Below are 57319 nucleotides of genomic sequence, written 5' to 3'. Positions count from 1 at the left end.
GCCTCAAGAGCCTGGGCCATCAGCGCATCCTTGTACACCCCGCGGGCGAACAGGCAGCCCACCATGCAGTTGAGCACGATGCGCTCCCGGGCGTCGCTGACCAGGAAGTCCAGGGCCTGGGTCACGTTTTTGTCTTCGTACTTCTGGTCGTAGGAGTAGCCGCCGGAATCCAGGTGCGCGTGGCGGAAGCCCAGCGCCTCGGAGATGAAGAAGACCTCGCCCGTGGCGTAGCCCGCCATCTCCTGGCCGAGGACGCAGGCAAAGTCCTCGCCGCCATAAACCCTGGCGCATTTCAGGGTGCCCTGGGCCAGCAGCCGGTAGAAGTCGTTGGGCGGGCGGCTGATCATCTCCACGCCGCGCATGTAGTTTTCGGCGTCTCCCCAGGCCAGGGGAACCACGGTCTGCTCAAGGGTGATGACCCCTTTTTCCAGAGCCTCGGTAGCCCAGGCCAGGGCCACCCCTGCGGACATGTTGTCCAGCCCTTCTTTCTCGATGACATCAAGGATGCGCAGCACCTGGGGGGCGTCCGTGACCTCCAGCATGCCGCCGCAGGAGAAGATGGGCTCGTAGTCGTAGCCCACCTGACGGTAGAGATACTGGTTGTTGGCCTGGAACTGTTCGCGAACAAAGCCCACATGAATGCAGCCCACAGGGCAGCCCGCGCAGGCCGCGTTGCGCAGCAGGGTGTCCTGGGCGAAGCGCTCGCCGGAGATGTTGTCCGCCTCCGGGCTGCTGGTCTGCTGGAGGTTTTTCCAGGGCAGGCTTTTCAGCTCGTTGAGGGGGTTGATGTTCACCGCCGTTCCCAGGCCGTGGTACTTGGCCATCATTTCCGTGGTGGTCAGTTGCTTGTGGATGTCCTTGTACAGGGCGGAATACTCTTTGCCGCCCGGCAGGTCGAAGCCCCGGTCGCCCAGGATGCAGATGGCCTTGAGGTTTTTGGCCCCCATGACCGTGCCGCCGCCCAGCCGGCCGAAATGGCGGAAGGTATCCACATTGATGCAGGCATAGGCAGAGAGATTCTCGCCTGCCGGGCCGATGCGCAGGATGGAGCGGCGGCCCGAGCCCGGGAATATCTTGCGCACGATGCGGCCGGTGCGCAGGGCGTCGAAGCCGCGCATGTATTCCACATCGCGGGTCTCGACCCTGCGCGAGCCCACGCACAGGGCGGACAGCCTCTCGGCCCTGCCCACCACCACCAGGGCGTCCAGATCCGCAAAACGCAGCGAAAGGGCGGATTTTCCCCCGGCGTAGCTCTCGGCATACTGGTTGTGATAGGGCGAGCGGAAGGCGCAGCAGGTCTTGCTCATGAGCGGGTAGTAGCCGGTCAGGGGGCCGATGGCGAAGATCAAGGGCTGCTCGGGGTCGTCCCAGTCCCGGTCCAGGTGGCCGAATTCCTCGAAAAGCATGGCCGCCAGGCCGGTGCCGCCCAGGTACTGGTTGCGGCCGGGCCGTTCCAGCAGAGTGGCCTTGCCTGTGGTCAGGTCCATCTTCAAGATGCGGAAGAAGTCTCTAATCATCAGAGCCCCCCTTGTCCTTGGGCGTTCTGGGCAGTTCCTCCATTTCAAGGCAGTCGTGGGGACAGAATTCCACGCACCGTCCGCAGTGGATGCAGACATAGGGATTGACCTGATGGTCAAGAAAGATGGCGTCCACAGGGCAGGCCCTGGCACACTCGCCACAGCGGATGCAGAGGTTTTTCTTTTGGATGACCCCGCCGTCTCGCCGTTGGGCCAGGGAGCCTGTGGGACACGCCTGGGCGCAGGGGGCGGGCTTGCAGGCCAGACACAGTCTGGCCTCGAAACCCGTGGAAAGCCCGCCCGCCGAGGAGATGCGGATGCCCGACTTGTTCCACGAGAGGACCGAATGGACCTGTCGTGCGCAGGCCAGCGAGCACGAATGGCAGCCTATGCAGCGTTCCATGCGTACAGCCCTCAATGCTTTCATTCCTTCTGCCTCCAAGATGTTTTGGGAACCGGATCGTGCGGTTCGTGTGCGTCGCGTTCGTGATTGGAGCCTGGCGTCCCGCGGGCCTGGCCGCTTTAGACCCTTTCGAGCAGGTCGTGCTTGAGGGACCAGAGCACATGGGCAGAGGCCGTGGCAACGTCCATGCCGGGTTCCGTGTCCACAAGGTTGCGTATCAGGCTGGCGGTGTCAACGGAATTGCGGGCCAGAAACACGAGTTTGCGGGCAAGGCCGGGGTCGATGGCGCCGGTCAGGCCGGAGTAGAGGGGAGGGAAGTCGCGGCCGCGATAGAAGGCCTCGCCCGTGGCTCCGGGGCGTACCATGAAGGCAGGCTCAAGGGTGCGGCTGGTGTAATGGCCGAAGAGCGCGGCGTAGGGCATGGCCTGGGGGTGGGGCGCATCGCGCAGGGGCGCGGGGTCCACAGGCTCGGCCCACAGGCCGTCCCAGAGGCGGACATGGCGCCTGACCGTTTCGGGCCAGGAGTATTCCGCCTCCACGCGCTGACGGGCGGCCACCCCCATGGACCGGCGCATGTCCGGCGAGAGGATGAGGGTCTTCAGCGCGTCGGCCAGGGCCGGAATCTCCACGGCCGTGCGCTGGGCCAGGAGCAGATGGTACTGGTTGTCGAAAGTGATCGGGGCCAGCAGATCGGCGTCGTCGGTGCGGTTCGGGCCGATGGTCGGCACCAGCAGGCCGGTGACGCCGGGAACGACGATGTCGCGGTAGCCGTCGTAGTCCGAGGCGACAACGGGAAGGCCAAAGGCCCCGGCCTCCACCAGGGTGATGCCGAAGGTCTCCTGGGGATTGTCCGCAATGGAGACGAAGATGTCCGCGTCGTGAAACAGGGCGGTCTTTTCCGTCTCGCTCGGCCTGAGTGCCACGGTCATGCGGATGCCCGCGTTGGCGGCCAGGTCCTTGAGGGTGGGCAGAAAGTCGTCGTTGTCGTCGGCCCATCCGGCCAGGGTCAGGGACACAGAGGCCGGGTCCATGCCCTGGCGCACCAGCCGGTGCAGGGCGCGCAGCAGGGGGAGCAGATCCATCTTGGAATGGTGGGAGATGCGGCCGAACACGAGCAGACGCACCGGGTCGGCCCCTGTCCCGCCCTTGGCCCCCGGGGGGCCTGGACGCAGCTCGTCCGTGTCCACGGCCAGGGGAATATGCGTCAGTGTCGGCGCGGGAAAACGGTCCGGGTCCAGACCGTAGCCGTGGCGCAGCCAGTCGAAGAACCGGGCCACGGCCTCGCGCCCCGGCGTGGAGGTGCAGACAATGGCATCGCGCCGGGTGGTGCCGGGCCACAGGTGACGCAGGAATTGCCCGCCGAAGGTGGAACAGCTCAAGGAATGGATGGTGCCGGTGACGGGGAAAATGTTGCGGCTGTATCTGTTGCGCAGGGCGGCCACCTGGGGCTGGCTGGTGATGCAGTCCGACAGGTGCATGCAGTGGACCGGCTCCTCGGCCAGACGGCGGGGCAGCTCGCGCCGGTCAAGGATGTGCACCCGGCCCTTCCCGATCATGCCGGGCGCCACCTTTTTCAGGTGGGCGGCAAGCCGATCGGACTGGCCCGCGTCGCCGAGAAAGAAGCGGTATTCGTCGTAGGGGTCGGCGGCCAGCAGGGCCCGGAGAAACTTGGTGTTGGCCACCTTGCGGCCCAGCACCGGGCCAGGTTCGAAAAACGGGTCCAGCGTGGCCCATATGCGCTTGGATTCGGACATAGGTAGGTCAAAACCGTATTGCCAGGATTTGTCAATGGCTTTCAGGGAAGCCGGGTTCCGGGGAAGCGGCATTTTCTGCCGGAGAGTGCCGCCAAGAGGCTTTGGGCTAGCGCAAAAAGTTCGTAAAAATAGCCGGATGGACAGCCTCATTGCGGCCAGGATCACTGTTGGCCCCGTTTTTGCTCATCCTCCTGTGCGGACGTGGCGAGCGTCGGTATTTTGACTGCAAGGAGAGTATGGAGACATGCGCAAGCAGACGATAAAGCGGGGCAAGCGGCCAGAACTCATGTGGGGGCTGGGCCTGGACCAGGAAATGGCGGAGCGCATTGCCGAGGGCGTGGGGCCGGGGTTCCACCTGCGCAACTTTGCCCAGGACGCCCTGCCGCAGGCTCGAGATCTGGACCAGGAGGAGAAGCCCTGCGCCGTCTGGGTGCCGTGGTCCGTATGGTCGAACCTGGCCGAGGGCCGCAGGCAGGAGCTTCGCGCCCAGGAACCCACCCAGCGCATCCTCATCCAGGAGGGGGACGAAGCGCCCCTGGAGATGGAGACCGTGTTGGCCGAGGGCTTTCTGACCGTGATCCGTACGCCGCTTGTCCGGCCCAAGGTGCAGGACGCCGTGTTCCGCGCCAGGGAGGTGACGAGCATGTACTCGGACATCTACCGCATGACCGAGGAGATTCTCCTTGAGCGGGAGCTTCTGGCGCGCAAGACCGACCAACTGATGTTTCTCAACAGGATTCTGGCATCGGCCACAGAGAGCCTGGACCCGGCCACCATCCTGCTCAACGCCAAGGACACCCTTGGCCTTGTCCTGCCGGTTCGGCTGCTGCACGCCGTGTTCTGGACCCGGCAGAGGGATTCCGAGGTGGCCGACGTGGAGATGTTCCTCAACGGCAAGACCACACCGGAGACCGAGAGCCAGTGGGTGGAATTTCTCATGGCCGCTGCCGTGGAGAAGGGCGGCGGACCGATCAACGGGTTCACCGTCATGCACACTGATCCGGCCCGGCGGCCCGAGTTCTCCCTGTCTCCCGGCGACGGCAAGGTGGTGACCATGCCCCTGGTGGCGGCCCATGAGACCTTTGGCGCCCTGGTGCTGCTGTGCGAGCCGGACTACCGGCTGGGGCGTGATCAGGTGGAGACCTTCCGCTCTGCCGTGAACCATCTGGGACTGGCCCTGCGCAACGCCCTGACCTTCAAGGAGGTCAAGATGCGGGCTGACCGCGACGGCCTGACCCGCATCTATAACCGCCATACCTTTGAGGAGCGTCTGGTCTATGAGATCAAGCGCCGCCGCCGCTACAATCACGATCTTTCGCTGCTGATGGTCGATCTCGATCATTTCAAGCAGGTCAACGACACCTACGGCCACAAGGCCGGAGACATGGTCCTGCGCCGGGTGGGCGAGATTCTCTCCGAAACCTTCCGCACCACCGACCTCGCGGCCCGCTACGGGGGCGAGGAGTTCGTGGTCCTCCTGCCCCATACCAGCGAGGAGGCTGCCTGGAAGCTGGCCGAGCGCATCCGCGAGGCCATCCAGGCCAGCGTGTTCCGTTTCGACGGGCACGAGTTCGCGGTCACGGCGTCCATCGGCGTGGCCTCGGTGGAGGCCGGTGCCTTGACCCGCGACGACGACCTGCTGGTCAAGGCCGACAAGGCGCTCTACAAGGCCAAGCACAACGGCCGCAACATGGTAGTCGTCTCCAGCCCGGAAACGCCCCTGGCAGCCACCCGGTAGCCGGGCCTTTCGGTCAGGGCGTTGCCGCTCAGGGAGCGGAGCGGTCCAGCACGCGGAAAGTCACTGTGCTTGTTCTGCCCTGTCCGTCCGTGACCGAGGCCCGATGCTCGCCCGGCGTCATGGGCCAGAGCAGGTTGCGCGGCTCGTGGGCGGGAACGTCAGTGGTTTCAGCCGCCAATCCGTATCCTTTTCCGTACTCTTTCCTGTCTGACGATTGGTGTACGACACCAACGAAACGACCATCCACATACCACCACAGGGAGTCGCCTGGATCTGCGGGAGCGGCGCGGAGAGCCACCTGTTGGTGGTGGGCCGGGGCGTCGTGGCGCATGACATACGGGGTGGCGGAGGAAGGGGAGAGGATGGTCGGCCCCAGGCCGCCGGGCACGTCCGGGCACAGGGGCGAGAGGGGCGGCAGGCCGGGCGCAGGCTTGCCTTGGGCAGCCATCCAGGCGGCCAGTTCGGGTGGCACGGTCTGCGCGGTCCCGGCTTCGGCGCGGCCGCCGGGAACGGGCGCGGCCAGACAGCTCCCTTCCAGGCGCAGGCCGGTTTCCCTGTCCACCAGTATCCGGCGGTGCTCGGCGCAACGGGGCAGGGCCAGGGTTGGTCCGGCCGGGCTTTGGATGGTGGCCGGGCAGTCCGGCCCGGCGGGCAGGCCGCTGGCGGAGCAGAGGGTCACCGAGCGCAAGGCCGGGGCCTCGGGCAGCCGCAGATCGCGTCCCGGTTCGTCCAGGGCCCTCAGCAGATCGAAGAAGAGCGGTCCGGCGTGGACCGCGCCCGAGATGCCCTTGACCGGCGTGCCGTCCGGGTTGCCCACCCAGACCCCCACGGCCAGAGTCGGGCCGAATCCGACGGCCCAGGCGTCGCGATGGCCAAAGGAGGTGCCGGTCTTCCAGGCTGCGGCCGGTCGGTCGCGGGTCAACCGCCAGGAGTCGGGCATGTCGGGTCGGGCTACCTCGGTGAGCATGTCGGCCACCACACGGGCCGCTTCGGGCGAGAACAGCCCGGCCTTTCCGGGTGGCCCGGCCGGGGCGGGGTCTGCCTGCGTGGGGAGTGTGACCCGCCAGGGGCGGTGGACTCCGCCCTGGCCCAGCGTGGCATAGAGGTTGGTCAGGTCCACGAGCCGCACCTCGCAGGCACCGAGGACCAGAGGCAGTCCGTAGCTTGTGGCCGGACGGTCGATGGTCTCAAGGCCCCCCTGGCGCAGCAGGGAATGGAAGTCGCGCAGCCCGGTGGTGGCGAGCAGACGCACGGCCGGGACATTGAGGGACCGGGTCAGGGCCTCGGCCACGCTCACCCTGCCCGAGAAAGTGCCCGAGTAGTTTTCGGGCGCGTACCCGGCATAGTCCACTGGCACGTCCAGCAGACGCGAACCGGGGACGGCCAGCCCCCGGTCAAAGGCCAGGGCGTAGAGAAAGGGCTTGAGGGTCGAGCCGGGCGAACGCGGGGCCAGGGCGTTGTTCACCTGTCCCTGACGCCGGTCATCGGCGAAATCCGCCGACCCGGCCAGGGCCAGCACCTCGCGGCTGGTCCGATCAAGGACGACTGCTGCGCCGTTGCCGATGCCAAGGTCGCGCAGCCGCTCCACATGCCGGGCCAGCAGCCGTTCCACCGTTCGCTGCCGGGCGAGATCCAGGGAAGTGGCGATGACGGGTTCGGACCCGAGCCGGGCGCGGGCCAGCAGGCAGAAATGGGGGGCAGACATGGGCGATGGCCTGCGCTGGGCCACCATGGGCTGGCGCATGGCCCGTCTGGCCTCGTCCGGGTCTGCTACGCCCCTGGTCGTCAGGAGAGCCAGCACCCGGTCGCGCACGGCCATGGCCGCTTCGGGATGGCGCGAGGGGTCGTAGCGGTTGGGCGAACGGGGCAGCACGGCCAGCAGGGCGCATTCGCCCAGAGAAAGCCGGTCCGGCGGCTTGCCGAAATAGATGCGGGCCGCAGCGCCCACCCCCACGATATTGCCGCCAAAGGGCGCGGTGTTGAGGTAGGCTTCGAGCAGCTCGGCCTTGGAGCGGGTCAGGCCCAGTTGCAGGGCGCGGAAGGACTCGGCCAGCTTCCGCCGCAGGGTGCGCGGGCCGGGATCGGCCATGCGCGCCAGCTGCATGGGAATGGTCGAGGCCCCGGACACCACCCGGCCCGAGACCGCGTTGGTCCAGGCAGCGCGGAGCGCAGCCAGCGGGTTGACGCCAGGATGGACGAAGAACCAGCGGTCCTCGGACTCCACCAGTGCCGTGACCAGGGCGGGCGAGACCTCGTCCAGGGTCACAGGGAACCGCCACTGGCCGTCCCTGGCCGGGAAGCGGCGCAGCTCGGTGCCGGAGCGGTCCAGCAGCCGGGTTCCCGAGGGTGCGTCGAGCCATCCGGCCGGGAGCGGAAAGAGCGCGTCCAGCACCAGGAAAGCAAGGGGCACGGCCAGCAGCAGCCCGGCCGAAACCAGGGCCAGCCGCACCCATGCCCTTTTCGGCCAGAGGGGCCGAATCCTCCGGGCGGCTTCCCGGAGCCGCTGAACCAGTCCGGTCATGCCGGGCTAGGGGCGGCGGGTCACGGCCATGTCTGCGGGCGCGTCCGAGGCCGCGATGTCCGGGTCGTACATGGCCTCGGCCTGGACCGGAGGCAGGGCGAAACGGCCAGGGGTCACGGCCCTGAGCTGCGTGTAGCCCGCATGCCAGCCCGGCCGGCGCAGATCGGTGAAGAAGAGCACCCTGTCGTCGCGCAGATCCTGGTGGCCGGAGAGGGGCAGCTCGTCGTCACGGGCCAGCAGCGCGGTTTCCGAGGTCTCCAGGCGCGGGTTTTCCACTTCCAGCCCGGCGGGGAGCAGGCACTGGACGGCCACGTTTTCCACGGCCGCGCCCGTGGTCCGCAGCTCGGTCTTCATGATAACCAGCGCCCCCTGGGGCAGTCCGCTCATGTCCACGACCGCGCCTGACCTGTCAAGGAAAGTGCGCCGGATCTCCAGACCCTGGCTCCGGGCAGCAAGGCTTTCCGGCGCAGGCACTCCGCGGGTGATCACCGACCAGTAGACCGTGGCGTTGTGTGCGCCAAGATCCGCAACAAGGGGGGCGTCCGTTACGTCCGTGTCCAGGGTGACGCTGGCTGCGTCGGTAAATTCCCCTGCCCAGTCTCCGGCCTCAAGGCGGCCGGTCAGGGGCGCGGGATCGATCCCGGCCAGGGTTCGACCCAGCGCGGCGAAGGCCAGACCGTTCTCCTGGGTGGTGCCCCAGTCCGGGGTGGTCATGCGCCGGGCCACATCCGCCGCCAGCCTGGGAACCAGCGCATCGCCGGGCGCTGCCTCGACCAGGGCCAGAAGCATGAGGGCCGCATCGCGAAGGCCCGAGCCCATGCCTCCCCCTGGCTGGCGCCCCTCGCCCGCCCGCGGCGCGTCGGCCAGCAACCCGTTGAAGGAGTCCGTGTCTCCGGCCAGGGCGTAGGCGCTGGCAAGCAGCGTGCGGGCCAGGTCCGGCAGGGGGCCGGGCTTTCTGTCGCGCATTTCGTCCATGGCCCCCCGTTCCGGGCGCCCCGCCAGGGCGAGGTTGAAGAGGGCCAGGGCGGCCGCATCGGGGTCGGCCGGACGCGAGACGGCTGTTTCGGCCATGCGCGTCAGGGCGCGGCCGGTCATGCCCGGCGAACCATAGCCCGCCCTGCCCGCTTCCACCAGGAACAGCGTGACGTATGCGCTCACCCAGGCGGAGTCCTCGTCCCCCCCCGGCCACAGGGCAAAGCCGCCGTTGTCGGTTTGCAGGGATTGCAGGCGCATGAGGGCGGACTGGACCATGAAGGCCGGGCCGCGCTCGCCCGCCAGGGAGGGAGCGAATTGGCGGGCCAGATCGCCGAAGCGGATCAGGGGCAGGGCCTGGGAGGCCACCTGCTCGGCGCAGCCGTAGGGATAGTTCAGGAGGTTTTCGAGCCTGCCCGCGAACCGGGCCAGGGGCAGGCTTCCCAGGGCCACGGAGCGGGTGGCGGTGCCGGGCACAAAGCCCTGGGCCGCCGGGACCAGCTCGCCGGATGGTCCGTCCAGCGCCCCGAAGGCCAGCTGGCGGCGCAGGGGCGCGGCCGGGCGGACGGGCAGGCGGGTAATCACCCGGCGCGTCTCGGTGACGCCCGAAGCCGTGCCCGAAGCCGTGACCACGACCGTGCCTTGCGCACCCGGTCCGGGCAGGGCCGAGACCGGCACATACACGGTCTGCTCCCCGCCGCGCTCAAGGTCGAGGGTCAGGGGTTCGGCCGGGGAGGTCAGCCCACCCGAGGCCGATACGGTCAGAGTGACGGCGGCGCGTTCTCCTTCAAGATCATTGCGCACGGTCACGGGCATCTCAATGTCGTCGCCCGGAGCCATGAAGCGCGGCAGGGTCGGGGTGACGGCCAGGGGCGAGCGCACCCGGACCATGGCGCGGCCCGTGCCGAACCGTTTGCCGTCCAGGCCCACGGCCACCACGCGCAGCGCCCCCTGGAAATCGGGCAGGTCCACGCGCCAGCGCACGGTGCTGTCCTCGCCCACGGCCAGGGGGCCGGACCAGAAGGCCACGGGTTCAACCCGGCGGATGGACTCGGTGCGGATGAACTGGCTCTCGGCCGACAGGTCCATGCCGCCGCCTGCCGCGGCCGCGCCCAGAATCCGGGCCAGATCGGGATAGAGCATGGCAAAGGTGTCATAACTGGTCACGCCCAGGGCGCGGCGGGCGTGGAAAAAGCCGAAGGGGTCCGGGTCGCCAGTGCCCGAGAGCTGAAGGATGCCCTCGTCCACCGCCGCGAGAGTCACCAGCGCATCGGAGCGCATGCCGTCCGGCAGGCGGACTGCCAGTTCAAGCTCCCCTTCTGGTCGGACTTCGGCCGGGGCGTCCACCTGCAGATCCAGCCGGTTGAGGCCGGTGTCCACCAGGAGGGGGATGGCCCCGAAGGCGCGTCCCACGGACCCTTCGGCCACGTCCGACGCCTTGCGTACCAGCAGGGCCGTGACATGGACGTTGGGTCCGTATGTCTGCCGAACAGGGATGACGACCTCTCCCGTGTTGCCCGCAAGCTCCACCACGCGCACGTCGTTGACAAAGCGGCCTTCCACGGCAACCAGGAGTCGGCCCGGAAAGGGAGCGCGGATCTGGATGCGGGCGTTTTCCCCGGTCAGGTAGTGGTCCTTGTCCGCCACCAGCTCAACGCGGGCCGGGTTTTCCAGCGCCCAGGGCGAGTCGCCCCAGCCGCCGCAGAAAAAGGCGGCCACGGCGGACGCTCCGGTACCGTCGGTTCCGGCCGGGGCGATGTGCACCCGGTAGCTGCCGTGGTCGGGCGGGGTGAAGGTCACGGAGCCCGCGCCGGTCCCGGCCGGGATGGGTCGCTCGGCCAGCAGTTCGGGGTCGTTGACCGATTCGTAGCGATAGCCGCCCGAGGGGGTCAGGCGTACGGCGGTGCTCCAGCGGTCGCGGTAGAGTCGGGCCGAGAGGGGGCCGTGGTCCGCGGGCTGGCCGTCGGGCGTTACGGCCACGAAGTCGAAGGCCGCGGGTTTGCCCGGGTCCAACCCCTTGCGCTCCATCTGGCGCATGCCGAGGTAGTAGGGGTGGGGATGGATCGCCACCCGTTTGCGGGCCGTGACCCCGCGCCCGCCCGCCTCGCTGACGCGGGCGAGAAGGATCGCCTCAAGGGCGGCCGGGGGCAGCAGGCCAGAGGGGATGGCGAAGGAGAACTCGGTGCGTCCCTCGGCGTCGAGGGCCGCATCCTCGGAAAAGACCTCCTGGGGAGCGAAGGGTGCGTCCGGGTCGCCAAAGAGGTAGCCCTCATACCCCTGGGCCGCGAAGGGGGCCGGACGGAGCTGGACGCGCAGGGTCACGGGCAGGGCCGAGGCTGGCGGACCAAAGAGATATTCGGCGCTGACCCCGGCCCTGATCTCGCGGCCCGGGGCAAAGGCGTCCGCCGGGGTGTCCACAGCCACCTTGATCCGGTCCGGGACGAACTCCTCCACCTTGAGGGGGCGGGAGCCGATGACCGTGTCGCCTGCCAGCAGTTCCAGGGCGTGGGTGCCGGTCAAGGCGTAGTCGGGAAGGTCCAGGGAAAAGGGGGCGGCTCCTGCCTGACCGCTGTCCAGGCGCAGCTTGCGTACCTCGCGGCCACGCGGATCGCGCTGCACAAGGGTCAGGGGCATGGACCCCGGTGCGCTCAGGTCGTCGCGCCGGACCACGGCCATGCCCTGGACGGTTTCGCCCGGGCGGTACAGGTCGCGCTCTCCGTAGAGGTAGGCCCGCAGGCCCGAGGCTGTCGTCTCGGTCCCGGCCACGTCGAGGCCCGTGGTATCCACTGCAGCGCGGGAGAGGAGGAGAAAGGCGAAGTCGTCGTCACGCTCGGCCAGGAGCATGAAGGGAGCGCCCGGCCCGCGGTCGGTCGTTTCAGGGGCGCCGGGACTGCTGCCGTCCGGGGCGGGCAGGGCGATCCGGGCTGCGCCGCCGGCATCGGCCACGGCCGAGCCGAGGCGCTGATTCCTGTCGCTGATCAGGGTCAGGCGGGTGCCGGGCAGGGGTGCCAGGGTCGTGTTGGACACTGTCCAGACCAGGAAGCCCTCGGCCCCGCGCTTGGCGGTCAGGCCGATGTCGGTCAGGGTCAGCCATCGCTTGACCCCTGGCTGGCCTGGAATGGACGCGCTGACGCGGAACAGGCCGCGCTCGCCGGAGCGGATGGCGTCGAGGCGAACAGGCTGGCGCACCGGGACGTTGGGCTCGCCCCCGGTCCGCAGGGTGGCCTCGAATATCCTGCCGCCCAGGGAGTCGGGCACCCCGCCATAGTCCCAGGTGTCCTCGAAAAGGCGGCTGCCGTAATCGCCAAGCATGGTGAAGAGGTTGTTGGGGTAGACCCGGTCCACGCGCAGCTCCACCCGGTTTGCATTGATGGCGGTCAGGGCCAGCCCGGCCTTGCGGCCCGGGGGCAGGAACAGGCCGGTGCCCACGAAATCCACGGACGGGGGAATGTCCGGTACGGTCAGGGTGGTGGTTTCATCGCTGTTCAGGGTTGCGCCGTCGGCGGCTGTCAGCCCCTGGCGCAGGGTGACGGTGTAGCGCATGCCGGGCGCGAGGCCGCCGGTCAGGAGCAGGGCGGTGCCGTCAGCGGTCAGGGAGTGGTCGGCATCGGGTTTGAGGGAGATGAAGGGGGCCGCGGAGCGGGCGTCCATTGGCGTGGAAAAGGTCAGCCGGATGCCCGAGCCTGTGGCCGAGGCCCAGGCATCGGCCCCGCGATAGGCCAGGACCGGGTCCAGCCGCACCGGGATGGAGGCCGTGGCGTCGCGTCCCAGGGACAGGGCCGAGCCCGCCTTTTTCAGGGTCCGCGACACGGTCAGGACATAGGTATCCCCTTCCGGGGTCTTGGGTACCGGGTCCGAACGCAATTCCATGTAACGGGAACTCCACGAGGTCATGGCCCGAAGGGGGATATCGCGGCCGTCCGCCTCGTTGACGAGCCGGGCATGGGCCAGGATGTCTTCGGGCGACACCGGCCCGGTGAACTCCAGGGTTGCCGCGATCACCGCGCTGGCCGGGGCGTCGCCTGCCCGTTCGGCCAGGGAGAGGGAGGCAAGGGCAAAGGAGCCGGTGCCCACGGTGAAGGACCGCCCGCCCTCAAGGGGCAGGGCTGGCTGCATCTCCACGGTGTATTCCGCGTCCTCGGCCAGGCGCGTCCTGGTCTCGAAGCGGAGCAGGTAGGGATTGGCCCATCTCCACCGTCCATCCAGGGCCGGGAGGATGGCGGCAGCGTCCTCGGCCGGGATGGACGCCGTGTCTGCCGGGCCGGACAAGGCCACTTCGATGGCGGTGCGGTCCGGGCTGACCCGCACCTCGTCAACCGCAAGGCCGCCGGAAGGGGAAGGGGACCGGGCGAGCATGACGGCCTGAACGGCCACCACCAGGGCGAGGACGATGATGACGAGGGTTTTCAGCTTGGCGGCGTTCATGGGGCGACCTCCGGCTCGGCGTTGCGGCGGGCGCATCCCGCCTTGTCCCCTTGGGCTAGCACAACCGGGCGTCGTGCGCCAGCGGCGCGGGGCAAGAGCGTCGGTATGCCGGAACAGCAAAGGGAACCGGGGCCGTCCGGCCCGGTTCCCTTTGGATTGTCTTTGGGGCGAGGGTCAGTGCCGCTCGGGCATGCGCTCCCATTCCTCGATCTTTTCGTCCGCGGGCACCTCCTCCCAGCCCGAGAACATGGCCGCGATGTGGGCGGTCACGGTGTGGCCGGTGGTGGTCATGTACACATGGACAATGAGGAAGATGAGGATGGCGAACCCGCCCACGAGGTGGACCAGGGCCAGCACCTTGAGGCTGAGGAATCCGTCCAGCCCCCAGGCGGGCCAGTCGTTGTAGCTCCAGTAGAGCAGGCCCGTGACCATCTGGACCGGCAGCAGCACGGCGGTCAGGCCCAGGTAGGTCAGCCGCTGCATGGGGTTGTGCTTGGCGATGCGGCTCTTGCGTACCGGGTGCGGCTCGCCCCGGAAGATGCCAGAGGAGTAGTAGCGGACTACTTCCAGAAGCTTCCTGGTGGTGGGGATGTACTGTTTGTACTCGCCGGTAACGAAGAGCCAGAAGACGATGAACACGAACAGGATCAGCCAGGTCAGGCCGATGGTGTTGTGCAGGTCCACTGCGGCCATGAAGCCCAGCCAGGAGAAGCTGCCGTGGACCTCGAAGCCCGTGAGCAGCAGCAGGATGATCAGCACTGACTGTACCCAGTGCCAGAAACGCTCGAACTTGGAATACAGGTATATCTTGACCATGGGTTGATGCGACATGGCTATTCCTCCTTCCTTCTCAGGCCGGAGACAAAGCGCATCAGGCCGTGGATGATGACGGCCACGATGGCCCCGGCCACGCCGACCCAGCCCGCAGCGTCCACCAGGGCGAAAGTGTCGCGGCCTGGCAGGTAGAGTTCGGTAATGGACGCCAGCCGACTCTGGCGCGAGTGGCACGCCTCGCAGGGCAGGGCCTCGTTCTTGGGCGCCACCATGTGGGTGGTGGGGAAGACGTAGGCCGTCTCCACAAAGCCGAACTCACCGCTATAGGGCTGACCGGCCTTTTCCATGCCCACCTCTATGGCCCGGTTCCAGTCGAACCCCTTCCAATAGGCGGTGCCGTCGTTTTTGTCATAGGGGAACAGGTGCGGGATGGTCATGACCTTGTTGACCTTGTCGTAGGGCGCCATGGCCCGGTGGACCTTGAAGGGCATGATGCGCGAGTTGGGATCGTCCGCCGAACCCTTTGGCCTGTTCAGCCAGACCTCGGCCGTGGGGTCGATGGGGTCCTGCACGGTGACGTGGTCCAGGGTGCCGTCGAACCAGTAGTATTCGGGCACCACGTTCTTTTCCCAGCGGAACTCGCCCTTTTTCTTGTCAAAGACGGATTTGCCGTCCGGGCCCATGACCACTTCCTTGCCGTCCATGAGCTGTCCGGCCTTGGACCAGTCCCACCACATCTTGGTGGACTGGGCGCGGGCGTACTCGGGAATGTGGCAGGCCTGGCAGGAGACCTTGTCCGTGTGGTCGTTGATCTTTGCGGACATGCCGCCGCTCTGGTGCGGCTCGGTGCCGTGGCAGGATTCGCAGAGGATCTTGTCGCCCAGGTCGTCCTGGAGCAGACTCTTGCGCTCGGCCGCCGCAGGGGTCTCGTAGATGCGCCCGGCGATGTGATGGCTGTGTGTGGTGTGGCAGCGAACGCAGGAGAAGTCCTGGCCGCCGGATTCGCGTGTGCCCATGTGCACGTCCAGGGTCTTGGGCGGACGGGCCATGGTGGAGTCCAGATCGCCGTGCTTCACTGCGTCGCCTCCGCCGCCGTAGAAATGGCAGGAGCCGCAGTTCGTGCGCGAGGGGCGGGCCACGGACTGGGCCACCCTGGACCAGTCCGGGGCGAAGTAGGGCTTGCTTTCCCCGGGAAAGGGCACACCCTTTTGGGTTCCCGGATTGTCCGGGTCTTCCACGTAGGGGGCGGGATAGCCCGCGCCCGAGGGGTATTTGCGGTAGGAGCCTGTCTGCTCGTGACAGACCAGACAGTCAACCTTTTCCTGGGCCGTGAAGTCGAAGGTGTCATCCTTCCAGCCGTAGCCGGCGTGGCATGAGGTGCAACGAGCCTCGTTGCTGATGATGTTTATTCAGAAGTTGTTGACCGAGAGAGCCCCCTTGCCGAAGTTCTCGGGCTGGCCCTCGGTGTCGCGCCAGGTCCAGTGGATGGTTTGGTGAAACTGGAGGGCTGCAAGGTTGTGGCAGCCAAGACAGGTTTGGGTCACCTCCTCGGGTTGCATGGTCTTCTGTTTCTCAGCGTCGAAATGCAATTCCTTGAATCTGCTGTGGTCGGCAGTGGTGCTGCGCACCTCGGGCTTGGCCCTGGTGGCCTGGATGGCCAGGGCGCGACCCGGCGCCGTGTCCTCGGCAGCGAGGGCGGCCTGCCCGCACAGCATTGTGCAGGCAAGGGCCAGGAGCAACAGTCCCCAGACAGGTCTACGCATGAAGTCCTCCTTGTGAATGCCTCTCCCCCCATCCCAAGGGGGGTATGGGTATGTCTCCATTCTTACCCACATCTTCGGCAAAGCGCAACGCCCTTTGGCTTATTATCACATCCGACCGGCAGGCCCGCGTCTGCACGCGACGTTCTGCTTGACATTTCAGGTGGATCGCTGGAATTGAGAAAAGAGGCACATAGTTTTGACAATCAGGTTACGCCCGGCCGCCGACCGTGGCGTGAGAGGTTTTGATCATGCTGCCCCGCATTCCCCGCATTTTTTTCGACCCCTCGGACCATCAATTGCTGGCCGTGGTCAACGACGTGCTCGACCCCGCCCGGCGGCAGGGGCGCGATGTCAAGACGCTGCTTGAGCCCTTCCTGCATCCCAACGGCATCAAGGCGCTGGCCTCCTCGGCCAATCTGCGCATCGCCTACGCCGTGGTCAGCCTGCTCGGCTCCCTGGAGACCGGGTTGGCCAGCGAACGGCTCCAGGCCCTGCGCTCCCTGCGCGACGAGGTGCTGACCGCGCCCACCGGATTCATGCGGTGCAACACGGCCAGGGTGCTCTTGCAGATCATGAAGGAGCTGGTGCGAGCCCCCCGCGGCAGCCTGGAGCAGCTCAAGCTGGCCCATGAGTTTCGCGTGGCGGCCACCGGCAGACCGCGCATGATCCGGGCGCAGCTGGCCAAGTACCATCTCATGGAAATGCCCGAGGCGTGGAACCAGCTCACCTTTGACGATCGGGTCCACGACGCCAACACCAAGGGCCGCAAGTCGCCCACCCACCTGATCATGGACGCCTGGATCAAGGGCATCCGGCGGCTGACCGTGGTGTACTACAATTTCGTGCGGCCTGATGTGGCCCGGGAGCTATTGGAGGCGGCCCGGATCATGGAGGTGGAGGTCCATATCGGCGTGGAGCTGGCCGCCCGGCATCGCGAGCGGTTCGTGAACATCATCTGGGAGCCCAAGGGATTCACCGAGCAGGGCGATTATCTGCGCTTTCTGGAGTCCGGCCCCATGCGCGACTTCATGGCGCAGGGGCGGGAGGCTTCCGGCTTCCGTCGCAAATACGTGTTCGCCGCGCTTGAGGCGTTCAACAATCAGCACCGGGCCTCGATCCTGCGCGAGTTCGGCCTGGACCTGCCCCGTCTTGTGCGCGAGGAGTTCGAGGGGTTCGTGGGTTCGGGCCAACCCTCGCTGCTGCATCTGGGCGGCTTCATCCACAGGACCGCCCTGCCCCTGATGCGCGAGCGCGCCGACGCGCTGCGTCGCGAGTTCGCCGCCACGGATGATCCCGATGCCCGCCGCGACATAGAGATGCAGATGGACACGCTGGACGCCCTGGACGCCGACACCTTTGTGCAGCGCTATCTCCTGCCCGGAGACAACCCCGGCCTGCCCAATCCCATGGCCCCTTCGGCGGATGATCCCGAGCTGCTGACCCTTTCGCCCCCGGACCTGATGCACCGGCTTCGCGGGCTGCACTCGGTGAACCGATTTGTGCTCAACACCGTGGACCTGACCCAGGCCGATGTCATCGAACTGCTCTACGACGCCAGGGGCATGATCAATCATCTTGAGCTGTTCAGCCTGCGCGACGTGGCCGACAACCGCTTCCGCGACGGCGAGGACCTGGGTGCCCTGCGCGAGGCTCTCAACCAGGGCGACGTGGTGGCGCTCAAGCGCATTCTCCTCGAGAACATCGACCAGCTCTGCCTTGGCGACATGGACTGCGCCGAGAGCGACGAGGCGGTCAAGCTGCGCGAGATCCTGGCGGACATCAACACCCTGGCCGGGCTCTACCGCCACAACTCCCTGCATACCTGCATCGGAAGCGGGTCCACCGGGCACAGTTCGCGCAGCTTCGGCATGGGGTTCGCCGTGCTCGAGACCCTGCCAGCCCGCGCCGCCCATCTGGCCCGCGAGGGGTCGAGACGGGGACTGGGCCGCGGTGTGTGCCTGCCCATCGCCACCACGGTGCGCGAGCGCCACACCTATTGGCCGGTGGAGGCCGTGACGCCGCTTGGCCGCAGGGTCCGGGCGGCATTGGAGCGCGTACCCGTGCTGCGCCGACTGGGTCAGGCCCGCGAGGTGGACTATATTTCCGAGCGTACGCGCATCACTCCGGGCCGCTGCGGCAACATCGCCATGCTCGGCGGGCTGACCGAGACCAGCAACGGCCTGTCGCTTGCCGAACCCGGTCCCCGCCACCGCGCCGATCGTCTCTCGCCCTTTTATCTCAACACCACCCTGCGCAACTGGCTCAAGGTTCTGCTCGGGTTCATTCCCGCCTTCCTGACCTTTTCCTTGAGCAAGGATTGGTGGCTGCTGGCCTATTTGGGAGCCTTCATCTGGCTGGGGATCACGGCCGGGCGCAACGTGGTCCAGTCCGTGCTGGGCGGGGGCGGGGTGGGCAGCCTCTCGCTGCTGCGCTGGCACCAGTACGTCAACTGGAGCCGCATCGCGGATTCCCTGATGTTCACCGGGTTTTCAGTGCCCCTGCTCGACTGGCTGTGCAAGGGGGTGCTCCTCGACGCGGGCCTGGGCATCAACACCGCAACCAGCCCGGTACTGCTCTATGCGGTCATGGGGCTGACCAACGGCCTGTATATCTTCAGCCACAACATGTTCCGGGGTCTGCCCAGGGAGGCGGCCTTCTGGAATCTCTTCCGCAGCGCACTCTCCATCCCCCTGGCCGTGGCCTTCAACTGGGCGGCCGGGCTGGCCCTGGCGGCAGGGGGCGTGGCCCAGGTCGATCCGGTGCTCCAGCAGTGGGCGGCCGTCATCTCCAAGCTCGCTTCGGATTGCGTGGCGGGCGCCATTGAGGGGCTGGCCGACCGGGGGGCCAACGTGCGTCTGCGCCTGTGGGACTACCGGGGCAAGATCGCCCAGGTGTTGTCCGTGTATGCCCGGCTGGACAGCCTTTTCCCGGAGCGCGACACCCTGCGCATGATGGCCGACCCGGAAACCATGGTCAGCGAGGTGCGCAAGTTGCGGGAGCGGGGCGAGGTCGTGGACGAGCTGGACAAGGCGGTGATGCTCAACGCCTTGGACCTGCTGACGTTCTGGATGTATCAGCCTCGGGCGGCCACAGCCCTTGCCGCCCTGCTGCGGGAGATGAAGCCCGAGGAACGGCGCATCTTCTTCACGTCCCAGCTGGTGCTCCTGCGCGAGCGCGACGTGTCGCAGCTCTTCGTGGATGGCGTTGTGGGCCGGAACTTCTCCAGGGCTCTGTCCTTCTATCTCGTGCGCTACCCCGGCTACCTCAAGGCGCTGGACCGCATGCTCCTGCGCCTCGGCACCCCAGGCCATGTGGGGAGCGGCGACGCAGGGCGCGGGGAAATTGTGTAATCGGGGAGCATATGATAAAGGCGATAGCGATTCCTCTTTCCCAGAATCACGAACCCGGAGAATTGAATGGCAATTCCTGATTTCCAAACCCTCATTCTGCCTGTTCTCGAGTTTCTTCAAGATGGCAACAGCCGTTCAAATCAGGAAATATTCGAGGCCATTTCCAAGGTGTTCGTGCTGACCGACGAGGAGAGGAGGAGATTGCTGCCAAGCGGAAAGCAAAGGGTTTTCAACAATCGTGTCGCTTGGGGGAAATCGTACCTGAAGCAGGCAGGCCTCATTGAATCAAAACAACGAGGTTGGTACGGGATTACCCAGCGGGGGATCGACGTACTCAGCCGGAAGCCCGACAAGCTCACTATCAAGGACCTGATGGCGTTTCCCGAGTTCAGGAAATTCAGGGAGGGCAGTGGCAACTCCGATGGCGGCGAGGCCTCTTCAGGCATGAGCTGTGACGCGAAAACACCACAGGATCACATGGAGTACGGCCTTCATCTGGCGTCGAAGGATTTGACTTCCGAATTGATTGCGCGGATCAGGGAGTGCCCCCCGCGTTTTTTTGAACGCCTGGTCGTGGATTTGCTCTTGGCCATGGGTTATGGCGAGTCGCTCCATGAGGCAGCCACGCTGACCGGAAACGGGGCTGACGAGGGCATAGACGGCATTATCAATGAAGACAAGCTTGGCCTTGATGTCGTCTATGTTCAGGCGAAGCGGTGGGCAAAAACGGTTGGGCGGCCAGAAATACAACAATTCGCCGGGGCACTGCATGGCAAAAAGGCCCGAAAAGGTGTTTTCATAACGCTGTCAGATTTCAGCCGCGAGGCGCTGGAGTATGTCGGGAACATCGACACAAGAATCGTTCTGATCTCCGGTTCCCGACTGGCCGAGCTTATGGTCAAGTATAACGTCGGCGTCGAGATTGCTCAGGTCTACGAATTGAAGAAAATCAATCTTGACTATTTCATTGAAGAATAATCGCGTCCCTCGCGGGATGTAAAAGCCATTTCGCAATCAAACAACATGTCCGCGGGTTCGAGCGTGTCCCAATGCGGTCACGGCTCCCTGCTCGTCCAGGAAGCCTCCGACAACTGACCGTTTCCCAAAAAACCCTTTTGTTCTAGGTTGTTGACATCATCCCAATTGATGGCGCTTGCGGAGTCTTCTGCGGCCGGGCGACCCTGGCTGACCGGCTGCGGCTAACGCCGCCACTCCTTGAGGGCGCGGCAGATGCGACTGACTTCGGCGTCGGTGAGTTCCGGGTAGATGGGCAGGGACAGAACCTCGTTGGTCAGTTTGACGGACCCGGCCAACGTCCCGGCCGTTTCATGGCAGCCCGCAAAGCAGGGCTGCCGGTGCAGGGGCAGGGAATAGTGGACAGCCGTGACAACGCCGCGTTCCTTGAGGAAGGCGGCCAGACCGTCGCGGTCGCCGTCCACGCGCATGACATACTTGTGGAAAATATGGCTGTTGTCCGGCAGGACCAGGGGTGCGGCAATGGCGTCGATCCCGTTCAGGGTTTCGGTGAACTGCCCGGCGATCTCTATGCGGCGGGCGCGCCAGTCAGCCTCGTGGTTGAGCTTGACGTTGATCAGGGCTGCCTGGACCGTGGGCAACTGGCTGTTGTGGCCGATTTCGGAGTAGCGGCGTTCTCCGGCGTGTCCATGGTACCTGAGCCGCTTGATCCGCTCGTCGATTTCCGGGTCATCCGTGAGCACCGCCCCGCCGCTGCCCTGGGCACCGATGACCTTGGTCGGGTCGAAGCTGACGCAGGTGGCGTGGGAGTGTCTGCCCGGCCCCATGCCGCGGCGGGTCGCGCCGAGGACCTGGGCCGCATCCTCGATAACGAACGCCCCGGCCTCATCGGCTGCGGCAAACACCTCGGAAAGCTCCATCATCTGTCCGTACAGATGGACCGCGACGACCCCGCCGACCTCGCCGCTCTTCAGCAGTTTGACCAGCACGTCCGAACGGCACAGCCCGGTGTCCGGCTCCACGTCCACAAACACGGGTATGCCGCCCGCCAGGACAATGGCCGAGGCGGACGCCACAAAGGACAAGTCCGTGACAGCCACCTTGACGCCGGGCTTGATGCACAGCGCCTTCATGGCCAGGACCAGCGCATCCGTGCCCGAACCCACGCAGGCACACCGGCCGAGGCCGAACAGCCCGGCCACGCGCCCCTCAAGATCGGTGACTTCCTGGCCCTGCAAAACCCGGCCGTGGGTGAACACGCCCTCGACCGCATCCATGAACTCGCTGCGATGCTCGGCGAACTGCCGGTCCAGGCGCATGAAGGGAATCTTTTCAGTCACGCTTGTATCCTTATGAGTGTGTCCATGACCAAGGAAGGAGGGTCGCCTCCGGTCCCGCTGAATCAAGCCGCGCTGTTCCGCCTGGTCCTTTCCGCCAACGTCTCTGACAACCCTAGATGGGGTTGTGCCGCAAGTGCTCGATGTAGAGCTTGAGCCCTTTTTTCAGGTCGTATTCGGGATCGTAGCCGAGCAGTGTCCGGGCCTTGGTCACATCCAGGGTGCCGCGTTTGGGCATGTAGGCCGGGACCGGGCCGAACTCCGCCTTCACGCCGGGAATCTCTTCCTGGATGATCTCAATGGCTTCCTTGAGGGACTGGGCCTTGCCTCGGGTGATGTTGAAAACCTCGCCCCGGGCCTTGGGGTGCGTGGCCGCCAGGAAAATGGCCTGGGCCGCGTCGTCCACATAGGTGAAATCAAGGCGCATGGAGCCGTCCCCGTCCACCTTGAGGGGTTCCCCGTTCAGGGCGCGGGAGATGAACTTTTGCAGGACCCGCTGGTTGGCGTCGTATGGGCCGTAGACCGCCGAGGGGCGGACGATGGAAACGTCCATGTCGTAGCACTTCATGTAGCCCCGGCAGACAATCTCGCCGGAAAGCTTGAAGGAGCCGTATATCTCCTTGGGGTCCTTGGGAGAGTCCTCTGTTACCGGGTCGGTGACGAAATTGCCGTAGACCATGGACGAGGAGGTGTAGACCAGTCGGCAGGGATGTTCGAAGTCCCGGACGATCTCAAGGAAATTGACCGTGGAGCCCAGAATGGACTGGAAGGCGTCCTCGGTGTGCTCGATGGCCATGAAGGCCAGGGGCAGCGCGGCCATGTGGATGATGATGTCCGGCTTGATCCGGTTCAGGGTGCGCCGCAGGTGGTCCTTGTTCAGGGTGTCTCCCTGGATCAGCTCGATCTTGTCGATGAAATCCTTGAGCCGCAGGAGGAGGTTCGGCGGCTGCACTGTGGGATCGGGAATGAGGTACTGCTTGAAGGTGTCGAAGATGTAGACTTCGTCGCCCTGGTCCGCGAACCGCTTGGCCACGCGGGAACCGACAAACCCCGCGCCGCCCGTGATGAAAACCTTGGTCATTGCACGTCCTTGTTTATGGAAAGAGATCAAGAGGCAGCCGCTTTGAAAAAAAGGGCTCGCGCCTCGTTGGCCGCTCCCGGAATTGTTAGAAATAAATCAGCAGATCAAAACGGCGCGGGGCGAGGCTCTCGCCACGCTCCGCAGCAACATTCCGGCTGTATCCGTTTTTTCAGGATTCGACAACCTTGATGAAATCGTTCAGGGTCTTGAGCATGGTGAAATTCTCGAGCACCCGCTCGCGTCCGGCCCTGCCCATGCGCTTGCGCAGCTCGGGGTCGTCCATGAGCAACTCCAGCTTGTCCGCGAAGGCCTCGGCGCCCACGGGCCCGGCGGCCTGGACGCCGTCGGAGTCGCGGTCTGCCGCTTCCCCGGCTTCCGTCGGGGGCGGGGGGACCAGGAATCCGGTTTCGCCATCGGCCAGCACCTCGGGGATGGAGCTGATGTTGAAGGCCACCACTGGCCGCTCAAGCACCATGGCCTCCATCTGGACATAGCAGAACCCCTCCCAGAGCGAGGTCAGGGCAAAAATGTCCAGGGATGCCTGGAATCCCTTCATGTTGGTCACGAACCCCAGGAATTTGACGACATCCTCCACGCCCAGCGCCCTTGCCTTGGCCTTGAGGGCGTCCTCTTCCTCGCCCTTGCCCGCGATGAGCACGGTGAAGTTCCGGCCCCGGTCCTTGAGGATGCGGGCGATGTCCAGCAGGATGTCCTGTCCCTTCTGGCGGCACAGCCGCCCCGCGTTGCCGATGACGATCTCGTCGGCTTTTTTTGTATGGATGGGCGTGGCGTCCTGCGCGTCGAACTCCTCCACGTCGAACCCGCAGTGCACCAGATGGGCCTTGGACCGATCAATGATGTCGGGGTTGTTGACCAGGAACATACGCAGTGTTTCCTGGGAGTTGGTGATCAGCTTGGTGACCACGCTGCCGAACAGGAAGCGGTTCATGGCCGTGTTCCTGACCGGCGCGGCCAGCCCCCGGCGGTAGACGATGTGGCGAACTCCGGCCAGCCGCGCCGCGATGCCGCCCGTCTTGACATCGGAGGGCAGGGCCATGACCACGGTATCCACCTTTTCGCGGCGGAAATGGCGGACCAGCCTGCCAAGCGCCAGGGGATTCAGAAAGGTCAGGTTGCGGATGGAGGTCTTGAACAGCCTGATACCGGGTTCGCCCTGAAGCCGCTCGTACAGTTCGCTTTGGGCGTTTGTGACCACATGGACGGGATACCCCCGGTCGCGCATGAGAAGCGCAAAGTCATGATGCCACTTTTCCCCTCCGCCCCAGACTTTGTTGGAGTTGAAAAAACAGATGGTTCGCTTGCTCATGGTTCGCTTGCTCGTGGTTCTATGGCCAGAAAGAGGAAAAAAGGGGATGCGCTCAAGGGAGCCCTCCCCAAAAAAGACGATACGCGCATGCCGATCGTCTTGTAGCGCTATCAGGAAGGGGTGGCAAGGGCTATCAGGGCGAATGAGGCGGGCGATGGTGTTGGCAAAATTCGGCCACCGGGTTGACGAAAACCATTTGCAGGTGCATCCTTTCACAAAGTGTCAAAAGGCAAAAGGAGGGAAGGAATGTTTTTCAAGAAAGGAGACCCCGGCGGCCCGGGATGGCTCTATGCGCTGCTGCCCGGCCTGGGCGGCGTGGTGCTGACCGTGGGCGTGGCTCTGGCCATGCACACCACGGACCAGGCATCGTTCTGTGGAAGCTGCCACTCCATGTCCGAGGCGGCCCTGACGCATCAGCGGTCGGTCCATGCCAAGCTGGCCTGTAACGAGTGCCATGCCCCGTACAATCTGGTGGCCAAGGTCCCGTTCAAGACCAAGGAGGGGATGCGGGACATGTATGTGACGGCCACCAGCACCATACCGGATCTCATTCATCCGGGGGGCGAGACCAGGGACGTGACCCAGGCCAACTGCCTGCGCTGCCACGCCGAGACCACCTCCACCGTGGTCATGACCAGCAAGCCGTACTGCACCGACTGCCACCGCAGCGTGCCCCACATGCCGAAAATCCCCGTAGCCGAAAGGAGCGCCGCCGATGCCTAGAAGCACGATCCTCATAGCCCTGCTGGCCGCCTTGTGTGCGCTGGCCCTGTCCGCCTGTTCCGAGGTGTCCGAACCGCAGACCCCGGTCTTCAAGACCGATCTTGCTGAGACCGAGAACAAAAACTCCAAGTTCAAGCCGGACTTTCCGTTGCACTACGAGACGTATCTGCGCAACAACGAGTCCGAGATCATGACCGAGTACGGCGGGTCCGTGGCCTATAACAAGAACGACGGCGTCAACCCGCTGCCCGAGGGATACAAGTATGCCCAGCCGTACCTGAAGAACCTCTGGCTGGGCTATCCCTTCAGCTATGAATACCGGGCGGCGCGGGGCCACACCTACGCCATGAAGGACATCCTGCATATCGACCGGCTTGATCGCTACAACGAGAAGGCCGGGCTGCCCGCCACCTGTTGGAACTGCAAGACGCCCAAGATGAACGAGTGGGTCGCCGAGTACGGCGACGACTTCTGGGCAAAGGACTTCAACGAGTTCCGCGAGCAGGTGGACCTGGACGACGACACCATCGGCTGCGCCAACTGCCACAACCCGACCAACATGGAGCTGCGCCTTTACTCCGAGCCCCTCAAGGTCTATCTGGCCAGCCAGGGCAAGGAATTCAAGGATCTGCCGCGCAACGACCAGCGCGCCCTGGTCTGCGGCCAGTGCCATGTGGAGTACTACTTCACCGACGAGGGCATGGGCGCGGCCAAGAAGCCCGTGTTTCCGTGGACCGAGGGATTGGACCCCGAGGAGATGTACACCTACTACAAGTCCCACGGCATCACCACCACGCCCGGTTTCGAGGGCCATTTCGTGGACTGGGTCCATCCGGTGTCCAAGACGCCCATGCTCAAGGCCCAGCATCCCGAGTACGAGTTCTGGCATAATGGTGTGCACGGCGCGGCCGGAGTGAGCTGCTCGGACTGCCACATGAGCTACACCCGCCTGGACGGCAAGAAGAAGATATCCAACCATCACTGGACCTCGCCGCTCAAGGACCCGGACATGAAGGCCTGCCGCCAGTGCCATACCGACAAGTCGCCGGAATACCTGCGCGAGCGTGTGCTCTACACCCAGCACAAGGTCTGGGACCAGCTGATGATCGCCCAGGACATCTCGGTCAAGGCCCACGAGGCCATCCGCATGGCCGCCGAATACGCGGGCGACAAGCCCGCCGACTATGACCAGCTGATGATCGACGCCCGCGAGATGTGCCGCAAGGGCCAGTTCTTCTGGGATCTGGTCTCGGCCGAAAACAGCGTGGGCTTCCACAACCCGGCCAAGGCGCTGGACACCCTGGCCCGCTCCCAGCAGTTCAGCCAGAAGGCCGTGGACACCGCCATCAAGGCCGCGTCCTTCACCACGGCCCAGGCCCTGTCCGGCGACATCAGGGAGCTCGTGCCGCCCATTCTGGAGCACAGCCGCAAGCTGCAGCAGAGCCAGGAACACATGGCCAGCCACGCCTGGTTCAAGTACATTCCGTTGCTGCCCGAAAAGGAGCTGATGTGGGATGAGAACAAGCGGCTCATTCCGCCTTCACCGGGAAGCTAGCGGCAACTGATCGTTGATTGTAAAGATCGGGATTCCGGGCTGTTGCCGGAGTCCCGATCTTCGTTTGCGGACGGGACAGGGGTTCAGCCCTGGCTATCGGTCCGGGCGATGGCCCGGTTCAGGTCCGCGAGCAGGGCGCTCAGGTTAAGCCCATACATGACGGCCATGGTGCCGATGCTCTCGAAGAGGGCGGCGCAGAGCAGGCAGACGCCGGCCTCCTGGTCGCGGGAGCGGAACACGGCCTCTGTCTCCGGGTGGGCGTGGACCGTGTCCAGCAGGGTCATGGACGCGGTGATGGCTGGCCGGGGGGCGGTCATTGGCCGACCCCGTTCATGGCCTGCCTGAGAGCCTGGGGGATGTGGGCGATGATCTCGATGATCCGCGAGCCCGGGTTGGGCCGGGCCAGTTGTCCGGCCAGCCGGTTGGCCCTGGCCGCCAGGTGCGCGGCGGGGGCCACGGCATGTCCGGCCTGCACCAGGGCGGCGGCGATGCCCGCCACGGTGTCTCCGGTGCCGCCCATGGCCTCCATGGCCTCTTCGCACGGGCTGTCCACGGTGTGGAGAACGCCGCCCTGGTCTGCCACGCGGTCCACGCTCCCCTTGACCAACAGGCAGCGGGCCGCGTTGCCTCCGCGGTAAGCCCGCCGAATGAGGTCGGGCACGTCGTTGTCTCCGTGCAGGATGAAGCCCCTGGTGTAGAAGGGGTGTGGCGCGGACTCGTCGGCCAGAAAGGCCAGCTCCCCGGCGTCCGGGGTGAAGAGGTCGTAGGCCGGGGCCTGCCCGCTCATCTTGGCCGCGTACATGAAGCCCGCGTCCGCGATGAGCCTGGGCCGGACGGCCATGGCCTCCACTGCGAAGAGGACCTTGTCGTGCCACATGACATCGGGCATCAGGTAGTGGAAGACCAGGGTGGCGATGTGCCGGTCGGGCAGGGTGTCGGTCAGGTGGGCAAAGAGGGCGCGGCTGCCGTGGCCCTGGCCCTGGTCGCCCACGAGAAAGGCGTGGGGCGCGGGCAGGTCCAGAGTGGCGCTGGCGGCGCAGGCCGCGGCCAGGAGGGCAGGGGTGCCCCGGTCCGCGGGGATGCGCCTTCCGGCTGTCGTCAGCGCGTCGCCGTCAAGAACAGCCGAGCCTTCCACGACAGGCAGGGACGGGTCCGGTACAGTGCCTACGATGGCAAGCATTGTCGCTTCATCTCCTCAAAGGCCAGCCCCAGGGCATAGCCGCACAGGGTGTGGCCCGTCTCGCGTGGGGAGGGGGCCTCGTCCAGCCTTTGTCCGATGAGACGGGCGGCCAGCCAGGGCACGTCCGGGCAGCCTCCGCCCGAGACGTTGACGATGACGCCCGTGCGCTTGTCCACGGTGATTTTCATGTTGGCGGCCCGGACCATGAGGTGGTCGCCGAAGTCCTTGACATGATAGAGGTCCACCGGGGTGAGCAGCGGCCCGGTCACGGGAATGGCGTCCAGCGGCGGCACTTTGGCCTCTTCCAGGCGGCGCAGGATGTTCAGCCCCTCGATGAGGGGATACTCCACCGCCAGATCGCAGCCGGTACGCACCTCGGGCGGCGGCCCTTTGACCGCCACCGCAAAGCCTGCGGCCCGCAGGATCTTTTCGGCCCGGATGACCTCGCTGGTGTTCTCGAAAAGGAGCAACCCCCGGTCAGCCCTGGCCGGGTCCTGACCGGAGGTCCGTTGTTTCAGGAACGAGAAAAGGCCCAAGGCTACCCCTTGCTGATGGCGATGCGGTATTCGCCCCTGTCCTCGGACACGGAGTCAAGGGTCCACCCCTTGGCCTCCACGGCGCGGCAGACGTTTTCCTTGGACGCCTCGGTGTCCACCAGGACGACCAGAGTGCCGCTGCTCATGGCCGCGATGGCGTTGAGGGCCTCCAGAACCGGCTGGGGGCATGAGAGCCCGCGTGCGTCAACTGTTTTGCTCATGATCATTTCTCCTTAGCTCTTCGCACGCATGGTCAGGCCAAAGTAGAGGCATACGGCCAGGCCGATGAAGACGGCCAGAATGCCGTGGGGGCCGACCCCGGCCGGGGAGCTGGCCAGCCCGAAGTTGTGGGCAAAGGCCGCGCCCGCGATCATGCCGAAGACAAAGACCGCGGCATCGCCGTCGCCCTCTCCGGCCAGGAAGAGCTGTCGGCCAGGGCAGCCGCCCGCAAGGGCGAAGCTCCATCCGGCCAGCAGCATTCCGGCAAAGTTCCAGACCTGCTGGGTGTGGGCCACGGGCTGGCCCTCGAAACCCACCTTGACCTGCCCCAGCAGCGCATTGACCACCGAGGCGGCCACCAGCAGCGCGACCACGCCCAGGAGCAGGTGCGACTGTTTGAACAGGATCACGTCGCGGAACGCTCCCATGGTGCAGAACCGGCTGCGCTGGGCGATGAAGCCCACGAACAAGCCCACCAGCAGGGAGATGAGCAGGGGGGCGTGCATGGCTCCGGGGCCCTTGACGCTGTAGAAGAGTACGCCGCTCTTCAGTTCGCCCTGCACCTGGGGCGAGGCGAGCATCATGGCCAGCAGTCCCGCCATGCACAGGGGCAATATGAGCCCCACCGAGGGGTACGTCTTCTGGGCGCGGCCCAGGGTGTAGCCCTTGCGGAAAAAGATCGTGCCGATGAAAATGCCCGCCACAAGGCCGAGGATGCCAAAGACCGCGCTCAGGTCGCCGCCAGCCAGACGCAGGATGGCCCGCCACGGGCAGCCCAGGAAAACCAGGGCGCCGATCATGGCGAACGCTCCCAGGACGAAGCGGGCCACGGGCGCGGACCCGGCCCTGGGACGGAAGTCGCGAAAGACCAGAGCGGCCAGGAGCGAGCCGAGGACGAATCCGATGATCTCAGGCCGGATGTACTGGACCACCTCGGCCCGGTGCAGCCCCAGCGCCCCGGTGATGTCGCGCTCGAAGCAGGCCACGCAGATGCCCATGTTGCCGGGATTGCCCCAGTATTGCAGCAGCGGCGCGAGTACGCCGATGGCCACCCCAACGGCGATGATGCCCGCCCTGGAAGAAAAGAATGTCTTCATGGTCCCCCTCGCACGGTTTGCCCGCGTCGCCTGCCCCCTGGCGGCACGGAGATTATCCTTTTGATTCTGTAGGGGATGGGCGTGGCAATGACAAATCGATTTCCTGCGGTTTGGCACCGCATTGGTATAGACAGAATCTATGAGCTGAATCGATGCCGACTGATTGCGGCCCGGTCCGGGAGGGCACAAGCCCCTTGCGCGGATGGGCGGTGTGGGGTAGCTAGCGGCGAAACAACGGGACCATCCATGCAGGCATTGCTTCCATCCGCCTCTCACGCTCCGGGGATTTTTGCCGGGAGGACACGCCCTTGAGTCCCGCGCCCGTGAACATGGGCCAGGGGAGGGTGCTTTCCGTGCTGCTGCGGCTCGGCGGCCCGGCCATGGTCTCCATGTTTTTCCAGAACCTCTACGCCCTGGTGGACACGGTCTTCGTGTCCTGGCTGGGCACGGCCGAGCTGGCCGCCCTTTCCCTGTCCGTGCCGCTGTTTTATGTGGCGCTCTCGCTGTGCAAGGGGCTGGCCGTGGGGGCCACGGCCCTCATGAGCCACGCTCGGGGCGCGGGCGACCAGCGCGGTGCCGGAGACGTGGCCAGGGCCTCGCTGCCTCTGGCCCTGCTGGTGCTTACCCCCTTTTGCCTCCTGGCACTTCCGGCCCTGAACCAACCGCTTTTCGGCCTCTTCGGCGTGGACGGTGAGGTGCTGGCCGCTGCGGAGCAATTCGTCTTCTGGCTGGCCTGGACCTTTCCGGTCATGGGTTTTGCCATGCTCTGCGAGTCGGTCTTTCTGAGCCACGGCGACTCGCGCACGCCCATGCTGGCCATGATCGCGGGCAACGTGGTCAACCTGGCGCTTGATCCGCTGCTGATCTTCTCCTGCAAGATGGGCATTGCCGGGGCCTCGCTGGCCTCCCTTGTCGGATGGGCCGTGACCGGGGCCATTCTCTTCGTCGTCCTTGGCCGGCGCGGCATGGATCGGCCCACCCTGGCCCGGGGCCGCGACAGCGTCGGGCAGTGGGGCGGCATGGTGCGGTTGGGGTTTCCGGTGAGCCTGACCATGCTCATCATTCCGGTGTCCACGGCTGGCCTCAACTATGTGCTGGCCGGTTTCGGCCCGGCCTTTGTGGGCGCGTGGAACCTTTCCTCGCGCATGGAACAGATGCTCATCCTGCCCATCTACGGCCTGAGCTGCGCCCTGATTCCCTTTGTGGGCTTCAACATGGGCCAGGGCAACAGGGGCCGCATCCGCGAGGCCGTGCGGCTGTGCGTCCGCGCCTGCTATGCGGTCCTTGTCCCGGCGGGCGTGCTGCTTGCCGTCTTTTCCCACGAAATCTTCGCTCTGTTCAATCCCGGCCCCGAGGTGGCCTCTTTGTCCTCCCACGCCTTCCGGCTGGCCCTGTTCGGCATGGCGCTGGCCCCGGTGGAGCTGGCGATTCTGGGCGTGGCCCAGGGGGCGAGGCGGCCGGGTTATTCCCTGCTCCTCGGCTCTGTGCGGCTGCTGGCCCTGCGGCTGCCCCTGGCCTTCCTCTTCGGCCATCTTCTGGGCGGGGAGGGTGTTTACCTGAGCCACACCGTCTCCCAAATGGCCTCGGGCCTGCTCGGCCTGTATCTGCTGCGCCTCCTGCTCCGGCGCGTTGACCAGGCCATCGCGGCCGGGTCGGACCGGAACCCTGCTTGAGGGCGGCATGCCCATGACCGCAACTTCCTGCTTGCGCCCCGGCATATTGCGGCTGGCGCGGCAGCGCGCTTTGCTGTATCATCCTGGGTCGTAACCCCACAATCACCTTCAGCGCCGCCCAGGGAAATCCATGGCCGACACCAACCGCCTGCCCGAACTGCTCGCCCCGGCCGGGGACATGGAAAAACTCGAAACCGCCATCCTCTACGGCGCGGACGCGGTCTATCTCGGCGGCGACGGCCTCAACCTGCGCTCCGGGGCGGGGGGGTTCTCCGACCAGGGGCTGACCGAGGGGCTGGCCAAGGCGCGGGCGGCCAAGGTCAAGGCTTACTTCACCCTCAATGTCTACCCCCGCGAGAGCATGATGCCCGAGGTGCACCGCGTCATCGACCGGCTCGGCGAGCTGAAGCCCGACGGGGTCATCGCAGCCGACCCCGGTGTGGTCCGCCTGCTGCGCCGCCAGTTGCCGGAAATCCCGGTGCACATCTCCACCCAGGCCAACACCTCCAATTCCGAGGCCGTGCGTTTCTGGCGCGAGTGCGGGGCCAGACGGGTCAACGTGGCCCGCGAGTTGCGCGCCCAGGAACTGCTGGAGATGCTGGCCATCGCCCGCAAGCAGCTGCCGACCATGGAGCTTGAGGTCTTTGTGCACGGGGCCATGTGCATGGCCGTTTCCGGCCGCTGCTATCTCTCGGCCCTGCAGAGCGACCGGCCGGGCAACCTCGGCCAGTGTTCCCATCCCTGTCGCTACGAGTACCGCCCTCTGTCCGTGACCTTCGAAGAGCGCACCCGTCCAGGGGAGCCCATGTGGGAGGTGCGCGAGTACGGCGCGGGTGAGGAGTTCACCTTTGAGCGGGCCGAGGACGATTTCGCCTTCGAGCCTCTGGGCGATGACGAACCCTGCCCTGAGAGGCCTGCTGATCCGGCCCTTTCCCTGGCCCACGACACGGGCGGCTGGTCCGCCTTTTTCGCGGCCCAGGACCTCTGCCTGATCCACTATCTCGAGTGGTTCGCCCGTATGCGCGTGGCCTCGCTCAAGATTGAGGGGAGGACCAAGAGCAGCGCGTATCTCGCCCAGGTGGTGGATGCCTACAAGACCGCCCTGCGCGACATCGCCGCCGGGAGTTTCGCCCCCGAAAAATACCTCTCCGAGCTGGTCAACGCCGCCTCGCGCCCCCTGACCACCGGCTTTTTCGACCCCGAGCGCCGGGCCGCCATCGCCCTGCCGCCCGAAGAGGGCGAAAAGCGAGCCGTCCTCGCCCGCGTCCTTGAGCAAGCCGGGGAGGGGCGCTGGCAAGTTCAGACCAAGTCGCGCTGGCAGACGGGGCAGGACATGGAGCTGCTCATTCCCGGCCTTATCCGGCCGCGCATCGCAGCCGAGGACTACGGCGTGGAGAACGACCTGGGCGTGGGGCTGACCACCGCCCATCCGGGGCAGCGGGCGCTGCTCATCTGCGATCATCCCGAGATCAAGCCCGGCATGTTCATCCGCCAGCCCTGGGATCTCGATTCCCTGGACTGATCTCAGGCCGGTCCCGGCCGCATTGCCCCGAAAATCCGGCGAAGACTGTGGCGCAAGGCGTCAAGGCATGGTAATCGTGGAGGCCGGATACCTGGGAATGGTGGACCCATGAACCGCACAGGAGGCCGCATGCGGGCAATCATCGCCGGGGGAACCGGCTTCATTGGGCAGGCGCTGGTGGTCGCGTTACGCGACGCGGGGTGGGATATCGTTGTCCTCTCGCGTTCGCCGGGCAAGGTGGCCGAGGTCTTCGGGCACGGGGTCATCGGCATGCGCTGGGACGGCTCCGGCTGGCTCGAGCTGCTGGGGCCGGACACGGCGGTGGTTAATCTGGCGGGGGAGAACATCGCTGCCGGGCGCTGGACCGGGGAGGTCAAGCGCAGGATTCTCGAAAGCCGCGTCAATGCGGGCCGCTCCCTGGTAAAGGCGGTGGGCGAGGCCTCGGCCAAGCCCGGCGTGTTTGTCCAGGCGTCGGCCGTGGGCTACTACGGCCCGCGAGGCAACGACCCGGTGGACGAGGGCGCGGAGTCGGGCAGCGGCTATCTGGCGGAGGTCTGCCGCGCCTGGGAAGCATCCTCGGCCGAGGTGGAAGCCATGGGCGTACGACGGGTCGTCGTGCGAACGGGCATGGTCCTCGGGCATGGCGGCGCCCTGGCCAGGATGCTGCCGCCATTTCGGTATTTCCTGGGCGGGCCGCCCGGCTCCGGGTACCAGGGGGTGTCGTGGGTCCATCTGGAAGACGAGGTGGGAGCCATCCGCTTTCTCATGGAAAACAAGGAGGCCCGGGGCGCATACAACCTGACCGCGCCTACGCCGGTTCGATTTCGCAAGTTCGCCCGCATTCTTGGCCAGACCCTGGGACGACCCTACCGGCTCAATGCCCCTGCCTTTGCCCTGCGCCTGCTGTTTGGCGAGATGGCCGACGAGGTGCTGCTTTCGGGCCAGCTGGCCCTGCCGACCCGGCTGACCGAGGCGGGCTATGTGTTCCGGCATCCCGACCTTGAGGAGACGCTGGCCGACCTGCTGGCCGTGGCAAGGCCAACCGTCTGAGCCGGGGCGGTCCGGCTTGAAGGAATCGTCCCGCTCCGGTATGAGGGGAGGGCGTCCCGGTCTGGCCGTGGCAATTATCACCCAAGGAGCTTTGATGGGCGGCAGGATACTGATCATCGACGACGAGGAGGGCATCCGCTTCTCCCTGCGCGGCATCCTTGAGGACGACGGCCACGAGGTGGCCGAGGCGGAGTCCGGCGAGCAGGGCCTCGAACGGCTTGGCGCGGCGACCCCGGACATGGTCTTTCTGGATATCTGGCTGCCCGGCATGGACGGCCTGGCCGTCCTCGACGCCATTGCCCGCGATCACGAGGGGCTGCCGGTAATCATGATCTCGGGCCACGGGACCATCGAAACCGCGGTCAAGGCGCTCAAGAAGGGGGCCTTTGACTTCATCGAGAAGCCCCTCTCCCTGGAGAAGGTGGTGGTGACCGCCCGCAATGCCCTGGAGTTTTCCCGTCTGCGTCAGGAAAACCTCGCCCTCAGGACCCGCATCTCTTCCGAGCAGCCCGTGGTGCTCACGGGCCGATCCGAGGCCATCGTCTCCCTCAACGATGTCATCTCGCGGGTGGCGCCCACCGACGCCTGGGTGCTCATCACTGGTGAGAACGGCACCGGCAAGGAGATAGTGGCCCGCTCCATTCACCACCAATCGAGCCGTCGGCACAAGCCCCTGGTGGCGGTCAACTGCGCGGCCATTCCCGAGGAACTCATCGAGAGCGAGCTTTTCGGTCATGAAAAAGGGGCCTTTACCGGCGCGGACAAGGCCCAGGCAGGCAAGTTCGAGCTGGCCGACGGCGGCATCCTTTTCCTCGACGAGATCGGCGACATGAGCCTGAAGACCCAGGCCAAGATATTGCGCATCCTTCAGGAACAGTCCTTCGAGCATGTGGGCGGACGCAAGACCATCACCGTGGACGTGCGCGTCATCGCGGCCACCAACAAGGACCTGCTGCGCGAAATAGAGGCGGGTGCCTTTCGAGAGGATCTGTATTACCGGCTCAAGGTCTTTCCCCTGGAAGTGCCGCCTCTGCGCGAGCGCACCGAGGACATCCCCCTGCTCATCAGGGATTTCATCGCCACCCTGGTGCGGCAGCACGGGTTCAAGCCCATCGCCTTTGACGACGGGGCCATGGAGGTGCTTGTGGCCCACCCCTGGCCCGGCAACGTGCGCGAACTCAAGAATTTCGTGGAGCGGATGTTCATCCTGCACGCTGGCGGAACCGTGACCCGCGACAGACTGCCCCCGGAGTTTTCCGGCGGCCGCCAGCCGCGGACCCCGGCCAGGGGAGGCGCAGAGGCGAACGAGGCCGACAGGGGGTCGCTGGACGACCTCGTGGCCGGGGCGCCGACCGACCTCAAGCAGGCCCGGGCCGAGTTTGAGGCGCGGTTTCTGGAAGCGAAGTTGCGCGACTTTGACGGCAATATTACGCAACTGGCCAAAGCCGTGGGCCTGGAGCGCAGCTCCCTGTACCGCAAGCTCAAGGCGTATCGGATACAAATAGACTGATCCGGTCCGTCTCCCTGGCCCGCCTGTCGGGCCGTTGGGGGCGTGCCGCAGCGCAACGGGCCGGCCCCGAGGCCGGTGCCGCGGAGTCTGAAGGAGTGGGCATGGGTTGGGACCCGGAACGCTACGAGCAATGGTTCGACACGCCCGAGGGGCGCTTTGCCCTCGACTGCGAGACGCGGCTGCTCCAGGCCGTGCTTGCGGGGTGGCCCCGGCGCGGCCACAAGCTGGTCGAACTGGGCTGTGGCACCGGGCTGATGCTGGAAATGCTCTACCAGATGGGTTTCGATGTCACCGGCCTGGACAGCAGCCCGGAAATGATCATGGCCGCCCGCAAGCGGCTGGGCAAGCGGGCCGAGCTGCACCTGGGCGACGGGGAACTGACCCCCTACGGGGACAACGAGTTCGACTACGCCATGATCTGGTCCGCCCTTGAGTTCGCCGACGAGCCCGAAGCCATGCTGACAGAGGCCGCCCGGCTGGCGGAAAAGGGCATCCTGTTGGGATTTCTCAACAAAAACTCCCTCTACTACGCCATGAACGTGCGCAACACCGGGTCCACCCTGGACTCCGGGACCTGGTACACCTGGTGCGAAATCCAGGATATGATCCGCAGGGCCACCGGATTCCGGCCCACCCTGGCCCGCTCGGTGCTTCCCGGCCCGAGCGGAACCTGGCGTCAGGGCCGTGTCTGCCGGGCCGTCAATTGTGCCCTCTATCCCCCCTTTGTGGGAGCCTTTGGCGCGGTGCGCGTTGATTTTGTCAACATGCGTCCCCTCAATCCCCTCTTTGCCTGGCGCACCGAGCCCGAGATGGGCTGATCCCGCTGCCGGGAAGCCCCTCGGAAAATCCCAGCCTTTCGCTCTTCCTGAAGGGAATCAGCAGCTCCTTGGGATAGGCGGCGCGGCGCGACATGACAATGAGCGCGATGATGGAGAAGACGTGGAGCTCCGTCATATCGCCCTGTCCCAGCTTGCGCCCGAGGCGCACCGCCCTTCCTGGGCTTGATGAACAGGACTGCTGGATCAGGTCGCCCCTGTCCCAAAACTCATGAAGCTCATCGCCGAGATAGCCGACCGCCTCGGCCTGCAACTCCTGGTTATCAGCCACCACCCCATCGATCTGTTTTCCGACATGGTCCACCACATTCTTGCGCTCAGGTCCGACCGCGAACACGACGCGACCCTCCTTCGGGGAAATAGGGTCTTCCTGCGCGGGCGGCGGGTCGGGCGAGAAGATAAGGCTGAAGGGCTCATGCCACCAAGTGGAACAAAAATTCCGATGGACCCAAGAGATTTGAGGCGTTGTAGCAGGGGTGGAAACAATGCAAAAGCAGTAGCGCATTGAGCGTTTTCTGCGTGAGCTGGGTTTCCATCGTTGTCGGATTGAAGGCCGGACGTTGATACAATCTCCAGTCACCCCAATAGAAAGTCACCGGAATGATTGTCTTTAGATGTTCGATTGAGTGGTTGTTGGTTGGACCGCACCTCTCTTTGCGCTATTCTTTCGCTGCCGGTCTGCCTTGGTCCAAGGCATCCTGGTTGAGCGTTTTCCATGATTTGGTCCGAGGGTTGAAGAAACCGGCTGCGATCAGGGCCTGCTCAATGAAGCCCTTTTTGCGCAGTCCCTTGATCCCCTTTTGCAGAGCTTCGAAAGCCTTCTTGCCCAAGGGATGTTTTTTCGAGACCAGGAAGTGTCGGCTTTCGATCAGGGAGAACTTGATCCCCGGCACGGGCACCAATCTGTAGGCGAAGAGAGTTATTTCCAGGCGATCGTTGTCGGGAAACTCCAGGGGAATCCAGTCGGCCCTTCCCGCACTGACCATCTTGACCATGGATTCTATTGTGGGAGCCCTGATGACGTTGGTGATGCCCATGTCCTTCAGAACTGCGGCGTCGTTGTCCCAGTGCTGGCCGATGATGCCCGTCATGCGGTTGATATCTTGGGCCGAGGTGGCCTGCAGAAGTTGTTCGTTGGTCTGTAGGCAGAAGAATCCCTTAACGAATTCGCCATGGCGGGCGATGGGGGCGCTCATGTAGAAGACATTCTTATACTCCGGCACATCCACGGTGCGGTAGTTGAGTTGATGAGCGGCCATGACGGCCCTTCCCGCCGCAACTTCCTCGGTTTCCCGCCGGGCATTGGTAACAGGAATGAATTCGGGCGGGCTGTCGAGTCCGCCCAGCTTTAGAGCCTTGGTGAGAATGATGGCGTCAATTGTGCTCCGGTGATTGAATTCCGAGGGGATACGGTCGACCTTGAGTGGGTCGTTGTCGAACACGGCCATCAATCGTTGGTATTCCTCAAAGGCCTGCTTATTGATTGTAATGGTCACCGTGTCGCTGCCAAAAGACGAAGTGGGGATCAGCGCCATGCATCCAAGGAACAGCAGGAAGAAATGTTTGGCCAGCATGAGGGGTATCCTCCCCGGAAAGAAATCTCTACCAAAATCATTATACCGGATTGCGCGGAAAAGAAAGCACGATGTCCGTAGGGTAGGCGTGTCGAATATTTATTGTAAGGAAGGGTGTCGATTGTCATTCGCTGATTGCGGCAGTGTCGTCTCCTCGCCGTCTCAAAATTGGGAAAACCGACCTACGAAAACCGCGGGCTTTGACAAGCCTGCGCACAATGAACCGCCCCGGCTGCCTGGAGCGACCCCCGGAAGACAGGAAGAGTCACCGAAAAAACGGTGTTGCACGGCATAATCGTGACCTTGCCGATAAGTCGTCGGCAATGATGAAACGCCTGTCGGCAGCGGGGCCTGCGGCTATACCGGCAGGCCGCGTTCGCGGCGATGGGCCTTCATGGCGTCGAGCAGGGCGGTGGAGACATGCAGGCCGCCCTTGCCCCGGCCCAGCTGGATTCTCGGCTTGACAGCCCCGTGGAAGTCCGAGCCGCCGCTGGCAAGCAGGCCCAGGCGCTCGGCCATGGCCTTGTAGGCTCTGGTGGCAGCGTCGTCGTGCTCGGAGTAGTAGACCTCAATGCCGTCAAGTCCCTGGGCTTGCAGCTCGCGTACCAGGGTTTCCGTGCCCGGCAGGTCCAGGCCGAGAATGAAGGGATGGGCCAGGATGCTGGTGGCTCCGGCCCGGCCGAGGATGGCCAGGGCATCGGCGGGCTTGAGCTTGCGCTTGGGCACATAGGCGCGGCCCCGGTCGCCCAGCCAGACCTTGAAGGCTTCGTCCAGGCTGGAGACCACGCCAAGGGCCAACATCTCCTGGGCGAAGTGAGGGCGGCCGATGGTGCCGCCCGCCCTGGCGGCCACGGCCTCGTAAGTGATGTTCACCCCGAGGGAGCGCAGCTTGGCCACGATCTCGTGATTGCGGATGCGCCGCCCCTCGATGACCCAGTCAAAGGCGGCCTGCAGCTCCTCCGCCTGCCTGGGCACCCAGAGGGCCACCATGTGCAGCCAGCCCGCGCCGCGGGGCGACTCCAGGCTCAGCTCGCACCCCCGGATGACTTCAATGCCGCAAGCCCGGCCAGCCTCCTCGGCCTCGTCGAGTCCGGCCAGGGTGTCGTGGTCGGTCAGGGCGATGGCGTCCAGGCCGATGTCCTTGGCCAGTTTGACCAGTTCGGTGGGGGTCAGGGTGCCGTCCGAGGCGGTGGAGTGAGTGTGCAGGTCTATCATGTGAGGTTCCCGTGGGCTGAGTCTGGCGGCAGGATGGCCGTGGGGCAATGTAGCAGGCTGGGTCGGGACAGGTAAAGGGCGGCGTGGCGGCTTTTCCGGGTAAAGGCGTCGAAGCCCGAACAACGCCTTGGGCAGGAGGGGATTGTCCCCTCTCCGGCGATACCGCGATGCGTTTGCCCCTGTTTGCGACCCCCGGCGCTGTACAATTGCGTCATGGCCGGGTACATTGCCGGGCATGATGGTCAATGTGGAGCGCTTGTCGTACAGCTTCGGGGCGCATTGGGCGCTCAAGGACATCTCCTTCACCCTTGCCAAGGGGGAGTTCCTGTTTCTCACGGGCCACTCCGGGGCGGGCAAGTCCACCCTGCTCAAGCTGCTCTACGGCGCCCTCCCCGTGACCCGGGGCCGCGCCTCGGTGGCCGGAATCTCCCTCAACTCGCTCAAGAAGCGCCATATTCCGGGCCTGCGGCGCAAGGTGGGCGTGGTTTTTCAGGATTTCAAGATCCTGCCCCAGCGCACCGTGTTCGACAACGTGGCCATGGCCCTTGAGGTGCGCGGCATGCCGAGGGCCCACCTGGAGCGCCGGGTACGCGCCGTGATCCGCGCCCTGGGGCTCGATACCAAGAGCTACTCCCCCTGTGAGCGGCTCTCGGGCGGCGAGCAGCAGCGGGTGGCCATCGCCCGGTCCATGGTGGCCAACCCCGAACTCATCCTGGCTGACGAGCCCACAGGCAACCTGGACTTTGACCTGACCATGCACCTGATGGACATCTTCAAGCAATTCAACACCTACGGAACCTCCATCATCATGGCCACCCACAGCCGCGAGGTGCTCGACTGCGTGCCCGAGGCGCGCATCCTTCATCTGCAGGACGGACGGGCCATGGCCCAAGGGGAGCAGCCGCCCGGAGGCGAGCCCTGCCAGCGCCCGGACGCGGCATCCGGCAGCGATCCCACGGACGACGCGGCCGATCCCGAGGCCCTTTTCCCTGACGGAGGCCGGGCATGATTGGTCGGTTTCTGCGTCTGACCCTGCGCGGGCTGGCCGACTTCCGGCTCCATCCCGTGGCCCAGTTACTGACCATGGTGGCCGTGGCCATGGTCACGCTGCTCACCGGCCTGATCCTCATCGGCTTTCACACCGTCAACCTCGAACTGCTCAAGAGCCGGGGGCAGGTGGAGTTCCAGGCATACTGGCAGCACGGCCAGTCCCGCGACGCGGTACGCGCCGACTGGGATGCCATCGGGGCCATGGACCATCTGACCGAGTTCGCCACATTCACCCCGGAGGACGCCCTGACCGAGCTGGCCTCCACCCTGGGCGAAAGCGGCGATTTCTCCTGGCTGGCCGGGGACAACCCCCTGCCCCATTCGGCCCTGGTCCGCTTCGCCGTGCCGCCCGAGGCCCAGGAAGAGGGCTGGGCCGCCCGGCTGCTCACCTCGCTCAAGGAGCTGCCCGGGGTGGACAAGGTCAACTACACGCCCTTTCAGACCGATCTCGCCCAGGGCTGGATGACCCTGTCGCAGCTCGTCATCTGGCCCGTGCTCGGCTTTCTCGGGCTGGTCATCTCCCTGGTGGTCCACAATACCATCAAGCTCTCCCTGCTCACGCGCCGGGACGAGATCGAGATTCTCGCCCTGGTGGGCGCCAGCCCGGCCTATATCCGCTGGCCGCTGCTCGCCTCCGGGTTTCTCCAGGGGCTGGCGGGCGCCTCGGCCGGGCTCGGCCTGTTGGCCGGAGCGCACGCCCTGGCCGCTGACGCCCTCGACTTCGCGCCCTTTTTCATCCGCATCCCCTTTCTGCCGCCAGAGCAGATGCTCATGCTGGCCGGGGGCGTGACCCTGGTGGCCATGGCCAGCAGCTGGGTGGCGGTCAAGTAGCGCCTGTCTTCGCTTCCGCCCGGCCTCTGTCAACGCTCCCCTTTGCCCCTGCCAGGGCTGGTGCCGTCCCCTTGCGGCCGGTCTCCGTCGCGTATGCGCCATTGCGGCGCAACTGACCTGTGCGCAGAGATCGGACGTTGCGCTTCCGGGCCGGGAAGGCTAGCCTGTAGACTCGGCCCTGCCAGCCCTGAAGGCGGGAGCGGCCTGTCGGTAATGCGAAATTGACGGACCACAGCCCAAAGGAGCCATGTGCATGACAAAAAGAATCCAGGTCGGCGGCCTTTCCGTGGCCGGCCCCCTGTTCGAGACCATGGAGTCTGCCCTGACGGGCTCGGGCCTTGACGCCCAAACTTTCTGGGGCGGCCTTGAGCGCATGGTGGCCGACCTCGGCCCGGAGAACCGGGCCCTGCTCGAACGGCGCGAGGCCCTGCAACAGGCCATCGACAATTGGCATCGTGAGCGGACCGGCCATGCCCACGACCCCGTGGCCTACCGGACATTTCTGGAGGAGATCGGCTACCTGCGGCCCGAGGGCGGGGACTTCGCCATCACCACCCAGGGCGTGGACCAGGAGATCGCCACCATTGCCGGGCCGCAGCTGGTGGTGCCCGTCACCATCGCCCGCTATGCCCTCAATGCGGCCAACGCCCGCTGGGGCAGCCTCTACGACGCCCTCTATGGCAGCGATGTCATCGACGAGGCAGACGGCGCGGAGCGGGGCGGCGCCTACAACCCGGTGCGCGGGGACAAGGTCTTTGCCTGTTGTGCCCGGCTCCTGGACACAGCCATTCCCCTGGCCTCGGGCTCCCACGCCGATGTGACCGCATACGCCCTGGGCGAGAACGGCCTGCGGGCGCGGCTGGCCAGAGGCGATGCCACCCCCCTGCGCCACCCCGAGCGGTTCGCGGGCAGCGCGGACCAGGGCTCGCGGCTGCTCTTCGTCAACAACGGCCTGCACATCGAGCTGTGCATCGACCGCGCCCACCCTGTGGGCAAGGCCCACCCCGCCGGGGTCAGGGATGTGGTTCTCGAAGCCGCCCTGACCACCATCCTCGACTGCGAAGACTCGGTGGCCGTGGTGGATGGCGAGGACAAGGCCCTGGCCTACGCCAACATGCTCGGGCTGGTCATGGGCACCCTTGAGGCGTCGTTTTCCAAGGGCGAGCGGATCGTGACCCGGACCATGAACCCGGACCGGCGCTACACTCGGCCGGACGGCACTGAGCTGGTTCTGCCCGGCCGCAGCCTGCTGCTGGTGCGCAATGTGGGCCATCTCATGACCACGCCCGCCGTGCTCGACAAAGAGGGCAGGGAAGTCCCCGAGGGCATGCTCGACGCCATGGCCACGGGCCTGATCTTCTCCCACGATCTCAAGGGGCGCGGCCCGCTGACCAACAGCCGCGCCGGGTCCATCCACATCGTCAAGCCCAAGATGCACGGGCCAGCCGAGGTTGCCTTTGCCGTGGAGCTCTTCGCCCGCACCGAGCAGGCCCTGGGCCTGCCCGCCGGGTGCATGAAGATAGGCATCATGGACGAGGAGCGGCGGACCACCCTCAATCTCAAGGAGTGCATCCGCCGGGCCGCCGACCGGGTCATCTTCATCAACACCGGGTTCCTGGACCGGACCGGCGACGAGATCCACACCTGCATGGAGGCCGGGCCGGTGGTCCCCAAGGAGGCCATGAAGGGCCAGCCCTGGATTCTGGCCTACGAGGACTGGAACGTGGATGTGGGCCTGGCCTGCGGCTTCAGCGGCCGGGCGCAGATCGGCAAGGGCATGTGGGCCAAGCCGGACCGGCTGGCCGAGATGGTGGCCGTCAAGGGCGCACATCCCTTGGCCGGGGCCAACTGCGCCTGGGTGCCCTCGCCCACGGCCGCCACCCTGCACGCCATGCACTACCACGAGGTGGATGTCTTTGCCCGGCAACACGCGCTCATCGGCAAGCGCCGGGCCAGCCGCGACCAGCTCCTGACCCTGCCGCTGATGACCGACCGGCCCTCGGCGGCCGAGGTGGAGCGCGAGCTGGCCAACAACTGCCAGTCCATCCTGGGCTATGTGGTGCGCTGGATCGACCAGGGCATCGGCTGCTCCAAGGTGCCGGACATCAATGATGTGGGCCTGATGGAGGACCGCGCCACCCTGCGCATCTCAAGCCAGCATATTGCCAACTGGCTGCGCCACAAGGTCTGCACGCCCGATCAGGTCATGGCCGCCCTCAAGCGCATGGCCGCCGTGGTGGACCGCCAGAACGAGGCCGACCCGGCCTACCGCCCCATGGCCGCCGACTTCGACACCAGCATCGCCTTCCAGGCCGCCCGCGACCTGATCTTCAAGGGCGCGGCCCAGCCCAGCGGCTACACCGAGCCCATCCTCCACGCCCGACGCCTGGAGGCCAAGGAAAGGTACCGGGGGTAGCCGAAGGCGGAGAGAAGAGGGAACACCGATTGTCCCGGACAGACCCCGGAGGTTCGCGCCTTCGGGGTTTTTCTTGTTCCGGTGCAGGGTTGTTGCGGGGGGCGGCCTGTATTATGGTCGGGCAAGCAAGCTCGAAAAGGACAGCCCATGAACGACAACACGCCTGCCTCGCAGTCCCGGATAGACTTTTTCCCCGCCCCAGACGGCAACATCCGTGTGCAAGTCCGTTTCGTGGATGAAACGGCCTGGCTCACCCAAAAGCTTATGGCCGACCTTTTCCAGGTCTCGGTGCCCACGATCAACGAGCACCTCAGGAACATATTTGCAGACAGGGAGCTTGTTGAAGAGGCAGTTATTAGGAATTTCCGAATAACTGCCTCGGATGGAAAAGAATACCTGACCAAACACTACAGCCTGGACTCCATCATCGCGGTGGGCTACCGGGTCCGTTCGTCCGTGGGCGTCCAGTTCCGGCGCTGGGCCACCCAGCGTCTACGGGAGTTTATGGTCAAGGGGTTCACCATGGACGACGAGCGGCTGATGAACCCCGGCGGCTGGGACCATTTCGACGAACTGCTTGAACGCATCCGGGCAATCCGGGCCTCGGAAAAGCGTTTTTACCAAAAGATCAAGGACCTGTTCGCCCAAACCAGTGCCGACTATGACGGCAGTTCGGAAACCGCGCACAATTTCTTCAAGACCATCCAGAACAAGATGCTCTACGCCATCACCGGCAAGACAGCGGCGCAAATCGTGGTCGAGCGCGCCAATGCCGCCGCACCCAACATGGGCCTGACCAGCTTCAAGGGAGCCGTGGCCCGCAAAGGCGACGTGCTCACCTCCAAGAACTACCTGCAACAGGATGAACTCTCGCGGCTGGACCGGCTCGTGACCATGTTCCTGGATCACGCCGAAGACCGCGCCGAAAAGCGCCAGCGCATCACCATGCAGGAATGGGTCGGGATAGCCGACCGCTTCCTGGAGTTCAACGAGTGGCAGGTGCTGACCAATGCGGGCACCGTCTCCCGCCTACAGGCCGAGGAGCACGCCCACGGCGAGTACAGGACCTTTGACAACGCCCGCAGGCAACGGGAGCTGGAACAGGCGGAAATCGAAGCCGAACGGGACTTTGAGGAACTGGTGAAGGGAGTTGAGGGAAGGAAGCCCTGAGCCCGGGGGCGGACAGCCCGCCCGCCTGACGCCGCCGATGCAGTCGGGAGCGCGGCGGGCTATCGCCGCCCCTCCCGCTGCTACGCCTTCAGCAGCTTGAAGCTGACCTGATAGCGGTAAAAGTCAACGTCCGGGACAATGGCCAGGGCGCGTCTGATTCTCGCGTCGTCTTCAAGGGCGATGATGGTCCCTTTGGTCTGCTGCCCCTCCTCGGCCAACTCGTCCCTCACAAAACCCATGTAGCGGAGCACCTGGCCGACGGCCGCATCGCTTGCCCTGCCCCGTTTCAGCTCGACAACGAGCAGGGTTTTCCCGTCCTTGCTGATGGCCAGCAGGTCGATGGCTCCCGTGTCGGTCTGAAACTGCCGCCCCACCAGCTCTCCATCCTCCTTGACGAGGTCGTAATCCTTCCCAAGCTCGGTCTGCTCCCAGTTGTCCACAAGGAAATCTTCAAGATGCCTCTCCAGGGCAAAGCAGGTCAGGTCTTCCACGATTTCATTCTTCACCCCGTATTGCGCGGCTGGAGAAGTCTCAAGGAGCCTGTCGATTTCCTCCTTGAATTTTGTGATGTTGCACACGGTCCCGATGATCCCGCAGGAATTCTTCAGGGCCTGGCTCATGTCCTCGCGGTCGATCCGTTCCTTGTACCATGTCACAGGGCGGCGGTGCGGCAAGTTGCCTCCGGGGTGGTACTCGTACTCTCCGTTGAATTCTCCGACCACATACCTGCCGCCGCCATCGGGACAAAGGACCACGTCCCCTGTCCTGGCCCCCTTGCATACCGTCCACAGGGCACCGCAGGATAGACTTGCCGAGACCTTGGATTTGCCGGGGTGGGATTCCAGGAATATCGGAACGCAGAGCGTGTTGAAGCTGCGCACGTCGTCGGGCAGGCGGCCCGAGATATCCTGCTTGACCTCATAATTCGCCCCGATGAACCCTCCCTCGATACACTCCGACGCAAGCCGACTGCCCCGGCCGAGCATGATTCTGAAATACTGTCGCATTGCCGCTCTCCTTGCGCTCATTCCCGGCCAATCGCTGCCGGGTTGCAGTTGCCAGCCCTTGACACAACCATATGCCGCCCCCGTTTGCCCCCCCATCACCCCTTGATCCACACCAACCCCACCTGCCTGCCGGTGGTCTTGACCGGGGAGGCGCTGGCGCGGCGGTGGGAGAAGAAGGTGTCGTCGCGGGTCAGGGTGCAGAGGTCCAGGCTGTATATCTGGTGGGGCGGGACGCCAGCGGCCCGGAGCTGGTCGCGGGTCATGCGCCAAAGGTCGGCGGTTTGGGTGGCCGGGTCGTGGTAGGGTTCGAAGCCGGAGCCGAAATCCGTGTCGAAGTGGACGAACTGGGCGGCGGCGGGACCGAGGCTCGGGCCGCGCACGGCCAGGATGTCGGCGGGCGAGAGGGAGTAATGCTCGCAGAAGCGGGCCACGCCTGAGCCCGGGAAATCGAGCTTGTTGCCGCGCCAGCCCACGTGCAGGGCGGCCACATGGCGACCGGCGCGGTGGGCCAGGATCAGGGGCTGGCAGTCGGCGGTCTTGATGACCAGCCCCATGCCTGGGGTGGCCGTGGCCAGGCCGTCGCCCTCAAGGGTCGGCTCGGCCTCGGGTTCTGCGGGCGGGGGGTCGAAGTGGATGGCGTCGCCGTGCACCTGACGGCACTCGCACCAACCCCTCAGGCCCAGCCGGTCGTGGAGCAGTCGGCGGTTCTGGCGCACTGCGTCCGGGTCGTCGCCCACCTCGAAGGAGAGGTTGGCCGTGTCGTGGGGCGGCTCGCTCACCCCGCCCCGGCGCGAGGTGAAGGCGCAGCCCACGCCGGGAACGCCCGGAAAAAGAAAGGGAAAAAAGGCTATGGCCGCCACAGCTCCTCCTCGGTGCAGACGATGTCCACGGGCATGTCCCAGGGCTGCACGGGCAGCTCGTCCACCAGCTGGAAGGTGTAGGCGATGCCGATGAGCAGGGGGCGGCCCATGGTGCCCGAGGCCAGAAGCCGGTCGTAGTACCCGCCGCCGAAGCCCAGCCGGTAGCCGCGCCGGTCAAAACCCACGCCCGGAATCAGGGCCAGGTCCGGGCTGCATGCCGCAAGGGATGGGCAGCGCCGGGCATCCGGCTCCAGCAGGCTGTAGGGTCCGGGGGTCAGGTCGTCCTCGCAGGCAGCGCAGGCCAGGTCCATCACGCCGTGGGCGTCCGGTCGGCACCGGGGCAGGAGCACCCGGCAGCCGCGCTGCCACAGCTCCTGCACCAGCGGGCGCACATCCACCTCGCCGCCCTTGGGCCAGTAGACCAGCGCCTCGCGCACCGTGCGCCATTCGGCCAGGGTGCGGATCAGCTCCAGAACCCCCTGGCTTGTCCGCTCCACGGCCGCCTCGTCCATCCGGCCGCGCAGAGCGAGCATTTCGCCCCGCAGCCGCTTCTTGTCAATGTCGCTCATGGGCGGATGATACCATGGGCCAGGGGCACAATCCAGCAACGAAGGAGAAAATTCGGGTCGGCGCGGCCCGCCTAAATGCCCCCTTGGTTTTCGGGCCGTCTTGATTTATCCTGCCCACCATTGCCTGAACAAACGCCGGAGAACGCATGCCCGCCAACATCCTGGTCCTTGACGACGAGAAAAACTATCTGCTCATCCTCGAGTCCATCCTCGAGGACGAAGGATACGCCGTGACCGCCCTGTCCGACCCGGAAATGGGCCTGGCCTACCTTGAGGAATCCGAGGTGGACATCATCCTCACGGACATGAAGATGCCCAAGCTCACGGGCCAGGACGTGCTCGAACATTGCAAGAAAGGCTACCCGCACATTCCGGTGCTGATCATGACCGCCTTCGGTTCCATCGAGGCCGCGGTGGAAGCCATGCGCGTCGGAGCCTTTGACTACATCACCAAGCCCTTTGCCAACGAGGAGATGCTCCTCTCCATCTCCAAGGCCGTGCAGTTCGCCGCCACCCAGCGCGAGAACATCCGCCTCAAGCGCGAAATCCTCGACCGCTTCGGCAAGAGCAACATCATCGCACGGGGCAAGGGCATGCAGCAGGTTATGGACATGGTGGACCGGGCCGCGCCCAGCCGCTCCACGGTGCTTATCCTCGGCGAATCCGGCACGGGCAAGGAGCTGGTGGCCAGGGCCATCCATGCCTCGTCCCCGCGCCGCGACGAGCCCTTTGTCACGGTCAACTGCATGGCGCTCAGTCCCGGCGTGCTCGAAAGCGAGCTTTTCGGCCACGAAAAAGGGTCTTTTACCGGAGCCACGGCCATGCGCAAGGGCCGCTTCGAGCTGGCCAACAAGGGCACCCTGTTTCTCGATGAGATCGGGGAGCTGACGCCCGAGCTTCAGGTCAAGCTGCTGCGCGTGCTTCAGGAGCACCAGATAGAGCGGGTGGGCGGCGCCGAGACCTTTGACGTGGACATCCGCATCGTGGCCGCCACCAACAAGAATCTCCAGGAAGCGGTCTCGCGGGGTGAATTCCGCGAGGATCTCTTCTACCGGCTCAACGTGGTCTCGATCTTCATGCCCCCCCTGCGCGAGCGGCGTGAGGACATCCCGCTCCTGGCCGCCCATTTTCTGGACAAGTACGCCAGAGAGAACCAGGTGGAGATCACCGGGTTTACCGGCGCGGCCATGGACTACCTGACCGCCTACGAGTGGCCGGGCAACGTGCGCCAGCTGGAGAACGTGGTGGAGCGCTGCACGGTGCTGGCCCGCACCGATGTCATCGACGCCGACGACCTGCCCCCCGAGATCAAGGACGAAGAGGCCCAGTTCAAGAGCGCGGTAGATCTCCTGCCCTCGCAGCTCAACCTTGCCGAGACCATGGACAAGATCGAGGGCGCCCTGGTCAGACGCGCCCTGGTCAAGGCGGAGTTCGTCCAGGTCAAGGCCGCGGAAATGCTCGGCCTCTCCAAAAGCAACCTGCAATACAAGCTCAAGAAATACGACCTGATGGGCAAGGCGAAGTAGCGCCGTCCTCTCAGTCGTCCCCATTGCCGTCGGCTGCCTGTCCCTCGCGGGTCAGGGCCAGGATGCTCCACCCTTCTTTGGGGGTGAAGTCCGCATCGGGCGTGAAGACGTGGATGCCCTCGTCGGGGTCGATGGCGAAGAGCGGCAGCCGCTGGGTCGAGACATCGGCCAGATAGTCGGCAAAGGAGAATTCGCGGGTCAAGGCCGTGCGCCGAATCTCCCCGCCCAGGCGGATCATGCGCTCCATGTCGCGGTAGGTGACAGTGTTGTCGAAGAGTACGCGCCCACCGTAGCGAAAGGCCGTCTTTTCATCGGGCACCCCTTCCTTCTTCGGCCGGTTGCGCACAGAGAAGACCCGCACCGGCTCGAATTCAAGCCGGTAGTATTGCGCGGCCAGGGCGTTGAGCTCCACATTGGCGGAAAGGGCCAGCAGGTGGCCGATGCCAAGGAGATTCAGGTTGCGCTCGGCATGTTCCGAGACCGGGTTGCCCCAGTAGGCGGGCAGGCCCGCGAGCTTGGCGTCGCGCACGGCAGACCAGTTCTGGTCGGCCAGCAGGGCCCGGTAGCCGTTCTCCTGCAAGGCCAGCCCCACGGCCTGGGCCACGGGATTGGCTCCCACGATGAGGAACCCGCGGGGCTCGGGCTCGGCCACGCCCAGCCTGCTGGCGAGGAACCGGGCCGTGGTGCTTTGAAGGACCACGGTGCCGACGATGACCATGAAGGTCAGGGGCACCAGCTGAGGCGCGTCCTCGTACCCCAGGGCGCCGAGCTTCAGGGCAAAGACCGCGGTGATGGCTGCGGCCACGATGCCGCGGGGGGCGATCCAGGACAGCAGGTGCCGCTCGGCCATGCTCAACCCCGAACCCAGGGCGCTGGCCTGTACGCTCAAGGGTCTGGCCAGGAACTGGATGGCCAGGAAAACACCCAGCGCGGGCCAGCCAAGGGACACGAAGGCGGCCAGGTCCATGCGCGCGGCCAGCAGGATGAAGAGGGCCGAGATGAGCAGCAGGCTCAAGCTCTCCTTGAAATCCATGATCTCGTCGAGATCCACGCCCCGCATGTTGGCCAGCCACACGCCCATGACCGTCACCGTGAGCAGGCCGGATTCCGCCTCCATCAGGTTGGAGAGGGCGAACACGCCGCAGACCAGGGCCAGGGCGATGACGTTGTGCAGAAACTGGGGCACCCAGTATTTTCTGAGCAGCAGGCCGAAGAGCTGCCCGCTGCCAACGCCCAGGCCCACGCCGATGAGCACTATCTTGCCGAAGACCAGAGCCCCGGCCGCCACACCGCCCTGGGCACCCCCGGCCACGATGAACTGGTAGACCAGCACCGCCAGAATGGCCCCGATGGGATCGATGAGGATGCCCTCCCATTGCAGGATGTTTGCCACGCTCTCCCGTGGCCGGACCGTGCGCAGCATGGGCATGACCACAGTGGGGCCTGTGACCACCATGATGGCTCCGAACAGACAGGCGATCTCCCAGGAAAACCCGAGGAGCAGGGCCGTGGCCGTGGCCGTGATCAGCCAGGTGATGAGCGCCCCCAGGGTGATCATGTTGCGGATCACCCGCTCAAGGCCGGGTATCTCGCGCAGCTTGAGGGTCAGGCTGCCCTCGAAGAGGATGACCGCCACCGACAGGGAGATGAAGGGAAAGAGCAGGTCGCCCATGAGCAGGTCGGGGTCGAGCCAGCCCAGCACCGGCCCGGCCAGGACGCCGCAGGAGAGCAGGAAGATGATGGCCGGCAGCTTGACCCTCCAGGCCAGCCATTGGCAGAGGATGCCCGCCACCAGGATCAGGGCGATGGTGATGCTCGTCAGTTGATGCACTCGACAACCTCCGGGCGCAGATTCACAATCCCTTGCGCTCGAAGAGCCGGAAGAGGGCGAAGCACCCCAGGGCCAGGGCTGCGATGACCAGCCAGTGGCTCACTCCCAGCATGCCGGGCAGGGTGAGCTTGCCGAGGTTGCCCCAGGTGAGCACGCTGGTTTCCATGGCCGGGTAGGCTTCGGCATAGAGGGCGGCCCCGAACCAGCCGCCCAGGATGCCCCAAAGGGCGTCGAAGCGCCCCTCGCCCAGGGCGCCCCAGGACGTGCCGGGGCAGTAGCCGAGCAGCGCCCAGCCGACCCCGAAGAGCAGGCCGCCCAGAATCTGCGCCCCAAGGGCTGTTCCCTTGATGGACAACTCGGCCAACCCCACGTCGGCCAGCAGGTGCACACCGACCGATGCCGCCAGGATGGCCGAGAGCATGAACTTGAGGATGGTCATGTCCCTAAGGCGCAGTGCCCCGAGCTGCTTGTCGTAGCGCAGCACCCTGGCCCGCTGGAGGAGCCAGCCGAAGAGTATGCCGGTGAACAGTCCGAACATCAGGGTCATGATTTCCTCCCGGAAAAGAGGATGCGGGCCGTGATCAGGCCGCCCGCAAAGAAACAGGCCATGGCCACCAGCCCGCTCACCGAGAGCTGGGCCACGCCGGAAAGCCCGTGGCCGCTCGGGCAGCCGTCGGCCAGCCGGGCGCCGAACAGGGCCAGGGCCCCGCCTGCGAAGGCTGTGCCGAACCGCTTGATCCGGCTCGGTCCGAAGCGGTCGCGCCAGCTGTCGGGCAGGTCGGTCCAGCGGAAGGAATCCGTGGCGTTGGAAGCGAGAAACGCGCCAAAGAAGATGCCCAGCACGAACATCCATTGCCAGTCAATGCCCGGGTCCTTGGCCAGGTATTTCATGAAATAGCTCGATTGTTCCACATGGGCCGGGGCCACGACCTGTTCCACCAGCCCGGCCGAACGTACGTACGAGGTGGATGCGCCGAAGAACTTTCCGGCCACGAGCACGGAAAGGGTCAGCACCAGCCCGGCCAGCGTCCCGGCCACATAGGGGTTCATGCCCCTGTCCTGCTGTCGCATGCGTGCCTCCTTTGTTCCGACTTTCTGATAGCACAGCCCTGTGCTTCGGGAAAGCCCTGACATGAAGGACAAAGATGACTTTTCGCGCCCAGGCCGCCTGGGTCCGCGTTGACACGCTGGCTCCTTTGCCGCACAGTGATCCATCGTCATGACACCCTTGAGGAAACCGCCATCATGCAGGACATAGGCCGCCGCTCTCGCCGTTTCGACGCCTTGGACAAGGCGCGGGGCGCGGAACAGTTCGCCTCGGACATCTATCCCCCGGACATGCTTTGGGCCGGAGCGCTTCGGGCGGGTGTGCCCCACGGCATCATCCGGCGCATCGACACGGCGCGGGCCCAAGGGGTGGCGGGCGTGGAGGCGGTGCTGACCCGCAAGGACGTGCCCGGCACCAATCGCCAGGGCTTTGTCCACTGGGACATGCCCGTGCTCTGCGGCACCAGGGTGCGCCATGCGGGCGACGCCGTGGCCCTGGTGGTGGCCGGGTCGCGCCGGGCCCTGGTCGAGGCCCTTGCCGCCATTGAGGTGGAGATCGAGCCGCTGCCCGTGGTGGACACCCTGGACGCGGCCCTGGCCGACGACGCCCCCAATATCCACGGTCTGGAAACCGGCAACGTGCTTGAGGCGGCCACCATCGCCAAGGGCGACGCCGAGGCCGGGCTGGCCGAGTGCGACGTGGTGGTGCAGGAGACTTTTTTCACCCCGGCCCAGGAGCACGCCTTCATCGAGACCGAGAACGGCGTGGCCCGCATGGACGAGGACGGCGTCCTCCATCTGACGGTGTCCACCCAGGCCCCGTTCCGCGACCGTTTCGAGATCGGCCGCGCTCTGGGCCTCGACCCCTCGCGCATTCATGTTGTCGGCCCCTACCTGGGCGGCGGCTTCGGCGGCAAGGACGGGGCGACGGTCCAGTGCCTGCTGGCCCTGGCGGCCATGCACGCCAAGGGCCGTTCGGTCAAGATGTGGTGGAGCCGCGAGGAAAGCCTCCTGGCAGGCTACAAGCGCCACGCGGCGCGGATGCGCTTCACGGCCGGAGCCAAGAGCGACGGCTCCCTGCACGCGGTGCGTTGCGAGCTGGACTACGACACAGGGGCCTACGCCCATCTGGGCGTGGAGATCATGGCCCTGGGCCTGGAGCATTCGGGCGGGCCGTACCGGCTGCCCCACCTCGAGGCCAAAGGGCGCTGCGTCTACACCAACAATCCCGTGGCCGGGGCCTTTCGCGGCTTTGGCGTGGCCCAGGTCAGCTTCGCCTTTGAGGGCATGATGGACCGGCTGGCCAGCACCCTGGGCATGGACCCCCTGGAATTTCGCCTCAAAAACGCCCTCACCCGGGGCGAGCGCAACTGTGCGGGCGTGACCATGACCACCTCCACGGGCATGGAGGAATGTCTGCTGCGCCTTGGCGACCATCCCCTGTGGAAGGGCCGCGAGGCGTGGCGGGCCGAAGCCCCTCCCTTCACCCGCCGGGCCGTGGGCGTGGCCGCGGTCTTCAACGGCATGGGCTATGGCCGGGGGCTGGCCGATTACGCCGTGGCCAAGGTTCGCCTGACCGGGGCGGGCCGCATCCGCATATACAACGGCGTCAGCGACATGGGCCAGGGTAATGCCTCCACCTTTGTGCAGATGGCAGGAGAAATCCTCTGCCAGCCCGAGTCGATGATGGAGCTGGTCCAGCCGGACACGGACCGCACCCATCCCTCGGGCTCCTCCGCTGCCGGGCGGACCACCTATACCTATGGCAAGGCCCTGATCAAGGCGTGCGAATCCCTGCGCGACAAGCTCTTCAACCGGGCGGCGCTCATGCTTTTTGTGGACGACGGCTCGGGGTTCGCCATGATTCCGGGCGGGGTGCGCCATCTGCCCACGGGGCGGGATCTGCCCCTGGCCGCCCTGGCCGCCATGATGCACCCTGACGACCGCATCTGCATGGCCGACCACCTCATGCCGGTCACGCCCGAGCCTGTGCGCGGAGGCGAGGTCTTCAGGCTCGGTTTTCCGCATCTCATCTTTCCCTACGCCGCCCATCTCGCCCGCATCGAGGTGGACGAGCTGACCGGCCGGGTGACCGTGCGCGACTACGTGGCCTTTACCGACGGCGGCAGGGTGCTCAATCCGCAGAATTTCGAGCAGCAGGTCCACGGCGCCGTGGCCCAGGGGCTGGGCTATGCCCTGACCGAGGACGCGGCCACCGAGGCGGGCGTGCTGCGCACCACAGACCTCTGCACCTACGTCATCCCCTCGTCCCTGGACCTGCCGGACATGGAATCCCACGCCGTGGAGACCGTCGAGCACACCGGCCCCTTTGGCATGAAGGGGATCGGCGAAGTGGGGCTCAACGGCCCGCTTCCGGCCGTGGCCTCGGCCCTGTTCCGGGCCGGACTGCCCATGACCCGCGCCCCCTTCACTTTAGAGCGAGTGCTGGCAGCCCTGGGGGGCGGTCCGGCCGGAGGCGGTGCACCCTCATGATCGTCTTCACCCTCAACGGCGTCGGGCGCAGTCTCGACGTGGACCCCACCCTGCGCGCCCTGGATGTCCTGCGCGAGCACTGCGGCCTGACAGGCCCCAAGGAGGGGTGCGGCTCCGGCGAATGCGGAGCCTGCGCCATCTGGATCGACGGCGTGACCCGGCTCTCCTGCCTGACACTGGCGGGCCAGCTCCATGGTCGGGAGGTGACGACCATCGAGGGGCTGGGCGCACCCGGAGTGGATCAGGCGCAAGCGGCGGCCCAGGGCTCCCTTCATCCGGTCCAGGCGGCCCTGGCCGAGCGGGGCGGGGTCCAGTGCGGCTACTGCACGCCGGGCATGGCCATGGTCGCGGCCGAGCTGCTGCGCCGCGAGCCGAACGCAGACCGGACCGCCATCCGCGAGGCCATCTCCGGCAACCTTTGCCGCTGCACGGGCTACCACAAGATCGTGGACGCCATTGAGGACGCGGCCGAAACCATGCGGAAGAAACGCTGATGCCCCTGCTCCTGCCCACAGGTCTGAACGAGGTCCTGGACCTGCTGGCCGAACACCCCGAGGCGCGGGTCCTGGCCGGGGGCACGGACCTGCTGGTGCGTCTGCGGGCTTGCGGGGCATCTCCCGGAACCATCGTCAGTCTGGAGCGGGTGGCGGGGCTAGGGCGCATCGAGGCCCTGGAGACCGCGACCGGCCCGGCCGTGCGTATCGGGGCGACAGCCACCATGACCGACCTGCTGCGCAGCGACACCGTGCATCAGCGGCTCCCTCTGCTCCACCGCGCGGCCTCGGCCTTTGCCGCGCCCACGGTGCGCAACGCGGCCACCCTGGGTGGCAATATCTGCACTGCTTCGCCCGCAGCCGACACCCTGCCAGCCTTGCTCGTCATGAATGCTTCGGTGGAGTTGGCGTCGCGCCGCGGAGCGCGCATCCTGCCCATCCCCCATTTCGTCCTGGGCCCGGGCCGCACGGCCCTGGAGCCGGGCGAGGTGCTCTCCGGCGTAGTCGTGCCGGTTCCTCGGGGGTTCACCTTCCACCATTTCGAAAAGGTCGGGCAGCGCCGGGCCATGGCCATCGCCGTGGTCAGTCTGGCCGCCATGCTGGCCGTGGAGGACGGCCGGATCAGGGAAGCCCGGCTGGCCTGGGGCAGCGTGGGGCCGACCGTCATCAGAAGTCCCGAGGCCGAGGCCATCCTCAGGGGCGGGCGACTGACCCTGAGCGCTCTGGCCGAGGCGGCCCGCGCCGCCCGCCGCGCTGTGGCCCCCATCTCCGATATCCGGGCCTCGGCCGACTACCGGCGTCAGGTGGCCGGCAATCTGCTCCTGCGCCTGGCCGATCTCCCTGGCCGGGGGCCGGGCGATTGACCGGACCGGCGAAAAACCAGTCGGGATGCAACGCAAACAGCCCCCTCGCATGATGCAAAGGGGCTGTTTTCATTGTCGCTCGCTGGCTATTGCCGTTGTCCGGGCTATCCGGCCGTGATTTCTATCTTGCGGGGCAGGACCTTTTCCACCTTGGGCAGATGGAGTTCCAGCACCCCGCCGACAAGGTTGGCCTTGATCTTGTCGCGGTCCACGATGTCGGTGATGGAGATGGAGCGCACATACTCGCACTCGCCGAACTGCATTTCCGAAAAACGCTCGTTTTGGCCCGGGGTCAGGATGGTACGGCCCCGGACGGTCAGCTCGTCATCCTGCAGGTCGATATGCAGATTCTCCCGGCTGACGCCGGGCAGGTCGATAAAGATGTGGAAGCCGTCCTCGCGCTCCAGAATGTCTGTGGCGGGCCGGTAGCGGGCCGGGCTCCTGTCTTCCTTTTTCACTATTTCGCTCATGTCCGTACCTCCCTTACGCTATTTCGATGTTGATGGAACGGGGTTTGACATCCTCGGCCTTGGGCAGGGTCACGGTCAGGATGCCATCGGTCATGACCGCCTTGACCTTGTCCCTGTCCACTGGAACGGCGATGTTGACAACCCTGTGGAAAACGCCGCTCTGGCGCTCCTGGCGGTAGTATTTTCCCTGGGGGGCTGCGCGTTCGCCCTTGAGCACCAGGGTTTTGTCCGAGAGGGTCAGCTCCACGTCGGCCAGTTCCACGCCGGGCAGCTCCGCCCGCACGTAGATGTTCTCGTCGTCGTTGCTCAGATTGAGCGGGGGATAGGCCAGACGGCGGTCATCCCCCATCGGGGATTTGAAGAACTCCTCGAACACGCGATCAAGCCTGGACGGGAAATGATACAGGGTGTTGAAATCGATAACCATGGGAGACACCTCCTTTGTCGTTGTTTTTGGGAAGATAGGCACGGTTTTTCCCGCGTCAAGCTCGCTTGTGGAAAAAACAGGGGCAGGCCGGCGGATGGCCGGACGCGGCGACAGGGCCGGACCGTGACGGTCCGGCCCTGTCGGTCGGCAGAAAAAATCGCGTTGTTGCGGAAGCTAGTCTTTGGCGGGGATGGGCCGCCCGGGCCATTGCGCCTCGGGCACGGCCTGATCCAGAAGCATGACCGGGATGCCTTCCCTGATCGGATAGATCACCGCGCAGGCGGGGCAGGACAGGCCGTCCCCGGCCGGGAGCAGGGCCACCGCGCCCCGGCAGCGCGGGCAGGCGAGTATGTCGATGAGTTCCTTGTCCAGGGTCATGGGTTCCTCCTTGCGGTCTGACGCAAGCTGTACACCCATCCGCCAAGGCTGGCAATGGCCGGAAAAGAAACCATGCCTTGACGCGGACCGCGCATGGGGGCACACCGAGCCCATGACACACGCCGACACCGCCCGCATTGACCCTGTTTCCGACACCGGCCCCGGGGCCGACCATGTCCGTCTGATAGCGGACCAGCTGACCGTTTCGGCCGGGCAGGTGGCGGCCGTGGCCCGGCTCCTGGCCGAAGGGGGCACGGTGCCGTTCATCGCCCGTTACCGCAAGGAGGCCACGGGCTCCCTGGACGAGGTGGCCGTGGCCCTGGTGCGCGACCGGCTCGCAGAGCTGGCGGCCCTGGACAAGCGGCGCGAGGCCATCCTGGCCTCCCTGGCCGAACGGGACCTGCTCACCCACGCTCTGCGCCGGGAGATCGAGGCGGCCACGGACAAGGCCCGCCTTGAGGACATCTATCTGCCGCATCGGCCAAAGCGGCGGACGCGGGGGACAATGGCCCGGGAGCGCGGGCTGGCGCCGCTGGCCGATGCGTTGCTCTCGCGGCCGGATATGGACCCCGTGGCCGAGGCGCGTCGATTCGTCACCCCGTCCGGCGCGACCGCCGATACCGCCCCGGAAAAGTTCGTGACCGACGCGGATGCGGCTCTGGCCGGAGCCCGGGACATCATTGCCGAGCGCGTCAGCGAGAGCGCCGAGGCGCGGCGGACCATGCGCGACCTGTTTCTTCGCCGCGGCCGGTTCGTCTCCCGAGTGGTCAAGGGGCGCGAGGAGGCGGGGGCCACCTACCGCGACTGGTTCGACTGGGACGAGTCGCTCTCCTCAATTCCGAGCCACCGCGCCCTGGCCATGTTCCGGGGAGAGCGCGAGGGAATGCTCAAGCTCTCCCTGCGCCCGCCCGAGGAGCTTGCCCTGGGGCTGCTGCGTCGCCCGTTGGTGCGCGGCAACGGCCCGGCGGCCCGGGAGGTGGGCGCGGCCCTGGATGATTGCTATCGGCGGCTTCTCGGACCATCCATCGAAACCGAAGTGCGGGCCGAGGTCAAGGCCAGGGCGGACGCCGAGGCCATCCGCGTCTTTGCCGCCAACCTGCGCCAGCTGCTGCTGGCCGCGCCGCTGGGGCAGAAAAGGGTGCTGGCCCTGGACCCTGGCTATCGCACCGGGGCCAAGTTGGCCGTGCTCGACGCCCAGGGCGCCCTCGTGGAACACACCACTCTCTTTCCCACCGGCTCGGCGCGGCAGCGGGACGAGGC

46 protein-coding genes (2 of these 46 only partly in view) are annotated in these 57319 nt (G+C 65.9%); 19 read left to right on the top strand and 27 right to left on the bottom strand.

Translation table 11 applies throughout. From position 1 onward, the window contains the following. The 3 genes from GKC30_RS07010 to GKC30_RS07000 form a co-directional block, all read right to left on the bottom strand. On the bottom strand, window positions 1-1517 hold the 5' portion of the coding sequence (locus GKC30_RS07010; RefSeq protein WP_155933450.1) for an aldehyde ferredoxin oxidoreductase N-terminal domain-containing protein. 241 nt of this gene lie to the left of the window's left edge; only the first 1517 of its 1758 coding nucleotides appear in the window; the start codon lies at window positions 1515-1517; its stop codon lies off the left edge, out of view. Continuing rightward, window positions 1510-1944 carry a 4Fe-4S binding protein gene (locus GKC30_RS07005; protein ID WP_155933448.1) on the bottom strand — a complete coding sequence of 145 codons (435 nt, stop codon included), beginning with the start codon at window positions 1942-1944 and terminating at the stop codon, window positions 1510-1512. Before GKC30_RS07005 ends, GKC30_RS07010 begins: the two co-directional genes overlap by 8 nt. A gap of 95 nt (window positions 1945-2039) precedes the next feature. After that, window positions 2040-3674, bottom strand: coding sequence for a glycosyltransferase family 4 protein (locus GKC30_RS07000; protein WP_155933446.1), 1635 nt, complete (start codon window positions 3672-3674; stop codon window positions 2040-2042). Window positions 3675-3918: 244 nt separating this feature from the next. On the opposite strand from GKC30_RS07000, the gene GKC30_RS06995 reads away from it, so the two are divergent. Then, complete coding sequence (locus tag GKC30_RS06995) at window positions 3919-5412, top strand: GGDEF domain-containing protein (RefSeq protein ID WP_155933444.1); 1494 nt, start codon at window positions 3919-3921, stop codon at window positions 5410-5412. 28 nt (window positions 5413-5440) lie between these two features. On the opposite strand, the gene pbpC is transcribed toward GKC30_RS06995, so the two are convergent. The 4 genes from pbpC to GKC30_RS06975 form a co-directional block, all read right to left on the bottom strand. Next, entirely contained in the window at window positions 5441-7933 is a 2493-nt protein-coding gene (pbpC, locus tag GKC30_RS06990) for a penicillin-binding protein 1C (RefSeq protein ID WP_155933442.1), read from the bottom strand. Window positions 7934-7939: 6 nt separating this feature from the next. Continuing rightward, window positions 7940-13330 (bottom strand): alpha-2-macroglobulin family protein, encoded by a 5391-nt coding sequence (locus tag GKC30_RS06985; protein ID WP_155933440.1) that lies wholly within the window; start codon window positions 13328-13330, stop codon window positions 7940-7942. A 174-nt stretch (window positions 13331-13504) separates the two neighbouring features. Further along, window positions 13505-14161, bottom strand: a complete 657-nt coding sequence (locus tag GKC30_RS06980; protein ID WP_155933438.1) for a cytochrome b/b6 domain-containing protein — start codon at window positions 14159-14161, stop codon at window positions 13505-13507. Window positions 14162-14163: 2 nt separating this feature from the next. Continuing rightward, window positions 14164-15867: a tetrathionate reductase family octaheme c-type cytochrome gene (locus tag GKC30_RS06975; protein ID WP_155933436.1), complete on the bottom strand. Its 1704-nt coding sequence runs from the start codon at window positions 15865-15867 to the stop codon at window positions 14164-14166. A 248-nt stretch (window positions 15868-16115) separates the two neighbouring features. Here GKC30_RS06975 and GKC30_RS06970 point away from each other — a divergent pair, with 248 nt between their 5' ends. Continuing rightward, window positions 16116-19217 carry a hypothetical protein gene (locus tag GKC30_RS06970; RefSeq protein WP_231117070.1) on the top strand — a complete coding sequence of 1034 codons (3102 nt, stop codon included), beginning with the start codon at window positions 16116-16118 and terminating at the stop codon, window positions 19215-19217. Window positions 19218-19283: 66 nt separating this feature from the next. Continuing rightward, window positions 19284-20195 (top strand): restriction endonuclease, encoded by a 912-nt coding sequence (locus GKC30_RS06965; protein ID WP_155933434.1) that lies wholly within the window; start codon window positions 19284-19286, stop codon window positions 20193-20195. Window positions 20196-20416: 221 nt separating this feature from the next. Here the strand turns inward: GKC30_RS06965 and GKC30_RS06960 are convergent, their stop codons facing one another. From GKC30_RS06960 to GKC30_RS06950, 3 genes are all read right to left on the bottom strand, one after another. Then, complete coding sequence (locus GKC30_RS06960; RefSeq protein WP_155933432.1) at window positions 20417-21532, bottom strand: DegT/DnrJ/EryC1/StrS family aminotransferase; 1116 nt, start codon at window positions 21530-21532, stop codon at window positions 20417-20419. Between the two features lie 112 nt (window positions 21533-21644). Beyond that, complete coding sequence (locus tag GKC30_RS06955) at window positions 21645-22610, bottom strand: NAD-dependent epimerase/dehydratase family protein (protein WP_155933430.1); 966 nt, start codon at window positions 22608-22610, stop codon at window positions 21645-21647. Between the two features lie 169 nt (window positions 22611-22779). Further along, on the bottom strand, window positions 22780-23937 hold the full coding sequence (locus GKC30_RS06950; protein ID WP_155933428.1) for a glycosyltransferase: 1158 nt from the start codon (window positions 23935-23937) through the stop codon (window positions 22780-22782). A gap of 246 nt (window positions 23938-24183) precedes the next feature. On the opposite strand from GKC30_RS06950, the gene GKC30_RS06945 reads away from it, so the two are divergent. After that, complete coding sequence (locus GKC30_RS06945) at window positions 24184-24660, top strand: cytochrome c3 family protein (protein WP_155933425.1); 477 nt, start codon at window positions 24184-24186, stop codon at window positions 24658-24660. Continuing rightward, window positions 24653-26215 (top strand): ammonia-forming cytochrome c nitrite reductase subunit c552, encoded by a 1563-nt coding sequence (locus GKC30_RS06940; protein WP_155933423.1) that lies wholly within the window; start codon window positions 24653-24655, stop codon window positions 26213-26215. The genes GKC30_RS06945 and GKC30_RS06940 overlap by 8 nt, the downstream gene beginning before the upstream one ends. 83 nt (window positions 26216-26298) lie before the next feature. Here the strand turns inward: GKC30_RS06940 and GKC30_RS06935 are convergent, their stop codons facing one another. From GKC30_RS06935 to yedE, 5 genes are read right to left on the bottom strand one after another with little or no spacing between them, the layout of a single operon-like run. Further along, a complete protein-coding gene (locus GKC30_RS06935; protein WP_155933421.1) occupies window positions 26299-26532 on the bottom strand; it encodes a hypothetical protein in 234 nt (77 codons plus the stop codon). Then, complete coding sequence (locus GKC30_RS06930; RefSeq protein WP_155933419.1) at window positions 26529-27395, bottom strand: NAD(P)H-hydrate dehydratase; 867 nt, start codon at window positions 27393-27395, stop codon at window positions 26529-26531. The genes GKC30_RS06935 and GKC30_RS06930 overlap by 4 nt, the downstream gene beginning before the upstream one ends. Beyond that, a complete protein-coding gene (locus tag GKC30_RS06925) occupies window positions 27380-27931 on the bottom strand; it encodes a putative Se/S carrier protein (protein WP_155933417.1) in 552 nt (183 codons plus the stop codon). Before GKC30_RS06925 ends, GKC30_RS06930 begins: the two co-directional genes overlap by 16 nt. 2 nt (window positions 27932-27933) lie before the next feature. Then, a complete protein-coding gene (locus GKC30_RS06920) occupies window positions 27934-28152 on the bottom strand; it encodes a sulfurtransferase TusA family protein (protein WP_155933414.1) in 219 nt (72 codons plus the stop codon). 12 nt (window positions 28153-28164) lie between these two features. Then, window positions 28165-29364: a YedE family putative selenium transporter gene (gene yedE / locus GKC30_RS06915; RefSeq protein WP_367614015.1), complete on the bottom strand. Its 1200-nt coding sequence runs from the start codon at window positions 29362-29364 to the stop codon at window positions 28165-28167. Window positions 29365-29555: 191 nt separating this feature from the next. Here yedE and GKC30_RS06910 point away from each other — a divergent pair, with 191 nt between their 5' ends. The 5 genes from GKC30_RS06910 to GKC30_RS06890 all read left to right on the top strand — a co-directional run bounded on the left by GKC30_RS06910 (window position 29556) and on the right by GKC30_RS06890 (window position 35820). Beyond that, window positions 29556-30920: an MATE family efflux transporter gene (locus GKC30_RS06910; RefSeq protein ID WP_155933411.1), complete on the top strand. Its 1365-nt coding sequence runs from the start codon at window positions 29556-29558 to the stop codon at window positions 30918-30920. Between the two features lie 130 nt (window positions 30921-31050). Next, window positions 31051-32442, top strand: a complete 1392-nt coding sequence (locus tag GKC30_RS06905) for a peptidase U32 family protein (RefSeq protein ID WP_155933409.1) — start codon at window positions 31051-31053, stop codon at window positions 32440-32442. 129 nt (window positions 32443-32571) lie between these two features. Beyond that, window positions 32572-33492, top strand: a complete 921-nt coding sequence (locus GKC30_RS06900; protein WP_155933407.1) for a TIGR01777 family oxidoreductase — start codon at window positions 32572-32574, stop codon at window positions 33490-33492. A gap of 94 nt (window positions 33493-33586) precedes the next feature. Beyond that, on the top strand, window positions 33587-35002 hold the full coding sequence (locus tag GKC30_RS06895) for a sigma-54-dependent transcriptional regulator (RefSeq protein WP_155933405.1): 1416 nt from the start codon (window positions 33587-33589) through the stop codon (window positions 35000-35002). A gap of 101 nt (window positions 35003-35103) precedes the next feature. After that, window positions 35104-35820, top strand: coding sequence for a class I SAM-dependent methyltransferase (locus GKC30_RS06890; protein ID WP_155933403.1), 717 nt, complete (start codon window positions 35104-35106; stop codon window positions 35818-35820). On the opposite strand, the gene GKC30_RS15260 is transcribed toward GKC30_RS06890, so the two are convergent. From GKC30_RS15260 to GKC30_RS06875, 3 genes are all read right to left on the bottom strand, one after another. Continuing rightward, window positions 35777-36175, bottom strand: a complete 399-nt coding sequence (locus GKC30_RS15260; protein ID WP_155933401.1) for a hypothetical protein — start codon at window positions 36173-36175, stop codon at window positions 35777-35779. The genes GKC30_RS06890 and GKC30_RS15260 overlap by 44 nt on opposite strands. A 322-nt stretch (window positions 36176-36497) precedes the next feature. Next, window positions 36498-37412: a hypothetical protein gene (locus GKC30_RS06880; RefSeq protein ID WP_196772832.1), complete on the bottom strand. Its 915-nt coding sequence runs from the start codon at window positions 37410-37412 to the stop codon at window positions 36498-36500. Window positions 37413-37769: 357 nt separating this feature from the next. Further along, window positions 37770-38627 (bottom strand): PHP domain-containing protein, encoded by an 858-nt coding sequence (locus tag GKC30_RS06875; RefSeq protein WP_155933397.1) that lies wholly within the window; start codon window positions 38625-38627, stop codon window positions 37770-37772. Between the two features lie 238 nt (window positions 38628-38865). On the opposite strand from GKC30_RS06875, the gene ftsE reads away from it, so the two are divergent. From ftsE to GKC30_RS06855, 4 genes are all read left to right on the top strand, one after another. Beyond that, a complete protein-coding gene (gene ftsE, locus GKC30_RS06870) occupies window positions 38866-39636 on the top strand; it encodes a cell division ATP-binding protein FtsE (protein WP_155933518.1) in 771 nt (256 codons plus the stop codon). Then, complete coding sequence (locus GKC30_RS06865; protein WP_155933395.1) at window positions 39633-40508, top strand: cell division protein FtsX; 876 nt, start codon at window positions 39633-39635, stop codon at window positions 40506-40508. Before ftsE ends, GKC30_RS06865 begins: the two co-directional genes overlap by 4 nt. A 253-nt stretch (window positions 40509-40761) precedes the next feature. Continuing rightward, the gene (locus GKC30_RS06860; protein WP_155933393.1) at window positions 40762-42924 is read left to right on the top strand and encodes a malate synthase G; all 2163 of its coding nucleotides are present in this window, start codon (window positions 40762-40764) and stop codon (window positions 42922-42924) included. Window positions 42925-43071: 147 nt separating this feature from the next. Further along, window positions 43072-44094, top strand: coding sequence for a virulence RhuM family protein (locus GKC30_RS06855; protein WP_155933391.1), 1023 nt, complete (start codon window positions 43072-43074; stop codon window positions 44092-44094). A gap of 80 nt (window positions 44095-44174) precedes the next feature. Here GKC30_RS06855 and GKC30_RS06850 read toward each other — a convergent pair whose 3' ends face one another. From GKC30_RS06850 to GKC30_RS06840, 3 genes are all read right to left on the bottom strand, one after another. Next, window positions 44175-45101 carry an endonuclease NucS domain-containing protein gene (locus tag GKC30_RS06850; RefSeq protein ID WP_155933389.1) on the bottom strand — a complete coding sequence of 309 codons (927 nt, stop codon included), beginning with the start codon at window positions 45099-45101 and terminating at the stop codon, window positions 44175-44177. A 95-nt stretch (window positions 45102-45196) separates the two neighbouring features. After that, window positions 45197-45961, bottom strand: a complete 765-nt coding sequence (locus GKC30_RS06845; protein WP_367614014.1) for a purine nucleoside phosphorylase YfiH/LACC1 family protein — start codon at window positions 45959-45961, stop codon at window positions 45197-45199. After that, a complete protein-coding gene (locus GKC30_RS06840; protein ID WP_155933385.1) occupies window positions 45949-46530 on the bottom strand; it encodes a 5-formyltetrahydrofolate cyclo-ligase in 582 nt (193 codons plus the stop codon). The genes GKC30_RS06845 and GKC30_RS06840 overlap by 13 nt, the downstream gene beginning before the upstream one ends. A gap of 146 nt (window positions 46531-46676) precedes the next feature. On the opposite strand from GKC30_RS06840, the gene GKC30_RS06835 reads away from it, so the two are divergent. Beyond that, the gene (locus tag GKC30_RS06835; RefSeq protein WP_155933383.1) at window positions 46677-48056 is read left to right on the top strand and encodes a sigma-54-dependent transcriptional regulator; all 1380 of its coding nucleotides are present in this window, start codon (window positions 46677-46679) and stop codon (window positions 48054-48056) included. 10 nt (window positions 48057-48066) lie between these two features. Here the strand turns inward: GKC30_RS06835 and GKC30_RS06830 are convergent, their stop codons facing one another. Genes GKC30_RS06830 through GKC30_RS06820 form a run of 3 tightly spaced genes read right to left on the bottom strand, consistent with a single transcriptional unit; the run spans window position 48067 to window position 50958 of the window. Then, window positions 48067-49887 carry a cation:proton antiporter gene (locus GKC30_RS06830; protein ID WP_367614013.1) on the bottom strand — a complete coding sequence of 607 codons (1821 nt, stop codon included), beginning with the start codon at window positions 49885-49887 and terminating at the stop codon, window positions 48067-48069. 22 nt (window positions 49888-49909) lie between these two features. After that, on the bottom strand, window positions 49910-50434 hold the full coding sequence (locus GKC30_RS06825; RefSeq protein WP_155933381.1) for a YeeE/YedE thiosulfate transporter family protein: 525 nt from the start codon (window positions 50432-50434) through the stop codon (window positions 49910-49912). Beyond that, on the bottom strand, window positions 50431-50958 hold the full coding sequence (locus GKC30_RS06820) for a YeeE/YedE thiosulfate transporter family protein (RefSeq protein ID WP_155933379.1): 528 nt from the start codon (window positions 50956-50958) through the stop codon (window positions 50431-50433). Before GKC30_RS06820 ends, GKC30_RS06825 begins: the two co-directional genes overlap by 4 nt. Window positions 50959-51132: 174 nt before the next feature. On the opposite strand from GKC30_RS06820, the gene GKC30_RS06815 reads away from it, so the two are divergent. Genes GKC30_RS06815 through GKC30_RS06805 form a run of 3 tightly spaced genes read left to right on the top strand, consistent with a single transcriptional unit; the run spans window position 51133 to window position 54784 of the window. After that, entirely contained in the window at window positions 51133-53427 is a 2295-nt protein-coding gene (locus tag GKC30_RS06815; protein WP_155933514.1) for a xanthine dehydrogenase family protein molybdopterin-binding subunit, read from the top strand. Further along, entirely contained in the window at window positions 53424-53921 is a 498-nt protein-coding gene (locus GKC30_RS06810) for a (2Fe-2S)-binding protein (RefSeq protein WP_155933377.1), read from the top strand. The genes GKC30_RS06815 and GKC30_RS06810 overlap by 4 nt, the downstream gene beginning before the upstream one ends. Next, a complete protein-coding gene (locus tag GKC30_RS06805) occupies window positions 53921-54784 on the top strand; it encodes an FAD binding domain-containing protein (protein ID WP_155933375.1) in 864 nt (287 codons plus the stop codon). Before GKC30_RS06810 ends, GKC30_RS06805 begins: the two co-directional genes overlap by 1 nt. Window positions 54785-54888: 104 nt before the next feature. Here the strand turns inward: GKC30_RS06805 and GKC30_RS06800 are convergent, their stop codons facing one another. The 3 genes from GKC30_RS06800 to GKC30_RS06790 all read right to left on the bottom strand — a co-directional run bounded on the left by GKC30_RS06800 (window position 54889) and on the right by GKC30_RS06790 (window position 56059). Continuing rightward, the gene (locus tag GKC30_RS06800; protein WP_155933373.1) at window positions 54889-55254 is read right to left on the bottom strand and encodes an Hsp20/alpha crystallin family protein; all 366 of its coding nucleotides are present in this window, start codon (window positions 55252-55254) and stop codon (window positions 54889-54891) included. Window positions 55255-55267: 13 nt separating this feature from the next. Next, window positions 55268-55681 carry an Hsp20/alpha crystallin family protein gene (locus GKC30_RS06795; RefSeq protein ID WP_155933371.1) on the bottom strand — a complete coding sequence of 138 codons (414 nt, stop codon included), beginning with the start codon at window positions 55679-55681 and terminating at the stop codon, window positions 55268-55270. A gap of 174 nt (window positions 55682-55855) precedes the next feature. Further along, a complete protein-coding gene (locus tag GKC30_RS06790; protein WP_155933369.1) occupies window positions 55856-56059 on the bottom strand; it encodes a Trm112 family protein in 204 nt (67 codons plus the stop codon). 112 nt (window positions 56060-56171) lie between these two features. On the opposite strand from GKC30_RS06790, the gene GKC30_RS06785 reads away from it, so the two are divergent. Further along, window positions 56172-57319, top strand: partial view of a Tex family protein gene (locus tag GKC30_RS06785; RefSeq protein ID WP_155933367.1) — the 5' portion only. Its footprint extends 1081 nt past the window's final position; 1148 of the gene's 2229 nt are visible here — the first part of the coding sequence; its start codon is at window positions 56172-56174; the stop codon falls past the right edge of the window.

Source organism: Pseudodesulfovibrio alkaliphilus (assembly GCF_009729555.1).
Lineage (GTDB): Bacteria > Desulfobacterota > Desulfovibrionia > Desulfovibrionales > Desulfovibrionaceae > Pseudodesulfovibrio > Pseudodesulfovibrio alkaliphilus.
The sequence above is the reverse complement of the archived record's forward strand: the minus strand, read 5'-3'. Positions and strand labels throughout refer to the sequence as shown.

What these genes read in the sequence shown, in the direction of transcription:
- GKC30_RS06920 (WP_155933414.1), bottom strand. Translation starts at nt 28,152, where the DNA reads ATGAGCAAAACAGTTGACGCACGCGGGCTCTCATGCCCCCAGCCGGTT.
- GKC30_RS06840 (WP_155933385.1), bottom strand. Translation starts at nt 46,530, where the DNA reads ATGAGCGACATTGACAAGAAGCGGCTGCGGGGCGAAATGCTCGCTCTG.
- GKC30_RS06790 (WP_155933369.1), bottom strand. Translation starts at nt 56,059, where the DNA reads ATGACCCTGGACAAGGAACTCATCGACATACTCGCCTGCCCGCGCTGC.
- GKC30_RS06900 (WP_155933407.1), top strand. Translation starts at nt 32,572, where the DNA reads ATGCGGGCAATCATCGCCGGGGGAACCGGCTTCATTGGGCAGGCGCTG.
- GKC30_RS06880 (WP_196772832.1), bottom strand. Translation starts at nt 37,412, where the DNA reads ATGCTGGCCAAACATTTCTTCCTGCTGTTCCTTGGATGCATGGCGCTG.
- GKC30_RS06965 (WP_155933434.1), top strand. Translation starts at nt 19,284, where the DNA reads ATGGCAATTCCTGATTTCCAAACCCTCATTCTGCCTGTTCTCGAGTTT.
- GKC30_RS06800 (WP_155933373.1), bottom strand. Translation starts at nt 55,254, where the DNA reads ATGAGCGAAATAGTGAAAAAGGAAGACAGGAGCCCGGCCCGCTACCGG.
- GKC30_RS06950 (WP_155933428.1), bottom strand. Translation starts at nt 23,937, where the DNA reads ATGAGCAAGCGAACCATCTGTTTTTTCAACTCCAACAAAGTCTGGGGC.
- GKC30_RS06945 (WP_155933425.1), top strand. Translation starts at nt 24,184, where the DNA reads ATGTTTTTCAAGAAAGGAGACCCCGGCGGCCCGGGATGGCTCTATGCG.
- GKC30_RS06865 (WP_155933395.1), top strand. Translation starts at nt 39,633, where the DNA reads ATGATTGGTCGGTTTCTGCGTCTGACCCTGCGCGGGCTGGCCGACTTC.
- ftsE (WP_155933518.1), top strand. Translation starts at nt 38,866, where the DNA reads ATGGTCAATGTGGAGCGCTTGTCGTACAGCTTCGGGGCGCATTGGGCG.
- GKC30_RS07005 (WP_155933448.1), bottom strand. Translation starts at nt 1,944, where the DNA reads ATGAAAGCATTGAGGGCTGTACGCATGGAACGCTGCATAGGCTGCCAT.
- GKC30_RS06995 (WP_155933444.1), top strand. Translation starts at nt 3,919, where the DNA reads ATGCGCAAGCAGACGATAAAGCGGGGCAAGCGGCCAGAACTCATGTGG.
- GKC30_RS06955 (WP_155933430.1), bottom strand. Translation starts at nt 22,610, where the DNA reads ATGACCAAGGTTTTCATCACGGGCGGCGCGGGGTTTGTCGGTTCCCGC.
- GKC30_RS06805 (WP_155933375.1), top strand. Translation starts at nt 53,921, where the DNA reads ATGCCCCTGCTCCTGCCCACAGGTCTGAACGAGGTCCTGGACCTGCTG.
- GKC30_RS06970 (WP_231117070.1), top strand. Translation starts at nt 16,116, where the DNA reads ATGCTGCCCCGCATTCCCCGCATTTTTTTCGACCCCTCGGACCATCAA.
- GKC30_RS06825 (WP_155933381.1), bottom strand. Translation starts at nt 50,434, where the DNA reads ATGACCCTGATGTTCGGACTGTTCACCGGCATACTCTTCGGCTGGCTC.
- pbpC (WP_155933442.1), bottom strand. Translation starts at nt 7,933, where the DNA reads ATGACCGGACTGGTTCAGCGGCTCCGGGAAGCCGCCCGGAGGATTCGG.
- GKC30_RS06810 (WP_155933377.1), top strand. Translation starts at nt 53,424, where the DNA reads ATGATCGTCTTCACCCTCAACGGCGTCGGGCGCAGTCTCGACGTGGAC.
- GKC30_RS06835 (WP_155933383.1), top strand. Translation starts at nt 46,677, where the DNA reads ATGCCCGCCAACATCCTGGTCCTTGACGACGAGAAAAACTATCTGCTC.
- GKC30_RS06890 (WP_155933403.1), top strand. Translation starts at nt 35,104, where the DNA reads ATGGGTTGGGACCCGGAACGCTACGAGCAATGGTTCGACACGCCCGAG.
- GKC30_RS07000 (WP_155933446.1), bottom strand. Translation starts at nt 3,674, where the DNA reads ATGTCCGAATCCAAGCGCATATGGGCCACGCTGGACCCGTTTTTCGAA.
- GKC30_RS06980 (WP_155933438.1), bottom strand. Translation starts at nt 14,161, where the DNA reads ATGTCGCATCAACCCATGGTCAAGATATACCTGTATTCCAAGTTCGAG.
- GKC30_RS06850 (WP_155933389.1), bottom strand. Translation starts at nt 45,101, where the DNA reads ATGCGACAGTATTTCAGAATCATGCTCGGCCGGGGCAGTCGGCTTGCG.
- GKC30_RS06815 (WP_155933514.1), top strand. Translation starts at nt 51,133, where the DNA reads ATGCAGGACATAGGCCGCCGCTCTCGCCGTTTCGACGCCTTGGACAAG.
- GKC30_RS06820 (WP_155933379.1), bottom strand. Translation starts at nt 50,958, where the DNA reads ATGCGACAGCAGGACAGGGGCATGAACCCCTATGTGGCCGGGACGCTG.
- GKC30_RS06795 (WP_155933371.1), bottom strand. Translation starts at nt 55,681, where the DNA reads ATGGTTATCGATTTCAACACCCTGTATCATTTCCCGTCCAGGCTTGAT.
- GKC30_RS06875 (WP_155933397.1), bottom strand. Translation starts at nt 38,627, where the DNA reads ATGATAGACCTGCACACTCACTCCACCGCCTCGGACGGCACCCTGACC.
- GKC30_RS06860 (WP_155933393.1), top strand. Translation starts at nt 40,762, where the DNA reads ATGACAAAAAGAATCCAGGTCGGCGGCCTTTCCGTGGCCGGCCCCCTG.
- GKC30_RS06935 (WP_155933421.1), bottom strand. Translation starts at nt 26,532, where the DNA reads ATGACCGCCCCCCGGCCAGCCATCACCGCGTCCATGACCCTGCTGGAC.
- GKC30_RS06940 (WP_155933423.1), top strand. Translation starts at nt 24,653, where the DNA reads ATGCCTAGAAGCACGATCCTCATAGCCCTGCTGGCCGCCTTGTGTGCG.
- GKC30_RS06985 (WP_155933440.1), bottom strand. Translation starts at nt 13,330, where the DNA reads ATGAACGCCGCCAAGCTGAAAACCCTCGTCATCATCGTCCTCGCCCTG.
- GKC30_RS06930 (WP_155933419.1), bottom strand. Translation starts at nt 27,395, where the DNA reads ATGCTTGCCATCGTAGGCACTGTACCGGACCCGTCCCTGCCTGTCGTG.
- GKC30_RS06905 (WP_155933409.1), top strand. Translation starts at nt 31,051, where the DNA reads ATGGCCGACACCAACCGCCTGCCCGAACTGCTCGCCCCGGCCGGGGAC.
- GKC30_RS06855 (WP_155933391.1), top strand. Translation starts at nt 43,072, where the DNA reads ATGAACGACAACACGCCTGCCTCGCAGTCCCGGATAGACTTTTTCCCC.
- GKC30_RS06895 (WP_155933405.1), top strand. Translation starts at nt 33,587, where the DNA reads ATGGGCGGCAGGATACTGATCATCGACGACGAGGAGGGCATCCGCTTC.